Annotated in this window: 53 protein-coding genes, 1 tRNA gene and 5 pseudogenes (1 of these 59 only partly in view); 17 read left to right on the top strand and 42 right to left on the bottom strand. The window is 55.8% G+C overall.

The annotated features are described in order from the left end of the window. Positions 1–209: 209 nt before the first annotated feature. Positions 210–344 (top strand): annotated as a pseudogene (locus AC1M2H_RS25690) (DNA-binding response regulator); the annotation flags it as partial. A gap of 215 nt (positions 345–559) precedes the next feature. Next, on the top strand, positions 560–910 hold the full coding sequence (gene yjdP / locus AC1M2H_RS25685; protein WP_480149571.1) for a DDRRRQL repeat protein YjdP: 351 nt from the start codon (positions 560–562) through the stop codon (positions 908–910). On the opposite strand, the gene phnP is transcribed toward yjdP, so the two are convergent. From phnP to AC1M2H_RS25625, 12 genes are all read right to left on the bottom strand, one after another. Beyond that, positions 907–1,665 carry a phosphonate metabolism protein PhnP gene (gene phnP / locus AC1M2H_RS25680; protein ID WP_480149570.1) on the bottom strand — a complete coding sequence of 253 codons (759 nt, stop codon included), beginning with the start codon at positions 1,663–1,665 and terminating at the stop codon, positions 907–909. The genes yjdP and phnP overlap by 4 nt on opposite strands. Positions 1,666–1,716: 51 nt before the next feature. Next, positions 1,717–2,280, bottom strand: a complete 564-nt coding sequence (phnN, locus tag AC1M2H_RS25675; protein WP_480149569.1) for a ribose 1,5-bisphosphokinase — start codon at positions 2,278–2,280, stop codon at positions 1,717–1,719. Next, a complete protein-coding gene (gene phnM, locus AC1M2H_RS25670) occupies positions 2,280–3,416 on the bottom strand; it encodes an alpha-D-ribose 1-methylphosphonate 5-triphosphate diphosphatase (protein ID WP_480149568.1) in 1,137 nt (378 codons plus the stop codon). Before phnM ends, phnN begins: the two co-directional genes overlap by 1 nt. Then, positions 3,413–4,099, bottom strand: coding sequence for a phosphonate C-P lyase system protein PhnL (gene phnL / locus AC1M2H_RS25665; RefSeq protein WP_480149567.1), 687 nt, complete (start codon positions 4,097–4,099; stop codon positions 3,413–3,415). The genes phnM and phnL overlap by 4 nt, the downstream gene beginning before the upstream one ends. A gap of 85 nt (positions 4,100–4,184) precedes the next feature. Further along, positions 4,185–4,943, bottom strand: a complete 759-nt coding sequence (gene phnK / locus AC1M2H_RS25660; RefSeq protein ID WP_480149566.1) for a phosphonate C-P lyase system protein PhnK — start codon at positions 4,941–4,943, stop codon at positions 4,185–4,187. Further along, positions 4,940–5,788, bottom strand: a complete 849-nt coding sequence (locus tag AC1M2H_RS25655) for an alpha-D-ribose 1-methylphosphonate 5-phosphate C-P-lyase PhnJ (RefSeq protein ID WP_480149565.1) — start codon at positions 5,786–5,788, stop codon at positions 4,940–4,942. The genes phnK and AC1M2H_RS25655 overlap by 4 nt, the downstream gene beginning before the upstream one ends. Continuing rightward, positions 5,781–6,845, bottom strand: a complete 1,065-nt coding sequence (locus tag AC1M2H_RS25650; protein WP_480149564.1) for a carbon-phosphorus lyase complex subunit — start codon at positions 6,843–6,845, stop codon at positions 5,781–5,783. Before AC1M2H_RS25650 ends, AC1M2H_RS25655 begins: the two co-directional genes overlap by 8 nt. After that, the gene (gene phnH, locus AC1M2H_RS25645) at positions 6,845–7,429 is read right to left on the bottom strand and encodes a phosphonate C-P lyase system protein PhnH (RefSeq protein ID WP_041143665.1); all 585 of its coding nucleotides are present in this window, start codon (positions 7,427–7,429) and stop codon (positions 6,845–6,847) included. The genes AC1M2H_RS25650 and phnH overlap by 1 nt, the downstream gene beginning before the upstream one ends. Then, positions 7,426–7,878, bottom strand: a complete 453-nt coding sequence (phnG, locus tag AC1M2H_RS25640; protein ID WP_480149563.1) for a phosphonate C-P lyase system protein PhnG — start codon at positions 7,876–7,878, stop codon at positions 7,426–7,428. Before phnG ends, phnH begins: the two co-directional genes overlap by 4 nt. Beyond that, complete coding sequence (gene phnF, locus AC1M2H_RS25635; protein ID WP_480149562.1) at positions 7,879–8,604, bottom strand: phosphonate metabolism transcriptional regulator PhnF; 726 nt, start codon at positions 8,602–8,604, stop codon at positions 7,879–7,881. 160 nt (positions 8,605–8,764) lie between these two features. After that, a complete protein-coding gene (yjdN, locus tag AC1M2H_RS25630; protein ID WP_480149561.1) occupies positions 8,765–9,199 on the bottom strand; it encodes a VOC family metalloprotein YjdN in 435 nt (144 codons plus the stop codon). Between the two features lie 240 nt (positions 9,200–9,439). Beyond that, on the bottom strand, positions 9,440–9,775 hold the full coding sequence (locus AC1M2H_RS25625) for a zinc ribbon domain-containing protein YjdM (RefSeq protein WP_480149560.1): 336 nt from the start codon (positions 9,773–9,775) through the stop codon (positions 9,440–9,442). Between the two features lie 543 nt (positions 9,776–10,318). On the opposite strand from AC1M2H_RS25625, the gene proP reads away from it, so the two are divergent. After that, complete coding sequence (proP, locus tag AC1M2H_RS25620; protein WP_480149559.1) at positions 10,319–11,821, top strand: glycine betaine/L-proline transporter ProP; 1,503 nt, start codon at positions 10,319–10,321, stop codon at positions 11,819–11,821. Positions 11,822–11,886: 65 nt separating this feature from the next. On the opposite strand, the gene melR is transcribed toward proP, so the two are convergent. Then, positions 11,887–12,822, bottom strand: a complete 936-nt coding sequence (gene melR, locus AC1M2H_RS25615; RefSeq protein ID WP_480149558.1) for a transcriptional regulator MelR — start codon at positions 12,820–12,822, stop codon at positions 11,887–11,889. 169 nt (positions 12,823–12,991) lie between these two features. Then, positions 12,992–13,686 (bottom strand): IS1 family transposase gene (locus AC1M2H_RS25610; protein WP_480147781.1). Its coding sequence is split into 2 segments (ribosomal slippage): positions 12,992–13,440 and positions 13,440–13,686, totalling 696 coding nucleotides; the frame shifts between segments, so codons are not numbered across the junction. A gap of 55 nt (positions 13,687–13,741) precedes the next feature. Between AC1M2H_RS25610 and melA the strand changes: the two are divergent. The 3 genes and pseudogenes from melA to AC1M2H_RS25595 all read left to right on the top strand — a co-directional run. Beyond that, positions 13,742–14,803: pseudogene (gene melA / locus AC1M2H_RS25605) on the top strand (alpha-galactosidase); the annotation flags it as partial. Positions 14,804–15,240: 437 nt separating this feature from the next. Beyond that, a complete protein-coding gene (gene parM, locus AC1M2H_RS25600) occupies positions 15,241–16,197 on the top strand; it encodes a plasmid segregation protein ParM domain-containing protein (RefSeq protein ID WP_426813413.1) in 957 nt (318 codons plus the stop codon). A 9-nt stretch (positions 16,198–16,206) separates the two neighbouring features. Next, complete coding sequence (locus AC1M2H_RS25595; RefSeq protein WP_480149557.1) at positions 16,207–16,584, top strand: plasmid partitioning/stability family protein; 378 nt, start codon at positions 16,207–16,209, stop codon at positions 16,582–16,584. Between the two features lie 118 nt (positions 16,585–16,702). Here the strand turns inward: AC1M2H_RS25595 and cbpM are convergent, their stop codons facing one another. The 3 genes from cbpM to AC1M2H_RS25580 all read right to left on the bottom strand — a co-directional run bounded on the left by cbpM (position 16,703) and on the right by AC1M2H_RS25580 (position 18,746). Then, entirely contained in the window at positions 16,703–17,008 is a 306-nt protein-coding gene (cbpM, locus tag AC1M2H_RS25590) for a chaperone modulator CbpM (protein WP_480149556.1), read from the bottom strand. Then, on the bottom strand, positions 17,008–17,925 hold the full coding sequence (gene cbpA / locus AC1M2H_RS25585; RefSeq protein WP_480149555.1) for a curved DNA-binding protein: 918 nt from the start codon (positions 17,923–17,925) through the stop codon (positions 17,008–17,010). The genes cbpM and cbpA overlap by 1 nt, the downstream gene beginning before the upstream one ends. A gap of 161 nt (positions 17,926–18,086) precedes the next feature. Next, positions 18,087–18,746, bottom strand: a complete 660-nt coding sequence (locus AC1M2H_RS25580) for a TerC family protein (protein WP_480149554.1) — start codon at positions 18,744–18,746, stop codon at positions 18,087–18,089. A 236-nt stretch (positions 18,747–18,982) separates the two neighbouring features. Here AC1M2H_RS25580 and AC1M2H_RS25575 point away from each other — a divergent pair, with 236 nt between their 5' ends. Beyond that, positions 18,983–19,774, top strand: coding sequence for a DsbA family protein (locus AC1M2H_RS25575; protein ID WP_480149553.1), 792 nt, complete (start codon positions 18,983–18,985; stop codon positions 19,772–19,774). A gap of 157 nt (positions 19,775–19,931) precedes the next feature. On the opposite strand, the gene AC1M2H_RS25570 is transcribed toward AC1M2H_RS25575, so the two are convergent. The 3 genes from AC1M2H_RS25570 to AC1M2H_RS25560 all read right to left on the bottom strand — a co-directional run bounded on the left by AC1M2H_RS25570 (position 19,932) and on the right by AC1M2H_RS25560 (position 23,150). Next, positions 19,932–21,290: an LLM class flavin-dependent oxidoreductase gene (locus AC1M2H_RS25570; RefSeq protein ID WP_480149552.1), complete on the bottom strand. Its 1,359-nt coding sequence runs from the start codon at positions 21,288–21,290 to the stop codon at positions 19,932–19,934. 19 nt (positions 21,291–21,309) lie between these two features. After that, positions 21,310–22,284, bottom strand: a complete 975-nt coding sequence (locus AC1M2H_RS25565; RefSeq protein WP_480149551.1) for an aliphatic sulfonate ABC transporter substrate-binding protein — start codon at positions 22,282–22,284, stop codon at positions 21,310–21,312. Between the two features lie 536 nt (positions 22,285–22,820). After that, positions 22,821–23,150: a YciI family protein gene (locus AC1M2H_RS25560; RefSeq protein WP_480149550.1), complete on the bottom strand. Its 330-nt coding sequence runs from the start codon at positions 23,148–23,150 to the stop codon at positions 22,821–22,823. A gap of 100 nt (positions 23,151–23,250) precedes the next feature. Here AC1M2H_RS25560 and AC1M2H_RS25555 point away from each other — a divergent pair, with 100 nt between their 5' ends. The 3 genes from AC1M2H_RS25555 (at position 23,251) to AC1M2H_RS25545 (ending at position 26,339) form a co-directional block, all read left to right on the top strand. Beyond that, complete coding sequence (locus AC1M2H_RS25555; RefSeq protein WP_480149549.1) at positions 23,251–24,144, top strand: LysR substrate-binding domain-containing protein; 894 nt, start codon at positions 23,251–23,253, stop codon at positions 24,142–24,144. 443 nt (positions 24,145–24,587) lie between these two features. Beyond that, positions 24,588–25,298, top strand: coding sequence for a response regulator transcription factor (locus AC1M2H_RS25550; RefSeq protein ID WP_480149548.1), 711 nt, complete (start codon positions 24,588–24,590; stop codon positions 25,296–25,298). Positions 25,299–25,364: 66 nt separating this feature from the next. Continuing rightward, entirely contained in the window at positions 25,365–26,339 is a 975-nt protein-coding gene (locus tag AC1M2H_RS25545) for an ATP-binding protein (protein WP_480149547.1), read from the top strand. 147 nt (positions 26,340–26,486) lie between these two features. On the opposite strand, the gene AC1M2H_RS25540 is transcribed toward AC1M2H_RS25545, so the two are convergent. Continuing rightward, complete coding sequence (locus tag AC1M2H_RS25540) at positions 26,487–27,044, bottom strand: flavin reductase family protein (protein ID WP_480149546.1); 558 nt, start codon at positions 27,042–27,044, stop codon at positions 26,487–26,489. 57 nt (positions 27,045–27,101) lie between these two features. After that, entirely contained in the window at positions 27,102–27,959 is an 858-nt protein-coding gene (locus tag AC1M2H_RS25535; RefSeq protein WP_480149545.1) for an SDR family oxidoreductase, read from the bottom strand. 347 nt (positions 27,960–28,306) lie between these two features. On the opposite strand from AC1M2H_RS25535, the gene AC1M2H_RS25530 reads away from it, so the two are divergent. Further along, a complete protein-coding gene (locus AC1M2H_RS25530) occupies positions 28,307–29,215 on the top strand; it encodes an AraC family transcriptional regulator (protein WP_480149544.1) in 909 nt (302 codons plus the stop codon). Positions 29,216–29,308: 93 nt separating this feature from the next. On the opposite strand, the gene AC1M2H_RS25525 is transcribed toward AC1M2H_RS25530, so the two are convergent. Genes AC1M2H_RS25525 through AC1M2H_RS25510 form a run of 4 tightly spaced genes read right to left on the bottom strand, consistent with a single transcriptional unit; the run spans position 29,309 to position 32,272 of the window. Continuing rightward, a complete protein-coding gene (locus AC1M2H_RS25525; protein WP_480152035.1) occupies positions 29,309–30,286 on the bottom strand; it encodes a FecCD family ABC transporter permease in 978 nt (325 codons plus the stop codon). 32 nt (positions 30,287–30,318) lie between these two features. Beyond that, complete coding sequence (locus tag AC1M2H_RS25520; RefSeq protein ID WP_480149543.1) at positions 30,319–31,068, bottom strand: class I SAM-dependent methyltransferase; 750 nt, start codon at positions 31,066–31,068, stop codon at positions 30,319–30,321. Beyond that, complete coding sequence (locus AC1M2H_RS25515) at positions 31,065–32,012, bottom strand: ABC transporter substrate-binding protein (RefSeq protein WP_480149542.1); 948 nt, start codon at positions 32,010–32,012, stop codon at positions 31,065–31,067. Before AC1M2H_RS25515 ends, AC1M2H_RS25520 begins: the two co-directional genes overlap by 4 nt. Further along, on the bottom strand, positions 32,012–32,272 hold the full coding sequence (locus AC1M2H_RS25510; RefSeq protein WP_480152067.1) for a hypothetical protein: 261 nt from the start codon (positions 32,270–32,272) through the stop codon (positions 32,012–32,014). Before AC1M2H_RS25510 ends, AC1M2H_RS25515 begins: the two co-directional genes overlap by 1 nt. A gap of 408 nt (positions 32,273–32,680) precedes the next feature. Between AC1M2H_RS25510 and AC1M2H_RS25505 the strand changes: the two genes are divergently transcribed. Beyond that, positions 32,681–32,770 (top strand) — tRNA-His (locus AC1M2H_RS25505). Between the two features lie 102 nt (positions 32,771–32,872). After that, on the top strand, positions 32,873–32,998 hold the full coding sequence (locus AC1M2H_RS25500) for a hypothetical protein (RefSeq protein ID WP_480149541.1): 126 nt from the start codon (positions 32,873–32,875) through the stop codon (positions 32,996–32,998). Between the two features lie 699 nt (positions 32,999–33,697). Here AC1M2H_RS25500 and AC1M2H_RS25495 read toward each other — a convergent pair. The 15 genes and pseudogenes from AC1M2H_RS25495 to AC1M2H_RS25425 all read right to left on the bottom strand — a co-directional run. Further along, positions 33,698–34,096, bottom strand: a pseudogene (locus tag AC1M2H_RS25495) (TonB-dependent receptor plug domain-containing protein); the annotation flags it as partial. Between the two features lie 225 nt (positions 34,097–34,321). Then, positions 34,322–35,127 (bottom strand): IS5 family transposase gene (locus AC1M2H_RS25490; RefSeq protein ID WP_480149540.1). Its coding sequence is split into 2 segments (ribosomal slippage): positions 34,322–34,774 and positions 34,777–35,127, totalling 804 coding nucleotides; the frame shifts between segments, so codons are not numbered across the junction. A 655-nt stretch (positions 35,128–35,782) separates the two neighbouring features. Then, on the bottom strand, positions 35,783–36,028 hold the full coding sequence (locus tag AC1M2H_RS25485) for a hypothetical protein (RefSeq protein ID WP_480149539.1): 246 nt from the start codon (positions 36,026–36,028) through the stop codon (positions 35,783–35,785). A 1,670-nt stretch (positions 36,029–37,698) separates the two neighbouring features. Further along, positions 37,699–38,154, bottom strand: a complete 456-nt coding sequence (locus AC1M2H_RS25480; RefSeq protein ID WP_480149538.1) for a hypothetical protein — start codon at positions 38,152–38,154, stop codon at positions 37,699–37,701. A gap of 116 nt (positions 38,155–38,270) precedes the next feature. Beyond that, positions 38,271–38,747 (bottom strand): hypothetical protein, encoded by a 477-nt coding sequence (locus AC1M2H_RS25475; protein ID WP_480149537.1) that lies wholly within the window; start codon positions 38,745–38,747, stop codon positions 38,271–38,273. Positions 38,748–38,751: 4 nt separating this feature from the next. After that, positions 38,752–40,752, bottom strand: coding sequence for a DUF3289 family protein (locus tag AC1M2H_RS25470; RefSeq protein ID WP_480149536.1), 2,001 nt, complete (start codon positions 40,750–40,752; stop codon positions 38,752–38,754). A 15-nt stretch (positions 40,753–40,767) separates the two neighbouring features. Then, positions 40,768–43,059 carry a type VI secretion system Vgr family protein gene (locus tag AC1M2H_RS25465; RefSeq protein WP_480149535.1) on the bottom strand — a complete coding sequence of 764 codons (2,292 nt, stop codon included), beginning with the start codon at positions 43,057–43,059 and terminating at the stop codon, positions 40,768–40,770. Positions 43,060–44,033: 974 nt separating this feature from the next. After that, positions 44,034–44,840: a phosphate/phosphite/phosphonate ABC transporter substrate-binding protein gene (locus tag AC1M2H_RS25460; RefSeq protein WP_480149534.1), complete on the bottom strand. Its 807-nt coding sequence runs from the start codon at positions 44,838–44,840 to the stop codon at positions 44,034–44,036. Next, a complete protein-coding gene (locus AC1M2H_RS25455; RefSeq protein WP_480149533.1) occupies positions 44,837–45,841 on the bottom strand; it encodes an ornithine cyclodeaminase family protein in 1,005 nt (334 codons plus the stop codon). Before AC1M2H_RS25455 ends, AC1M2H_RS25460 begins: the two co-directional genes overlap by 4 nt. Beyond that, positions 45,838–46,809 (bottom strand): ABC transporter ATP-binding protein, encoded by a 972-nt coding sequence (locus AC1M2H_RS25450; protein ID WP_480149532.1) that lies wholly within the window; start codon positions 46,807–46,809, stop codon positions 45,838–45,840. Before AC1M2H_RS25450 ends, AC1M2H_RS25455 begins: the two co-directional genes overlap by 4 nt. A gap of 12 nt (positions 46,810–46,821) precedes the next feature. Then, on the bottom strand, positions 46,822–47,454 hold the full coding sequence (locus AC1M2H_RS25445) for an ABC transporter permease (RefSeq protein ID WP_045856955.1): 633 nt from the start codon (positions 47,452–47,454) through the stop codon (positions 46,822–46,824). After that, positions 47,451–48,074: an ABC transporter permease gene (locus AC1M2H_RS25440; RefSeq protein ID WP_480149531.1), complete on the bottom strand. Its 624-nt coding sequence runs from the start codon at positions 48,072–48,074 to the stop codon at positions 47,451–47,453. The genes AC1M2H_RS25445 and AC1M2H_RS25440 overlap by 4 nt, the downstream gene beginning before the upstream one ends. Beyond that, on the bottom strand, positions 48,074–49,618 hold the full coding sequence (locus AC1M2H_RS25435) for an HAL/PAL/TAL family ammonia-lyase (RefSeq protein ID WP_480149530.1): 1,545 nt from the start codon (positions 49,616–49,618) through the stop codon (positions 48,074–48,076). The genes AC1M2H_RS25440 and AC1M2H_RS25435 overlap by 1 nt, the downstream gene beginning before the upstream one ends. Positions 49,619–49,627: 9 nt before the next feature. Then, positions 49,628–50,509, bottom strand: coding sequence for a glycine betaine ABC transporter substrate-binding protein (locus AC1M2H_RS25430; RefSeq protein ID WP_480149529.1), 882 nt, complete (start codon positions 50,507–50,509; stop codon positions 49,628–49,630). Positions 50,510–50,708: 199 nt separating this feature from the next. Continuing rightward, positions 50,709–50,897: pseudogene (locus tag AC1M2H_RS25425) on the bottom strand (Arm DNA-binding domain-containing protein); the annotation flags it as partial. A gap of 362 nt (positions 50,898–51,259) precedes the next feature. Here AC1M2H_RS25425 and AC1M2H_RS25420 point away from each other — a divergent pair. The 4 genes and pseudogenes from AC1M2H_RS25420 to AC1M2H_RS25405 all read left to right on the top strand — a co-directional run. Then, the gene (locus AC1M2H_RS25420) at positions 51,260–52,285 is read left to right on the top strand and encodes a methionine ABC transporter ATP-binding protein (RefSeq protein ID WP_480149528.1); all 1,026 of its coding nucleotides are present in this window, start codon (positions 51,260–51,262) and stop codon (positions 52,283–52,285) included. After that, positions 52,278–52,946: a methionine ABC transporter permease gene (locus tag AC1M2H_RS25415; RefSeq protein ID WP_045856968.1), complete on the top strand. Its 669-nt coding sequence runs from the start codon at positions 52,278–52,280 to the stop codon at positions 52,944–52,946. Before AC1M2H_RS25420 ends, AC1M2H_RS25415 begins: the two co-directional genes overlap by 8 nt. 17 nt (positions 52,947–52,963) lie before the next feature. Further along, a complete protein-coding gene (locus AC1M2H_RS25410) occupies positions 52,964–53,776 on the top strand; it encodes a MetQ/NlpA family ABC transporter substrate-binding protein (RefSeq protein WP_045856970.1) in 813 nt (270 codons plus the stop codon). A gap of 128 nt (positions 53,777–53,904) precedes the next feature. Further along, a pseudogene (locus AC1M2H_RS25405) lies at positions 53,905–54,096 on the top strand (hypothetical protein); the annotation flags it as partial. Between the two features lie 385 nt (positions 54,097–54,481). Here the strand turns inward: AC1M2H_RS25405 and AC1M2H_RS25400 are convergent. Beyond that, positions 54,482–55,687, bottom strand: the 3' portion of a protein-coding gene (locus tag AC1M2H_RS25400; protein WP_480152034.1) for a TonB-dependent siderophore receptor. Its footprint extends 825 nt past the window's final position; only the last 1,206 of its 2,031 coding nucleotides appear in the window; the start codon falls outside the window, past its right edge — the gene reads right to left on this strand; its stop codon occupies positions 54,482–54,484.

Below are 55,687 nucleotides of genomic sequence, written 5' to 3'. Positions count from 1 at the left end.
GGCCGCCGTCGCTACGCAGGGACTTCCTGATGATAAGCCGGCTTTTTGGGCGAAGCGCCGATGAAAAGCGGGGCATCATCAGTTTTGACGTGTTGAGGCGGGCGGAGTTGTGACATGGGTTGAAGAAACGCCATTCGGCAATGGATTTGTTGGAGTTGGTTTGCTGAATTAATCATACAGACATCATCCCCGGCGGGCAGAGGCAAGCTATGAAACCGGTCATTCTGGTTGTTGATGACGACAGCGCAATCTGCGAACTGCTGGGCGATGTGCTCAGCGCGCACGTTTTTGACGTGCTGGTGTGCCAAACCGGCGGCGAGGCGCTGGCGGTGGCGGCGCAGCGACGGGCGGCGGCAGGATATGGTGGCGCTGGAGGTGATCGATCACGGCTGCCGGACGTCGAGCTGCTGCGTAAGCCCTTCACCCGCGCCCAGCTGCAGTAGGCGCTGCGGAGCGCCGTGGTTGCGCCCCGCTAGCGGCATCTAATTGAGATTCCTCCGCTACTCGCCGCGGCGGCCGTTGATTACCGTAGGCCCAGCCCCCCGAAGAGACTGGCCCTATGAAACGCTATTTGACCGCTTTGATCCTCTGCACCCTGTCGCTGAGCAGCCAGCTTGCGCACGCCGATCTTATTGACGACGCCATCGGCAATATTCAGCAGGCGATTAACGACGCTTACCGCCCTGGCGATAACCGCTCCGATGACGACGATCGCTATAGCGACGGCCGCGATGATGACGGGCGCTATCAGGAGAGTCGGCAGCAAAGCCGCGATCGCCAGCGGCAGTACGACGATCGGCTGCGTCAGCTGGACGATCGCCGCCGCCAGCTTGACGATCGCCAGCGCCAGCTGGATCAGGACCGTCGGCAGTTAGAGAACGATCGCCGGCGGCTGGATGACGACTACTAGTCCAGCACGATCTCCATGCCGTCGTAGCCCGCCTCAAACCCCGGCGGCAGCGCGTTGTCCATCATCCAGGCATCAAACTGATGGCCGATATGGGTGAGAATGACGCGCGGGCAGCCAACGATCAGGTTGATGGCCCGCACCGTATTTAAATCGCAGTGGTTGCGCGGGGTTTGCGCACGCGGCTCGTGGCTGCAGTCGATAATAATCACCTGCGGCTGGTTATTGAGCAGGAACTTCAGCGTCTTCTCCGGCAGCCCGGCGGTATCCGCCAGCCACGCCACGCGGCTGTGCGCCGACTCCAGCAGATAGCCGAACGTCAGCTTTGAATGGTTCAGCGGCAGCGGGGTCACCCTGAGCCCCTGCAGCTCAAAAACCACGAAAGGGGCGACGGTATGGCTAAAATCCAGCAGCCCGGGATGCTTAAACAGATCGTCGCAGCCCTCTTCGTCCGGCGGACCAAACACCGGGATATGCTCCCCCACGCCCCAGCGCAGCGGGAACAGGCCCTGCACATGATCCATATGGTAGTGGGTGAGCAAAATCTGCTGAAAACTCCCGGCGGGCCAGCGCTCCATCAGGTCCGGGAGGCCGGCGTCGAGCAGCGTCACGGCGTGGTTGAACTTCACCGTCGCGCTGCAGGGACGGCGGCGGTGGGCCTCATCAATCCGGGCGCGGCGACAGGCGGCGCAGTCGCAGCCGAAGACCGGCACCAGCTGGGCGCCGCCGGTTCCGCTTAAGCGAATAGTCAGGCTCATACTTCCTCCTCACGGCGCTTTTTTAACATGAAGGCTTCGCGTCGCCGACGGTCAGGCATGCTGATTCTCTTGTCGGGCGTAGCGGCGGCGCAGCAGCGTGAAGAACTGCTCCACCGATTGCCCGAGGGTGCCGTCGTTATTGAGCATCAGGCAGTCCGTCGGCGCGTAGCGCGCGGCGCGCTCAAGCCGCTGGGCGATCTCCGTTTCGTTCTCCCGCCCGCGCTGCTGCAGACGCTGGCGCAGCACCTCCGGCGTCACCTGCAGGCAGATGGGCAGTAGGGCGTCGGCGTAGCGCGCCCGGGCCTGCGGCAGGTGCGCGCGGGAGCCGTTGGCCACCACGTCGAAACCGGCGTGCAGCCAGAGGTCGATTTCGATGCCAATCCCGTAGTAATTGTTATTGGCGTGCCAGCTGAGCGCAAAAAGCTGGCGTTCGGCGCGGCTGAAAAACTCCTGCTTGCTGAGGGCGATATGGTTCTCGCTTCCGGCGTTAAAGGGGCGCGTAATATAGCGATGCGCGACCAGCAGCTGCGAGTGCTCGCGCTGTCGGAGCGCCGCCAGCAGGCTATCTTTTCCTGAGCCGGAAGGCCCCACCAGCCAAATCAGTTTTCCGGGCATTAGAAGACCCTCTTTCCTTGACGCCAGACGTGGTCGATATGCACATGCTCACCGCGGCGATGGGCCAGCACGAGGTCGGCGCGTTTACCTTCGGCAATGGCTCCGCGATCGCCTAGCCCCAGCGCCTGCGCCGGATTTTTGCTCACCAGGCGAATCGCCTGCGGCAGCGAGAAGCCGTTGCCGTCGTCATCGGCGATGCGAAAGGCGGCATCCAGCAGGCTGGCGGGGTAGTAGTCGGATGAGAGAATATCCAGCAGGTTATCGGCCGCCAGCCGGTGGGCGGCGACGTTGCCGGAGTGCGATCCGCCGCGCACGATATTCGGCGCCCCCATCAGCACGTTCATACCGTGCTGGCGCGAGGCCTCAGCGGCGGCCAGGGTGGTGGGAAATTCGGCGATCGTGCTGCCAAGCTGGTGCGATTCGACGACATGTTCGCGGGTGGCGTCATCGTGGCTGGCGAGGGCGAGCTTGCGCTCGCGGCAGATGGCGGCGATGGTCTCGCGGTTCGGCTGCGACCAGGCCGCCGCCAGCGCCATCTGCTCCTCCTCGAAGCGGTCCATCTCTTCGTTGGTCAGATGATATTTTCCCTGGTAGTAATCGCGATATTTGCTGCGGTCGGCGTACTGGCGCTGGCCCGGGGAGTGGTCCATCAGGGAGACCATGCTCACCGGCTCGCGGCCAACCAGCTTCTCAAACAGCGGCAGGGTGGTGTGGTGCGGCAGCTCGCAGCGCAGGTGCAGGCGGTGCTCGGCGCGGTTAAGCCCGCGCTTTTGCGTCTCTTCGATGGCGTTGATCATCTTCTCCAGATTCTCCAGCCGGTCGCCGCCGTCGCGGACGTCGCCAATCGCCACCGCATCCAGCACGGTGGTGATCCCGCTGGCGATCATCAGCGCGTCGTGGCTGCTCATCGCCGAGTGGGCGGGCCAGTCAACCTTCGGGCGCGGGGTAAAAAACTTGTCCAGGTTATCGGTATGCAGCTCGATGAGCCCCGGCAGCAGCCAGCCGCCCTCGCCGTCGATCGCCTGCGGCAGCTGGCTCTGGCTTTCGGCAAACGCGTAAATCATGCCCTCCTGCACCTCCAGCGAGCCGCTCACTACTTCATCTTCGAGAACCAGTTTTACGTTGTTGATAATCATGCTGTTATTCCCATCGGATGCAGCCGGTCGGCCACCAGGTTGCGTGTCGTTTCATCATGGAAAATGCCGACGATAGCCGCGCCGCGCGCTTTGGCTTCGTTAATCAGCGCCACCACCGCGGCGCTGTTTTTGGCGTCGAGGGAGGCGGTAGGCTCGTCGAGTAAGAGGATCGGATAGTCAACGGCGAAGCCGCGGGCGATATTGACCCGCTGCTGCTCGCCGCCGGAGAAGGTGGACGGAGCGAGATGCCACAGGCGTTCCGGAACGTTCAGGCGCGTCAGCAGGCGCGCGGCCTTGGCGGCGCACGCTTCGCGCGGGATGCCGAGATCCAGCAGCGGCTGCATTACCACCTCCAGCGCCGAAATCCGCGGGATCACCCGCAGGAACTGGCTCACCCAGCCGATGGTGGTTTTACGCACCTCCAGCACCTTGCGCGCCGGGGCGCTGACCAGGTCGACCCACTCGTCGCCGTGGCGAACGTGAATATGCCCGGCATCCGGCAGGTAGTTGGCGTACAGCGAGCGCAGCAGGGTGGATTTACCGCTGCCGGAGTGGCCGTGCAGCACCACGCACTCTCCGGCGTTAACGGTGAGCGAAGCGTCGGCGAGCACCGGCAGGCGCACGCCGTTTTGCTGATGCAGGACAAAGGTTTTATGTACGTTTTCAACGCGGATGGCGTTCATGTGTTGCCTCATAGTGCCTGAGTTTTCCCGGCGGCGACGCGATGCGCCCCTCCGGGCTACCTGAGCCAGCGGATTGGTTCGTTGGCTAGTTCTGCAAGACCGACGACACCAGCAGCTGGGTATAGGGATGGTGCGGATCGTCGAGCACCCGATCGGTTAAACCACTTTCCACCACCTGACCCTGCTTCATCACCAGCAGGCGGTGGGCCAGCAGGCGCGCGACGCCGAGATCGTGGGTGACAATTACCACCGCGAGGTTCAGCTCCACCACCAGGCCGCGCAGCAGGTCGAGCAGGCGCGCCTGTACCGATACGTCCAGCCCACCGGTGGGTTCATCCATAAACACCAGCTTCGGCTGGGTGACGAGATTGCGGGCGATCTGCAGGCGCTGCTGCATGCCGCCGGAAAAGGTGGTCGGCAGGTCGTCGATGCGCGACGCCGGGATCTCCACCTCCTCCAGCCAGCGCCCGGCGGTGGCGCGAATATTGCCGTAGTGGCGCGCGCCGGTGGCCATCAGCCGTTCGCCGATATTGCCCCCCGCCGAGACCTGGCGGCGCAGGCCGTCCATCGGGTGCTGATGCACCACGCCCCACTCGGTGCGCAGCAGGCGGCGGCGGTCCGCTTCGCTCATCGCGTACAGCGAGCGGTTGTGGTACAGCACCTCGCCCTGCTGCGGCGCCAGGCGCGCGGAGATGGCCTTCAGCAGGGTGGTTTTGCCGGAGCCGGATTCACCGACGATGCCCAGCACTTCCCCCGGGAACAGCTCAAAGGAGACGTCGCTGAAGCCTTTGCCCGGCGCGTAGAGGTGGGTCAGATTGTTGACCGCAAGTAACGGTTGGCTCATTTTTGTTGCGCCTCGCTCTGTTGGCGGCAGTAGTCGGTATCGGAGCAGACAAACATGCGCTTGCCGCTATCATCCAGCACCACCTCATCAAGATAGCTGTGGCGCGAGCCGCAGATGGCGCAGGGCTCATCCCACTCCTGGACGGTGAAAGGATGATCGTCGAAATCGAGGCTTTCCACCGGCGTAAACGGCGGCACCGCGTAGATGCGCTTTTCGCGCCCGGCGCCGAACAGCTGCAGCGCCGGCATCATGTGCATCTTCGGGTTGTCGAATTTGGGGATTGGCGACGGGTCCATCACGTAGCGGCCGTTGACCTTCACCGGGTAGGCGTAGGTGGTCGCAATGTGGCCGAAGCGGGCGATATCTTCGTACAGCTTGACCTGCATCACGCCGTACTCTTCCAGCGCGTGCATGGTGCGGGTTTCGGTTTCGCGCGGCTCGATAAAGCGCAGCGGTTCCGGGATCGGTACCTGAAAGATCAGGATCTGATCTTCCGCCAGCGGTGTTTCCGGGATCCGGTGGCGGGTCTGGATCAGCGTCGCGTCTTCGGTGCGCTCGGTAGTGGCGACGCCGGTCACGCGGGTGAAGAACTGGCGAATCGACACCGCGTTGGTGGTGTCGTCGGCGCCCTGGTCAATCACCTTCAGCACGTCGTTCTCGCCGATCACGCTGGCGGTCAGCTGGATGCCGCCGGTGCCCCAGCCGTAGGGCATCGGCATTTCGCGGCCGCCGAACGGAACCTGATAGCCGGGGATGGCGACGGCCTTCAGAATGGCGCGGCGGATCATGCGCTTGGTTTGCTCATCAAGATAGGCGAAGTTATAGCCGGAGAGGGTGTTAGCCACGTTCATTCTCCCGTTGCAGGCGTTTCAGCAGCGCCAGTTCGGCCTGGAAATCGACATAGTGGGGCAGCTTAAGGTGCGAGACGAAGCCCGCGGCCTCGACGTTATCGGCATGGGCCAGCACAAACTCTTCGTCCTGCGCCGGGCCGGCCGCCTCTTCGCCGTACTCCGGCGCCTGCAGCGCGCGGTCAACCAGCGCCATCGCCATCGCCTTGCGCTCGCTCATGCCGAAGGTCAGGCCGTAGCCGCGGGTGAAGTGCGGGGGCTCGTCTTGCGGGGCGACGAAGCCGTTGACCATTTCGCATTCGGTCATCAGCAGCTCGCCGATATTGACCGCAAAGCCCAGCTCCTCCGGGACGATCTCTACCGCCACGTAGCCGCTGCGTATTTCACCGGCAAACGGGTGGTTGCGGCCGTAGCCACGCTGGGTTGAGTAGGCCAGCGCCAGCAGGTAGCCTTCGTCGCCGCGTACCAGCTGCTGCAGGCGCGATGAGCGCGAGCAGGGGTAAACCGGCGGGCTGCGGGTGATATCGTCAGGCTCGGCTAAGGTTTGCCGCTCTGCTTTCGCCAGCCCCTGCTGCACCAGCAGGCTAAAGACGTGCGGCGTGGCCTCCGGCGGCTGTCCGGCGGTTTTCAGCGCCGGCGCCTCGCCGTTGGCCAGCAGGGTAAAATCGAGCAGGCGGTGGGTGTAGTCGTAGGTCGGGCCGAGCATCTGGCCGCCGGGAATATCTTTATAGACCGCCGAAATGCGCCGCTCCAGACGCATTTCGGCGGTATTTACCGGTTCGCTCACCGCCAGCCGCTGCAGGGTGGTGCGGTAGGCGCGGAGTAAAAAAATGGCTTCGACGCTATCGCCGCTGGCCTGCTTGAGCGCCAGTGCCGCCAGCTCGCGGTCGGCGATGCCGCCTTCGGTCATCACCCGGTCAACCGCCAGGTTCAGCTGCTGGGTAATCTGTTCCACGCTAATTTCAGGAAGCCGTCCATCGCCTCGTCGTTTGTGTTCCTGCAGGGCGTGAGCGGCGACTATCGCCTTCTCGCCGCCTTTGACGGCAACGTACATTAGCAAACCTCCACGTGGGTGGTGCGCGGGATGGCCAGCAGACGCTCTCCGCAGGTCAGGATCAGGTCAATGCCTAAGGGGAACGGGTGCGGGCGCTCGGTCAGTTCATCAATGATGCAGTCCGGCAGCTGCGGGGCGATCATCCGCTCTTCGGCAATTCCGGCGCCGGTCAGGCGCAGCATGCGCCCGCCGCTGAGGCTGGGGAGCTGGACGATCAGCGTCACGCCGGTTTCCGGGGCGACAACGGTGCCGGCGGAGAGCTCGTTCAGCTGTTCGGCGCTGATACGCTCGTTGGTGACGGCGAAGACCGCCTGCTGCGGCTGCTCAACCAGCGGCGCGCCGGTATGAAAGCGCAGGTTCTGGCCGACGAGATCGTTATGCAGCGCGGCGGTAAACCATACCGGGGTGTCGCGATCGGCAAGCGTCAGCAGAAGGCTGGTAGAGGCGACGTTCAGCGGCTGCCAGCCGTGCTGAAGCTGCTGCAGGGAGACGATCACGCCCGGCTCGCTCATGGCCTTTAGCAGGCGACGAAAACTGTGTTGGGCATCCTGCGCCGGTAGGGTAAAGGCGGTTTGTAAGGTCATGCGTTATCTCCGCGAACCAGAGTAAAGAAATCTACCCGGCTGGCGTTGACTTCGGCGCGTCGGGCTTCAATGCGCGCGCTGCGTAGTTCTTCCAGCGGGGTAATCAGGGTTTCCATGAGGGAATGAAAGTAATGGGGCGACTGCAGCAGCGCGTCGATGGCCGCGCAGCGTTCGGCATGGGGGCGATCGCGTCCCAGTATCCAGCTGTAGCCGATCGTGCCGTCGGCGAGACAGATCGCCGCCCGGGTCAGGGTGGCGTCCCCGGCGAAGAAACGATCGCCGATGCCCCCCATACGCGCCTGGAGCTGCACCAGGCCGGTCTCCGGGGCGCGGATGGATTCGTACTGCGGCGCCAGCTGCAGGGTCTGCATCCGCGCCTGAAGCTCCTGCGGTTCACTGTGGGCCAGCACGGACATCCAGCGCTGGCGGGTGGCGGTATCAAAGTGCATTCAGTGCTCCATGGTGAATTCGATCATGTCCGCCCGGGTCAGGCTGACGGAGTACTCCGTCGCGTTCTGCTCGCCGGGACGGTGGTTGAGGGTTCTTACGCACAGCAGCGGCGCCATGTTGGGGATCCCCAGAATGTTGCTCTCTTTGGCCTGCGCGCGGCGGGCGCTGATTTTGGTACGCGCGCGGGTCAGCTCGACGTCCAGCTGCTGGCGCAGAAAATCGTGCAGCGAGCCCTGGCTGAAGGTTTGCAGCGCGGGCCAGAAGCGCAGGTCGGTGAAGTAGTGGTCGATCAGGCACAGCGCGACGCCGTTCACCCGGCGCAGGGTGCGCAGATGAATGACGTTATCGCCTTCGTTGATAGCAAAGGCCTCGGCGACGTGGCTGCTGGCCGGGCGCAGCACCGACAGCAGCTTTTCGCTGGTCGGATGGCTTCCCTGCTCGAGCAGGTTCTGGCTGAAGCGCGCCTGGGCGTTCAGCGGATAGTCGATCGGCCGCATCAGCACCAGCACGCCGACGCCCTGACGGCGCTGCACCCAGCCGCGTTCGACCAGCTGGTCTATCGCCCGGCGCAGGGTATGGCGGTTGACCTCAAAGCGGGTGGCCAGCTGCTGCTCCGCGGGCAGATAGTCGCCGCAGCGGTAGTTATGACGAAGCTCTTGCTCAAGCCTGGCGGCAATTTCCTGATACCGGGTTGGATAACGGGTCGGATGTCTGGATAAGTACATGTCAGTCGAGCCTCACTAAGCAGAAGAAGGGATTTCCCTCTGAGAGTGGCCCGATCCTGACCTGTTTTTGTGACATTGCGGTTAAAACATAATGACCGCAGGATGAAGAGTTAGCGCCAGGGCGATGACAGGGCGGGAGAGCCCGCCCGCAGGGAAAGCGTTAAGGCTGCTTGACGACGTTCACCATCCACGGGATACCGAAGCGATCGAAAAGTTTGCCAAAGCCGTGGGCCCAGAAGGTTTCCTGCCACTCCATTTCGATACGCCCTTCAGCGGCGAGGCCGTCAAACCAGCGTTTACCCTCATCCAGGTCCTGAGTATCCAGCACCAGGGTAAAGCCGGCGTAGCGTTCGCCGTCGCTGGTGGGGCTGTCGCACAGCATCAGCCCGCTGCCCGCTACGCGCAGGCTGGCGTGGGCGATACAGTCGGCGGCGAGGTGCTGGCCGGAGGGGCAGCCGTCCTCGGCATCCCGCATATTCTGCGGCATTTCGCCGTAGGTGATCTGGTGGACAAGCTCTGCGCCCAGCGCCTGCTGGTAGAAGGCGATGGCCGCAGCGCAGTTGCCGCTAAAGGCGATATGGGGGCTTAAAGACATAATCATGACCTCAGATAACGAATGACCCATTAAGCGTAGAGGGTGCCAGGCGATTTAAGCCAGGCGGCGAGGTCAGGAGGAGGGCGGCGAAAATAGCGGCCTGCGCCAGGCGCTATGCGGCGTGCAATCATGGCGAATGAGGCGGGAAACAGGCGGCGATGGCGCCCGGGTATATTCGTTCATTTTCCCGGCCGGTGGGGCTTGCCGGGAAAATAACGATTCTGCGAAAAGGAAATAGCGTTAGTTCTTTTTGACGAACTCGGATTTGAGCTTCATCGGACCAAAACCGTCAATTTTGCAGTCGATGTTATGATCGCCTTCTACCAGGCGGATATTCTTCACTTTAGTGCCGATTTTCAGCATCGAAGAGCTACCTTTAACCTTCAGATCTTTAATCACGGTAACGCTGTCGCCGTCGGCGAGTAAATTGCCGTTGGCATCTTTCACCGTCAGCGCGTCATTATCTTCAGCCGGCTCGGCGTTGTTCCATTCATGGGCGCATTCCGGGCAGATAAACATGCCGTTGTCTTCATAGGTGTACTCAGAATGGCATTTAGGACACTGTGGGAGTTGCATGGCGTTCCTCGTGATTACTGTATAAAACAGGCCCTTGGCCCGCTAAAAGGCGGCTGATAGCCGAAAGTAACCGCTATTATAGCGCACTACCGGCCATTTGTCGGCCACTTTTTCCGCGAGTACTGCGGCGGGAATATTCCGTTTTTCGCCCCACTATTGGCGATATTCACCGTGCTGCCGGGCCGGGGATATTCACAAATAAATCACTGCTTGCGCACGTTTATTGAACTTATTAATGCTGCTCGACTGCGTAATATAGCGAACAATTTTTCGTGAAGTTGATCCCAAATTTAAACGCTGTTAGGGTAAAAAGGCGAGTTCGTAAATTCGTCAGGTTTATTCGTAGCTCTATTTATTGATTCATTTACGCCAGAGCAGGCGTCAACAGGTTCGGTTGTACGGACTGTCAGCAGACAGTGCAGGCAAACCTGCTACGCTTGAGATAGAGGAGCTCGGCAGTTCGCCGCTCCCAACGCACGACGCAAACGGTACTGCCGTTTGGCGCAGATCCGTGCGCTCACGGCGAAGCTTTAGAGGAAAAATATGCTTAAAAGGAAAAAAGTAAAGCCAATCACTCTGCGGGATGTGACCATCATTGACGATGGCAAGCTGAAAAAAGCGATCACCGCGGCGTCGCTGGGTAATGCGATGGAGTGGTTCGATTTCGGCGTATACGGCTTCGTGGCCTATGCCTTAGGTAAAGTCTTCTTCCCCGATGCCGATCCCAGCGTGCAGATGATTGCCGCGCTAGGGACATTCTCCGTTCCGTTCCTGATTCGTCCGCTGGGCGGCCTGTTCTTCGGCATGCTGGGGGATAAATACGGTCGGCAAAAAATTCTGGCGATAACCATCGTTATCATGTCGATCAGTACCTTCTGTATTGGCCTGATTCCGTCGTATGCGTCGATTGGTATCTGGGCGCCGATTCTGCTACTGCTGTGTAAGATGGCGCAGGGCTTCTCGGTGGGCGGAGAGTATACCGGCGCTTCGATCTTCGTCGCCGAATACTCGCCCGACCGCAAACGCGGCTTTATGGGCAGCTGGCTGGACTTCGGCTCCATCGCCGGTTTTGTCCTCGGCGCGGGCGTGGTGGTGCTGATTTCCAGCGTGGTCGGCGAGGAGAACTTCCTCAGCTGGGGCTGGCGCTTGCCGTTCTTCCTCGCGCTGCCGTTAGGGCTTATCGGCCTCTATCTGCGTCACGCTCTGGAAGAGACCCCGGCGTTTCAGCAGCACGTTGATACCCTCGAGCAGGGCGATCGCGAAGGGCTGCAGGATGGGCCGAAGGTTTCGTTCAAAGAGATTGCCACCAAACACTGGCGCAGCCTGCTGACCTGTATCGGTCTGGTGATCTCCACCAACGTGACCTACTACATGCTGCTGACCTATATGCCGAGCTACCTGTCGCATAACCTGCACTACTCGGAAGATCACGGGGTGCTGATTATCATCGCGATTATGGTCGGGATGCTGTTTGTGCAGCCGGTTATCGGTATGCTCAGCGACCGCTTCGGCCGCCGTCCGTTTATTCTGATCGGCAGCGTGGCGCTGTTCGCGCTGTCGATTCCGGCCTTTATCCTGATTAACAGCAACGTTATCGGCCTGATTTTTGCCGGCCTGCTGCTGCTGGCGGTGGTGCTGAACTGCTTTATCGGAGTGATGGCGTCATCGCTGCCGGCGATGTTCCCGACCCATATCCGCTTCAGCGCGCTGGCCAGCGCCTTCAACATCTCGGTGCTGATTGCCGGTCTGACGCCAACCCTGGCGGCCTGGCTGGTGGAGAGTACGCAGAACCTGATGATGCCGGCCTACTATCTGATGGTGATTGCGGTTATCGGCCTGATCACCGGCGTGTCGATGAAGGAGACGGCGAACCGTCCGCTGAAAGGGGCGACGCCTGCGGCATCGGATATTCAGGAAGCGAAAGAGATCCTCGGTGAGCACTACGATAACATCGAAAACAAAATCGAAGATATCGATCAGGAAATCGCCGATTTGCAGGCGAAACGTTCCCGTCTGGTGGACCAGCACCCGCGAATTAACGACTGATTAATTCGCCAGGAATGTGAAAAATGCCGCCGTGGGCCTCCCCCGGCGGCATTTTTTATGGCCGCTCAGGCGCCATCCGGCGGCAGGCTCTGTCGGCGCTCCCGGCTGAGCCGGCGGTACTGCTGCGGCGGCATGCCGACGTACCGGCTAAAGGTGCTGTAGAAGCGGCTGCTGGAGCGAAAGCCGGCGGTGAGGGCGATATCAAGGATGGTTTTGTCGGTGTCGCTGAGCAGGGCGCGGACGTGGTTAATGCGCATGGCGGTGATGTACTGCTTCATGGTCTGCTGCATCACCCGTTGAAAAATGCCCATCGCGTAGTTGGGGTTGAGCTTAACGTGTTCGGCAACCGCATCGACGGTCAGCGCCCGATCGTAGTGCGCGGCGATAAATTCGAGCATCTGGCTGACGTAAAACTGCGCGTGCCGCGAGACGCTGTACTTATGCGTTCGCGAGGTTTTGTTGACCAGAATCGGCTGCCAGCCTGAGAGGCTAAAGCGCTTGAGCATCAGGGCGATCTCTTCGATCGCCAGCTGGCGGATCTGCTCGTTGTCGCTGGCGAGCTCCTGCTGCCAGCGCTGGACCTCAAAGACGCTGAGCTGCTGCGCCGCGAGGGATTTAATGACCATCCCGTGGGTGACGTTGTTGATCAGCTCCCGGTCCAGCGGCCAGGACAAAAACAGATGTATCGGCAGGTTGAAGATGGCCATTTGCCGGCAGCTGCCGGGGCGGGTGAGCTGATGCGGCGTACAGGCCCAGAACAGGGGGATATAGCCCTGCTTAATGCTCACCACCTCGTTGTTGATCAGATACTCCACGTCGCCGTCGAAAGGGACGTTAATCTCCACCTGGCCGTGCCAGTGGCTGGTGGTCATGGCGTGCGGGGTGCGGAGCTCAATATCCATGCGCTGATACTCGGAGTAGAGCGCCAGCGGGCTGCGGTTATTTTTCTCGTCGCTGCTGCTCATATACGAGTCGGGAGGCGGTGTAAGGTTTTTTTCCATGAGGCGGCGGATTCCTGAATCGTCATAGCTGCTGTTTTTTTGCACCGGTATGCAGCTATCTTAGCGGATTCAATCGCCCGTTTTCTCTCCTTTTCCGCCATATTGTTCCCGAAAGCTCAGATTTTGTGGCGGGTAACGGTACGGTATGCGGGTTTGGTAATGCCTCCAATCAGTAGAACATGTACTTTTCGATGAAGGCACCGATGACCTTTTCGTGCAATTCGATGGAACGTGAAAAACATATTGTTTTGCGTGCCAGCCGCTTGATACGGGTTCGCAGCGTCAGATTGTTTCGCTCAATGCGCTGTGTGAAAATTTTACCAGTCAGATGTATCTCCTTCGGCACCTCTCTGGCATAACTGCCCCAGTTATCGCTGGTAATCATGCCGATGCTAAAGGGCGTCAACAGGGCCAACAGTTCCCGACATGTCTCATCGGTACGTGGGCCGAAAGTATAAGCCAGTACGCCACCCGTTTTGGTATTGTAAGCATACCAGAGCCAGTGCTGCCGGGCTTTACTGCCAACAAAGCCCCACTGCTCATCAAGCTCGCAGATGAGTGCCACATCGGCATGAGCGACAGGAGAAGCGGTTATCCGGGACGGCGAGAGCTTTTTAATGTCCGTATGACGGTATTGATACCGACCTTAAGAACTCTGGCGGTATCGCGGACGCCGGCACCGTTGTGTGCCAGTTCAACTATCTGTTCTTTTACACCGGGTTTTCTGGCTTCATAGGTATAAGCCAGCTGAAAAACGCGGCGACATGACCGGCAACGAAAGCGCTCGTGCCCGGAACAGCTGTGCCCATGGCGATAAACAGAATCGGAATGGCAACGAGGACAATGAACAGTAACGGTAGCCATAGAAAGCCCTAAATACCAGTAGCATATCATGGTTTTCTATCGATTGAAGGCATTACCCGATTTTGAGGTCTGCAAGCGGCACGGGCTGGAGCAGACCATCGCCGATACGCTCGGGCCGGGCGGGATCATGCGGGCGCTGCGGACCATTCCGCACCTGTGGCGCATCTGTGACGATATGACCGAGGTCTGCCCGAACGCGACGATGCTGAACTACGTCAACCCGATGGCGATGAACACCTGGGCGATGTACGCGCGCTATCCGCATATTAAGCAGGTCGGCCTGTGCCATTCCGTGCAGGGCACGGCGGAAGAGCTGGCGCACGACCTTGACCTCGACCCGGCGGATCTGCGCTACCGCTGCGCCGGTATTAACCACATGGCGTTCTACCTGTCGCTGGAGAAAAAGAGGGGCGACGGCAGCTACGTCAGCATCTATCCGGACATGCTGCAGGCCTTTGCCGAAGGGCGCGCGCCGAAGCACCGCGAGAACTCGCGCTGCCAGAATATCGTTCGCTACGAGATGTTCAAAAAGCTGGGCTACTTCGTGACGGAATCGTCGGAGCACTTCGCGGAATATACCCCGTGGTTTATCAAGCCGGGGCGTGAAGACCTGATTGCCCGCTATCAGGTACCGCTGGATGAATACCCGAAGCGCTGCGTCGAGCAGGTGGCGAACTGGCATAAAGAGCTGGAGATGTATAAAACCCGCGATCGCATCGAGATTAAGCCTTCGCGCGAGTACGCCAGCACGATTATGAACGCCATCTGGACCGGCGAGCCGAGCGTGGTGTACGGCAACTTGCGCAACGACGCGCTGATCGACAACCTGCCGCAAGGATGCTGCGTGGAGGTCGCCTGCCTGGTGGACGCCAACGGTATTCAGCCCACTAAAGTTGGCAAGCTGCCCGCGCACCTGGCGGCGCTGATGCAAACCAACATCAACGTTCAGAGCCTGCTGACCGAGGCGATCCTCACCGAGAACCGCGATTACGTCTATTATGCGACGATGATGGATCCGCACACCGCGGCGGTGCTGGGAATTGAGGAGATCTATGCGCTGGTGGACGATCTGATTGCCAGCCACGGCGACTGGCTGCCGGCCTGGCTGCGGCGTTAATACTTCCTCCGCCGTCGGGCCATCCGGCCCGACGATATTCGCCGCAACTTCATTTCCCGCGGCATCCCCGCCGAAATCTCCCCGACATCCTGAACCGGCCGCAGCATCATAAAAGATGACGCGCTGCGCTATGGCCGACGCCGCAGCCGATGATAAAACCCGCGGATTTTGCGCGAGCGTAGGCGAAAATTCGCTGAGTTCGCGCGGGTTTTTCCCTTCATTTTTCACCAAAAAGCACAAGAAGTTAATCTCTGATAATTATCTATTAATTCTCTAATTGTTCTCTTTTTGTGGTCGCTGATTTTAATTTTATCTTATATGTCTCTTTTATTTCTCGGAATTGTCTCTTTTTTGCGCTATTGCACGGTCACTTAACGCTTGCTACTCTTTTGTAGTCTTATTTTTTCTCTTATTTGTCGCAGAGACGGAGCGATACGATGCGCATTTTTATCGATGATGGTTCAACCAATATCAAAATGCTGTGGGAACAAGATGGTGAAACATTGACCCATATCAGCCCGAACAGCTTCAAGCGTGGATGGTCTGCCACCTTCGGTACCGGGAAGCCCTATAACTACACCGTGGATGAGGAGAAGTACTCTTTCGATCTGATTACGCCGGATGCGTTGCCGACCAACAATATCGAATGGCAGTACAGCCCGCTGAACTCTATCGCCGTGCATCACGCTCTGCTGACCAGCGGACTTGAGCCACAGGATGTGGAGATCGTGGTGACGCTGCCGCTGACCGAGTTTTACGACGAAGATGCCCAGTACCGCCTCGACAATATCGAACGCAAGAAAAAGAGCCTGCGCCGCGCGGTCAAACTGAACAAAGGCGAAGTGTTCAATATCACCAAAGTCACCGTGCGCCCGGAGTCTATCCCGGCCGGTATCAGCCTGTGCGATGAGCTCAAACCGTCGCACTCCGTGCTGATTGTCGACCTGGGCGGCACCACGCTGGATATTTCCATGGTGGCCGGTCAGATGACCTCGGTTTCGCGCATTTTTGGCGACCCGAAGCTGGGCGTATCGCTGGTAACTGATGCGGTGAAGCTGGCGCTGGCCAGAGCGAATACCGACACCTCCAGCTACAACGTCGATCAGATCATCATTAACCGCGATGACGATGCCTATCTGGCTGACAACATCAACGATCCGGATGCGGTCTCCGATGTGAAAAAGGTGATTGCCGGAAGCATCGAGCGGCTCACCACGCGCGTGCTGACGACCATTGATAGCTTTAAGGGCTATTCTCACGTGATTGTGATTGGCGGCGGCGCGCCGCTGGTGGCGGACGCCATCCGCGCGCGGGTTGGCCTGCGTGACGATCGCTTTGTGGTTGCTGATGAACCGCAGTTTGCGCTGGTTCGCGGTCTGAAAATCATAGGCTAAGGAGCGGGTATGACTCTGGAACGCAGAAAAGTTCTGATTTACCTGCGCCCGGATATCAGCGCCAGCGAGCGCTTTGCCGATGCCAAAATTGAGGCCCACCATCGTGGCGACCGCGGCGAAATGTCGCGTACTGCCCTGCTGGCCGGCCTCGCGCTGGGGGAAATTGACGGCCGCTTACCGTCAATGCTGGCGGCGTTACTGGCGGAAGATACCCGGCCGGAGATGTTGCGTACGATGCTGGCATCATTTCTGGAAATTCAGCCCGCAGCCGCGGCCTCTGCTCCGAATGCTGCGCCGATGGCGCAGGCGCCGGCTCCGGTGGTCGAAGAGGTGAAGGCGGTGGAGAGCGTTTCCGCCCGTAATCTTGCCGGCTCGCTGCCGGATTAAGCCCCCGCTTTCGCGGATCGCGGCTTAACGCCTGCCTCGGGCGACGAGACGAAGTTAATTTTCGTCGCCCGGATCAGCGTAGCGCAAGCCGGGAGGAGGCCAGTCGGAAATGGGCAGATTAGCTGTGGGTCAGAAAGCGCGCCAGCTGCTGGTGCAGCAGCCGGTTTTCGCGGGTCAGGCGCGCGTTCTCATCCAGCAGCGTCAGCGCTACGGCGATCCCTGGCCAGTCTAGCTCCAACTCGCGGCGCAGGCGCACCGCGCGGTGCACGATCGTTACCGCGCTGTCGTCAAACAGCCAGACCTCGGTTTGCGGCTGGCGCGGTTCAATCATCCCGAGGCCGACGATTTCGCTCAGCTCGTCTTCAGAAATGCCGGTATGCAGACAAAACTCGGTGATGGAGAACGTCACTGTCATCTTCGCCATTATGCTTTCCCCCATGTTTTACGCGGCTCGAAGCTCGCCTCTGCGTCCGCGAGCTGCTGCCAGAGCGCGCTGGTTTTTTCGTTTGGCTTCGGCGGCATAACGATTTTTATCACCGCAAACAGGTCGCCGGTGGCGGTTTTGCTCGCCAGCCCTTTACCTTTGATGCGCAGGCGTTGACCCGGCTGGCTGCCCGCGGGGATCGTCAGCAGGATGCTCTCTTTGAGGGTGGGGACGGTCACCTTAGCGCCCAGCGCGGCTTCCCACGGGGCCAGCGGCAGGACGATTTCCAGGTTATGGCCCACGATATCGAACAGCGGATGCGGGGCAATATGGATAACCAGCCACAGGTCGCCGTTCGGCCCGCCGTTCTCGCCCGGCGTCCCCTGACCCTTCAGGCGGATGCGCTGGCCGTCGCTGACGCCGGCGGGGATTTTCACGTTCAGCGTTTTAGGCGTTTCGCTCTCGACCATGCCGAAAATGTTATACACCGGCAGCCTGTAGCTGATGGTACGGGACTGTTCGGCAAGCGTCTCTTCGAGGAATACCGCGACTTCGATTTCTAAATCGTGGCCGCGTGCGGCCTGCTGGCGCCGGGCGTGGTGCGCCTGTTGGCCAAACATCGAGGAGAAGATATCGTCGAAGTCCTGCTGGCTGTAGTTCTGCTCGTGGGAGGCCTGCTGCTGGCCAAAGTGCGGATCGTTGCGATGCTGCCAGAGCTCGTCATACTCTGCGCGGCGCTGCTCGTCTTTCAGCACCTCCCAGGCTTCGGCAAGATCTTTGAACTGGGCTTCAGCATCGCTTTCTTTGCTGACGTCGGGGTGATATTTACGAGCCAGGCGACGGTAGGCGGTCTTAATGGTTTTTAGATCGTCCGTTGGCTTAACCCCTAAAATGGCATAATAATCCTTTAATTCCATATCGTTATCTCATTTTCACAAAGTGGGGTGGTAACAACTTTCCCCATTAAGCTTAGGGCAAATGAAAACGCCTGTGAGAGGAATGTGCCTGAAACTTGACGCCGTCGGGATCGACGGCGAAAGAGGGGGCGGCGAGCGGCCCGCTGGCCTGAATTTTTACCCTAGCTTCGACGCATCCCTTCGGCGATCACCAGCCCGGCGCCAGCGGCCCCGGCGATGGTCGGGAGCGCGTCAGGAGCCGTGGGGAACAGCTGAATAATGGTCGGATCGGTGACCAGCATGGCGCCGGCAATCCAGCCGATTAACGCGCCGCCCAGCAGGACAATGGCCGGAAAACGATTCAATATCGCCAGCACCAGCTTACTGCCCGCGACGATGATCGGAATGCTGATCAGTACCCCCAGCGCCACCAGCAGCAGGTGGCCCTTGCCGGCGGCGGCCACCGCCAGCACGTTATCGAGGGACATAATGACGTCTGCCACCGTGATGGTGACGGCGGTTCGCCACAGGCTGCTGGAGCTGCTGACCTCTTCGTTCTCCTCCTGATTGGCGACCAGCCTGATACCAATCCACAGCAGCAGCAGAGCGCCGATTATTTTGAGCCACGGTAAAGAGAGCAGATAGATCGCCACGACCAGCAGCACCCGGGCCACGATGGCGCCAAAGGTGCCGATAATGATTGCTTTGGTGCGCAGATGCGGCGGCAGCTTGCGGCAGGCCATGGCAATGACCACCGCGTTATCGCCGCCAAGCAGCAGGTCGATAGCGATGATTTGCAGCAAAATGACGGTAAAATCCCACTGAATAACTAGCTCGTTCATGCCTGACTCATCTAACCGGGAAAGCGCCCTTCCCCAGGGTAAAAGGAGGGGCAAGGGTACTCCCGTTCGACCGCGTTGACCACCGCTCGGGTGAATACCAGCGGCGGCGCGTCTGCCCGTGGTTGAAAAATAAAGTTACGAATCAATGCATCGCCTGATGATTATTCGCGGGTAAAAGAGTGTTACTTTGTCTCAACAGACTTACCCGCCGTTTACCTATCGCAAGGATCATCCTCATGTCCGGCTCGAAAAAAATAGTGACCCTCGCCTTGATTGGCGCCACGCTGCTTCCGGCCCTGGCTGTCGCTGCTGATGCCCCCGCAGCTACCTTTACGCCGGAGCAGGAAGCGCGCATCGGCAAGATTGCCGCGGATTATTTAGTTGCTCATCCGGAGGTGCTGCTGCAGGCAAGCCAGAAGCTGCAGCAGATTCAGCAAGAGCAGCAGGCCAGCGCCGCAACCCAGGCGGTGATTAAGAACCAGGCCGCGCTGACCCAGGATAAAAATACGCCGACCTACGGACCGGCGGATGGCAAGGTCACGGTGATTGAATTCTTTGATTACCAGTGCATTTACTGTAGCCGCCTGGCGCCGGTGATGGAGCAGGTGATTAAGGAAAATCCGCAGACCCGTTTTGCCTTTAAAGAGTGGCCTATTTTCGGCAGCCGCTGGGAGACGTCGCTGACCGCGGCGAAAACCGGGATGCAGATTTATCAGCAACTGGGGGCGGAAGCCTACCTGACCTACCACAACGGGATTTATGCCACCGGGCATAACGAGGGCAAGCTGACGGCGGCGGATATTCAGCAGCAGGCGAAGAAGGTCAATTTCGACGCGAAGAAGGCTGTGGACGTTGAGCCGGCGCTTGAGGCGACTAACCAGCTGGCGCAGGAGATCGGCTTAAGCGGCACGCCGGGCGTTATCGTCATGCCGACCACCGGGGCGACCGAAGCCACTATCACCGTCTTCCCGGGTCTTGCCGATAAAGACTCGCTGGATGCGGCGATCAAAAAAGCCGGCGGTAGCTGATTACCAGGCGGAGCTGAATTCGCACACCTCCGCCGCGTGCGAAGGCGCAAGCCGTCTTTGATATTTATGCCATACGCCCGCGCGTCGATTAGGTTAGCGGCCCGGGTTTTATGCGTAAAGCCCGCCAGCGGGGCTGGCTATGGACGAGCCATACCTGCTAGCGCGGCGTCGAGGTTCCGTTATTTCTGATGCGGCTGCCTTGACCAAATAGCTTGTGCCGGAGCGTTCCATCGGAATATGCCTGCGGATACCGGCCTCTCTGCTGTAATTCCGGGATCAGTAACTCTATCACCGCGCTAAAATCACCCGGTGCGATGCCGTAGGTTAAGTTGAATCCATCGACGCCGGTTTCGTCAATCCACTCCTCGAGCTGGTCGGCCACTTCCGTGGGAGAGCCGACGATAATCGGCCCGCGGCCGCCGAGCCCGATAAATTTCACCGCTTCAGCGACGGTCCATTTATGGTTTGGGTTGCTACGGGTAAAAGAGGCTAGCGCCGATCTTCCGGCATTATTCTCAATATACTCAATGACCTGATCGGGTTTTAAATCAGAAAGATCGAGACCCGTCCAGCCGGAGAGTAACGATATTGCCGACTCGAAATCGATATGGCGTATGTAGTCATCTAATTTTTCCCGGGCGCGCTGAGGATCGACATCCACAATGAGTAAAGCCTGCGCATAAATGAGCTGCTCGTGAGGGCTGCGGCCGGACGCCAGCAGGCTCTCGCGGAGATCGCTGGCCATTTTTCCGATCACGCTTTTGGTTGGCCCGCTAATGAAAACGCACTCCGCGTGTTTAGCGGAAAAGGTTCTTCCCCGCGCGGAAGTCCCTGCCTGAAACAGTACCGGCGTCCTCTGAGGAGAAGGTTCGGTTAAATGATAGGCGGAAAGGGTAAAGTATTCACCCTGATGGTTTATTTTATGTATTTTCGTCGCGTCGAGATATTGGGCGGTATCCGGATCTTTTATGATCGCCTCGTCCTCCCAGCTGTGTTCCCATAATTTATACAATACTTCAAGATATTCATCGGCAAGGTCATAACGCTGGTCGTGATCCAGCTGCTTATCCAGGCCGAGGCTCCGGGCTGCGCTATCTAAATAGCCGGTGACGATATTCCAGCCGACCCGACCATTGGTTAAATGGTCTAATGTGGACATCCTGCGTGCAAAAGGAAAGGGGTGCTCATAAGTTAAGGAGAAGGTCACGCCGAAACCTAAATTTTGCGTTACGGCGGCCATTAGCGGAACAATCAACAAAGGATCGTGAACCGGAAACTGTACTCCTCCCTTAATGGAGGCTTGCGCATTGCCTTTATAAACATCATAAACCCCCATAACATCAGCGATGAAAACCGCATCAAATAATCCTTTTTCAAGCAAGCGGGCCAGATTTTGCCAGTATTCAATACTGTTGTGCTCGTCGCTTCTGTTTTGCGGATGTCGCCATAGCCCAGGAGACTGATGGGTGGTTGAATTCATCGTAAAGGCATTAAATCTGATTTTTTTTACCGCCATGATGGCAATCTCCCGCTCGTTATGGATTATTTTTTACGAAAGATTTTGGGTAGACAATATCCCCGACGGTGATTTTCTCCGGGATAAGATTTAACTCCTGGAAAGTATCTGCAACCTGCTGCTGCTCTTTGATGACCGGCGGCGTTATTTCTCCCGCCTCATAGTTTCGTCTTTTAGTCGCTAATAGCAAAACGTCTGGCGTTATGCCCAACTGCGGAGCTAATTTTTCTGCGACTTCTTCTGGATGGTTATTTGCCCACTGGCTGACTTTTTCCAGCTGGGAGAAGAAGATCTTAACCGTCTGTGGATTATTGTTCACAAAATCTGTGGTGCTTAAATAAAATGTCCGGTTATTGCTCAGACCTTCTCCGCTGCGAATAACATGTACCGGCAATTTTTTTTCTGCGGCTGCGAGGAACGGGTCCCACAGCGTTGCGGCGTCAACGCTGCCTGATTCCAGCGCAGCGGTGGCATCGGCCGCGCTGCTGACGTAAGCCGGTTTGATATCCTGATAAGTTAGCCCGGCCTGTTTAAGCGCCAGCGCTAATAAATATTGCGCATTCCATCCACGACCGGTAGCAATCTTTTTACCTTTTAAATCAGCAACCGATTTGATTGCCGAGTTATTGTTAACCACGATCCCGATCCCGAGAGGATTAGGCTTCTCGACGGCGAGATATGTAATTGATTTACCCGCAGCCTGAGCAAACACCGACGGAGCATCCGCGGCATGGCCGATATCGATAGCGCCGGTACTTAACGCCTCCAGCAGCTGGGGGCCTGCGGCAAATTCGTACCATTTAACCGTGATGTTTTGGTCTTTTAGCGCCTTTTCCAGTTCACCGCTTCCTTTTAATATATTAATGGAGTTGAATTTCTGATAGCCCACTCTTAATACTTTTTGCGGCGCCGCTGAGACATTAACGGAAATAAGCGACAGCAGGGCGATGATGGCGATGAATTTCCTGGTGAAGTTAAGTTTTAGTTTATTCATTGGGTGATGTCCGTTTTATGTTTATTTTTTTATGATATCTTCTCCGCGAGTTCGGTCAATGAGGATGTATGGCTTACCAGAAAATGTCATTTGGTTATGCGATATCCGCATAAAACAATTTTATTGTGGTGGTATTTTTCATTCGGCATTAAGGTCTGATGGCTAACGGCTCAGAGGATAACCGGCGGCGCCGTGCCGATAATTAGTGTCGAATGCCCGAGTGAGAATTTTATGGCATTTTGCAAAGGTGGCTATTTATGAATGTTATTGGGCTGCCGGTGATGTATCTTATTTTATATTTATCAGGATTGAAATTCGGCGCCTGGCCGCCGCATATGACCCTCGCGAAATTGCTTTGGGGAACAGCCGGCGATGCGGCTGAATGCCGTACGAAAAGCGCTTATTGTGCTGAACCGATGGGCGAGACCGGAGCGTGACAGCCCGCATTTGCGGGCAGGCAAGCCCACTGACCACGAATGCGACGGCATCTCGTGAACTGCGATAACGGCAGTGTTCTGGCAATCGTGAAATCAGATTCAGTCAACCAGATCCTGCAGCTCTTTGGCCGTAACGCGGCTCGATAGGGCGCTAAGCTGACCAAACAGCGGGTCCCATTCCTGAATATCCAGGTGCGCGATAAGATCCTGGCGCATAAAAGGATCCGCATTCACCATATCCTGAACGTCTTCCACCGTATCGGCCCTGAAAATCAGAAAACCCGCTCGTAGCGGGGTGTTCTTCAGTGGTCCCGATGCAATAAGTTTGCCTTTTTGGATAAGATCCTTCAGGTAGATCACATGCTCCCGAACAAACGTATTCCACTCCGTTCCTTCCGGATGGTCCATTCTTACAATATAGATACCCATAGTCTGTTCCTGCTCGATGGTGAAGAAACAGAAGCATAATGACCGCTGACAGTATTTAAAATAGGCTGGTATTGGGTTGTGAAACAATCAGGAGTTGTTAATGCTGGATAAACTTACCGGTCTTCGCGTTTTTGTTGCCGCGGTGCGGGAAGGCTCTTTTGTCGCGGCGGCAGACAGGCTGGGGATGTCTCCGCAAATGGTGGCACGCCATATCGCCACGCTGGAAAAACAGCTGTCGGCCCGTTTGCTTAACAGAACGACGCGCAAACACAGCCTTACGCCCGCCGGTAGCCAATACTTTCGGCGCTGTGAAGCCACTCTGCAGGCCATTGACGATGCCGATCGTGAAGCTAACGGAGCGGCTGAATCCCTCTCCGGAATGCTTCGATTAAACGCTCCGGTCACGTTTGGACGCTATGCGTTGGTGAACTTTGTCAGCCAGTTTCTCCAGCGCTATCCGCAACTCCGCGTTGAGCTCACGTTATCTGATGAGGTCATCAATCCGGCGGCTGAAGGATGCGATGTCGCGATCCGCATCGGCGAACTTGACGCCAACCTGCGATTAGCGGCCAAACCGCTATCCGCATATCGGCTTATTGCCTGTGCGGCCCCCCGATACCTGGCAAGGCGCGGTTGGCCACTTCATCCCGCCGATCTCGCCGATCACGAATGTCTGGGTTTCTCCCCGTGGTTTGAGGGAGCAACCCATCGCTGGCCCTTCTACAGCACGAAGGGGCTCATTGAAGTTGAGGTGACTTCACGGCTGATCGTTAACGACTGGGGTGCCATGCTTGAAGCCGCGTTGAAAGGCGTTGGGGTCCTGATTGGTTATGAAAAGGGGCTTGAGCAGCCTATTAAGGAGGGGCGATTAGTCGCTATTCTGGCTGACTATACGTTTCCCGAACGCACGATGAATCTGCTGTACGACCCTTCACGGCTAAAAGAGACGCGTTATAGAATTCTGGTTGATGAGCTCAGTGACTATTTTAACTAACTGCTACCCTTGAAAATAAAACACCTGACAAGAGACATCAGGTGTTTTAGCCGTTAAAAATATCAATCTATATCCGGGCCTGAGGAGTGGATGAGTGGTTCAGCACTTTAGCTGTTGCGAACAATTTTTTGCGCTCCTGAGGCGTTCGTTGCCGCCATTGAAGAGGCGGAAGCAGTAAGAGTCAGTAATATTACGGCGGTAATATATGATTTTTTCATCGAGCGCTCCTGAATGCAGGTTTGATGAATAATTCGGCCGTTGCTAATGATTATTAAGTCAATGGTTACAATGGTTTGTTATTGTATGAAATAAATATTTTCTGAGTGTGGTAAAATTTTTTTTAGTCGTTAATACTACACTGAATTTTGATATAGAGATGTTATCGGCCATTTTTCTCTTTTACGTGGAGGTTATATGGAGAGTGCATGGAGAAGTGTTAATAAATGAAAGCATCCTCAAACAACGAAATAAAAATTGTCCTGGCTGAAGATGATCGGGACATCGCCAGCGCGCTGATGGCATATTTACATCGCGAAGGATTCATTGTTTTTCATGCGGATGACGGTGTAAAGGCGGTTGATTATATACAGGAGCATGAACCAGACTTTATCATTCTCGATATTATTATGCCGCGCAAAGATGGCTGGGCCGTTTTAGAAGAGGTCCGCAGATTCAGCGATGCGCCGATAATGATGCTGACCGCGCTGGATACCGATGCCGATAAGGTTTACGCGCTGCGCACCGGCGCGGACGATTATGTCATAAAACCGTTCAATCCGAGCGAGGTGATTGCGCGTATCCTCGTGATCCTGAAGCGGCTGCGTCATCATACCAGGGACGATGTGCGCAAGATTTACCAGACTAAGCATATGTATATCAATCAAATGACGCACCAGGTGCAGGTTGGACCCGAACGCGTCGATATTTCTAATCTGCTGACGTCCACCGAATACCGCATTTTGCTGCATCTGATTCGCTACCCGAAGCGGGTGTTTAGCCGAACCGAGATACTCGACGCCTGCTTTGCCGAAAGCAGCGCGGGGGAGCGTACGGTTGATAGCCATATCAGTAAGTTACGTAAAAAGCTGGAAAAAGTAGGCGTTAATTTTGTGCCTGAGAGCATTCGCGGCTTTGGCTACCGACTGGGGGATTAAAGCGTGAAAAAGTACAGCATTCGCTGCTGGTTATTTTTCTTCTCAGCCAGAGTGACGAGTATCAGCATGATCATTTCATTTCTGGTCTGCTACCTCTATTCATGGATTGTCAACGGCACGGCGTTTGAAACAACCACAACCAGCGATTATTTCAACGCTTTGATTGCCATCTTCATCGCCATTGCCATCGCCGTCGGCCTGTCGCTGCGCTTTATCAGCGGCATGATCACCCCTATCTCCTCGATTGTTGATAGCGCTCGCCAAATCGCCGAGGGTAAGCTGTCGGCGCGGGCCAGCACGGGAAAATATCACGTTACTGAAATGGATCATCTGGTCAGCGATTTCAATCATATGGCGGAAAAGCTCGAACGTATGTCGCTGGATATGAAAGAGTGGAACGCCGCCATTGCCCATGAGCTACGTACGCCGGTCACGGTGCTCCGCTCTAATTTGCAGGGTATTCATGATGGCGTCATCCAGCTCGATAGCATCAATCTCGCCGGGCTGATTAAGCACACCGACAGTCTGATACACATGATTGAGGATTTGCGTCTTATCAGCCTTGCTGACACCGGTCAGCTGCGTCTGTTCCGCGAATTTGTTGATCTGAAAAGCGAAATGTACGATCTCCTGCTCACGCTGCAGCCGCAGTTTGCCGAGAAAGGGAAGGAGCTGGTGCAACAGCTTGACGATATGACATGCTATATCGATATCTTCCGCATTAAGCAGAGCATTCTGGCGCTGCTGCATAACGCGCTGGATTACTCGGCCCAGGGCAAAGTGGCGGTCTCCTGCCGTCGGCAGGCCGGTAATATTGAGATTGTGGTGGAGGATGAAGGGCCGGGGATCGCCTCCGAACAGCGGGAAAGAATATTTGACGCTTTTTATCGTGCGGATAACGGCTCTTCTTCGCCCGCCGGTGCGTCCGGGCTGGGTCTGTCGGTGGTGCGAGCCATCGCGCTGGCTCATGGTGGGCAGGTATTCTGTGAGCCCAGCAGGCTGGGGGGCGTCAGTTTTCGCATGACGTTGCGGGACGGCTAGCGGCGGTCTGCGGGTATCCTGGATACTTGTTTTATTTGCGTATGACGTATCAACGAGCGGCAGGTTTATATATTGGGCTCCCGCGGAGCGAGCCGGGAGAGGTCCTTATCCCGGGCCTCTTCCCCGTTATCGTCTAACGTGATGGCTTCAATCCATCAGGTAGCGCCATTTCACCATCTTTTCACTGAGGTCTATGGTCTCGCCATCCACGCTGAAGCGGCCATCGCCCTGATGGTGGATCAGACGCACGTCCTGTTGCGCGGCGTCGAGCCATATCCGGCTGACTTCCAGCACCCACAGGTTGTAGCGCTGCGCCCAGCTATCGTCGACGACCCGGCACTCCAGATTTGCCCAGCATTCGCGCACCAGCGGCGCATTGACCGTTTGCGCGCTGGCGGGCGTCAGGCCGAAATGCGCAAATTTGTCGCGCGTTTCTCCCGAACAATTGCCGATGTCGACCGTAATCTCCGCGAGGTCCGCAGTCGGCACGGCCAGTACGCATTCGCCCGTATCGGACAGCGCCCGATGGCTGTAATCCCAGGGACCAATCACCACGCCGACAAGGGGCGGCTCGTGCTGCATCATCATGTGAAAACCCACCGTCATGAGATTCGCTCGACCCTCGGCCGATCGGGTGGACACCAGGACAATGGGGCCGGATTCAAGAATACGGTACGCTTTTTCCGCGGGCAGGCTGTCAGGCATGATATCTCCTCCAGAGTGGCAGGCTCGGGGGAAGGGGCTCCCCCGAAGCGCGGGTTATTACTCGGTAAAATCCGTGGCGTCGGACGCGTTTCGCCACACCTCCAGGTCCCGATGAACCGCCTGCATTTTCTGCTCCGCCAGGGCGTTGGCTATCTGCCCTGCAAACAGGTGCACCGGCGGCTCGGCGGCGCTGGCGGCCTGCAGGATCAGGGCGGCGACCTTATCGGGATCGCCCGCCTGCTTCCCGTCCAGCCCGTTGAGATGCAGATCGAGCGACGCCTGGGCCTCGGCGTATTCAGCGATTGAGCGCTGAGCCACGACCAGCGTATTCCTGGACAAAAATCCGGTGCGTACGGGGCCCGGATAGACCACCGTGGCCTTAATGCCCAGCTCTGCCAGTTCGGCGGCCAGGGTTTCGGTCAGGCCGGCCAGCGCGAACTTGCCGGCAACGTAGCTGCCCCAACCGGCATAGCCACCCTGGAAGCCCACAATGGACGCCACGTTGAAAATGTGGCCGCTGCGCTGCCCGCGCATGTGCGGCAGGGCATGGCGCAGAACGTGCAGAGGGGCGAACACGTTGACCTCGAAATTGCGCCGCAGCTCGGCGTCTGTCAAGGCTTCTATCGTACCCTGCTGGCCGTAGCCGGCGTTGTTGACGACGTAGTCGATGCGGCCGAAGACCGCGATGGTCTTGCCGATCGCCGTTTGAACGCTTGCTTCGTTCACCAAATCCACCTCCAGCCCCAGCAGCCGGGCGCCGTCATCGCCGAACGCCTGGCGCAGGCTGGCCAGCGTGCGAGACGTTGCGGCCACCGCATCGCCCCGGGCCAGCGCCTGACGAGCCAGCGACAGACCGATGCCGCGTGCGGCACCGGTGATGAACCAAACTTTTGCCGGGTGTGTTTGTTGTTGCATAGATGACGACTCCTGATGCTGAAAAATGCGTGGCATAGCTGAACGGCGCAGTACCGCTACTGATACCGGTAAGTACGACTATCCTGACGGTTGCGGATACGGCCGGTTTTAAGCTCCGTCCTTGCCCGTCTTCGCCCGTCAAAGGGATCGCCGTGGGATATCGAACACGCTGGTATCATAATGGGGGGGGCCTGTGCGCATCAGGTCTAAGCCTCTTGCGTCCTTGCCTAATCCTATTCGGCGCATTGATCTTTACGTATTCAAAAGGCAACAATACGCGTGGAAAGTCAGTTGAATAGGTCTACTCCATGTCAGAAAGACGGCCCTGCGTATCCCTACAGTCCGAAATGGTGACGCTGATCCGGCAGCTTGCCCCGCACGAAGGGCACACCCGTACCCTGCTGGATGGCGTGCGCCTGATCCGCGCCGACGAGGCGTTGGCCCGCACGCCCGTGCTCTATGAACCGAGCATCGTCATTGTCTGCCAGGGACACAAGCGCGGCTATCTGGCCGATCGGGTCTACCGCTACGATCCTCTGCACTATCTGGTGCTGTCGGTACCTCTGCCGTTTTCAAGCGAGACCGATGCCAGCCCGGAAGAACCGCTGCTGGCCATCACCGTTCGTCTGGACATGACCGCCGTAGCGGACCTTGTCATTGCGGTAGATCAGCACGCCTGCGCGGCGTACGGAACGCCTGTCGGCATTGTCTCGACGCGGCTGGACGATACGCTGGCAGATACGACCGTACGTCTGCTGCAGGCGCTGCGCTCGCCGCTTGAAGCCCGGGTTCTGGGGCCGGGTATCGTGCGGGAGCTGATCTTTCGCGTTCTGCTGGGCGAACGGGGCGGGGCGATCCGCGCCGCGCTGGCCTGTCACGGCAACTTTGGTCGCATCGCACGTACGCTGCGGCGTATTCATAGCGATTACGCCCAGCCCCTCGATGTGGCTTCACTGGCGCGCGAGGCGGGCCTGAGCGTGCCGGCTTTCCACGTGCACTTCAAGACCGTGACTGCCACTTCGCCCATTCAGTACATCAAATCGGTGCGGCTGCACCAGGCGCGATTGATGATGATCCGCGACAACGTTACCGCCGCGGGGGCCGCGGCCCGGGTTGGCTACGAAAGCGCATCGCAGTTTAATCGCGAATTCAAACGGCTATTTGGCCGTAGCCCTGGAGAAGAGGCGCGTAAGATGCGCTCAGCATTTGCCTTGATGGAGCCCGCTCAGCTTGAAGCGGCCACGTCGACGCATTAGCCCGCAGGCCGATATGTCTTTGCCGCCGCTTGGCAGACGAGGGTTACCCAGGTTATCGGGTGGATGATTTTACTGCTGCGCCGAAAGCCGTTTTTACCGTGAAGTTCGCGAGATAAGCAACAGAAATAGCGGCACCCCGAGCATCGCCGTCAGGATGCCGACGGGGAGTTCGCGCGGCGTAAACAGCGTGCGGGCGAGGGTATCGGCCAGCACGGTAAAGATAGCGCCGCACAGCATGGATGCCGGCAGCAGCGCGCGATGGCGGTGGCCAATGAGCATGCGGGCGATATGCGGCACGGTCAGCCCAATAAAACCGATAGCCCCGCAGCAGGCGACAACCACCGCCGTTAACAGGGTCAGCAGGCAGTACAGGGCCAGCTTGAGAGTGCCGACCTCCACGCCGAGCGACGCCGCAGTCGTGCCGCCGAACGTCAGGACATCCAGCTCTATTGCCCGCCACCAGCAGATCAGAAATATTGGCAGCAGCGCCGCCGCGCAGAGCGCTACCTGTAGCCAGGATGCCTGAGCGAAGCTCCCCAGCAGCCAGAACATCACGCCTCGCGTCGTGTCGGCATCCGTTTTCCAGAGCGTAATCAACGACGTGGCCGCGGAGAGCAGCTGCGTTACGGCGACGCCGGTCAGCACAAAGCGGCTGGACTGGCCGGATAGCGATTTACGCGCCATCAGCAGCACCAGCGCAAAAGCCAGCATGGCGCCGCCGAAAGCGCCGGCAGGCACCGCGGTCCAGCCCACGCTGAGGCCGAGCGCAATGACCAGCACCGCCCCGAGGCCCGCGCCGGATGAAATGCCCAGCACCCAGGGGTCGGCAAGGGGATTGCGGGTCAGCGACTGGAGAACCGTCCCGGCCAGCGCCAGCGCGCTGCCGGCGAGGGCCGCCAGCAGGGAGCGCGGCACGCGCAGGGACCAGACGATCCGCTGATGAAGCGTTCCCGCCGTATCGCTATGCCAGTAGCCTGCCAGGATGGCGTGTGCCACCTCCTGCATGGAGAAGGTCACCGGGCCATACATGATGGCTATGCCCAGGGCCAGCAGCAGCGCCGGAAGCAGCATGGCGAGGCGAAAAACAGGGGAACGCAGCATGATTATTTCCAGCCGGCGACGATATAGTCATCGAGGAATTGCCACAGCGTACCGGTTTCCGTAAAACCGGCCTGGCGCAGGGCGGCCAGCTGGAATTCTACCGTGGTGGCCAGCGGCGTCGGGCGGTCGGCAAAAATGGCGGCGCGTTCATCGACCCGCGCGGCCAGCTCGGGATAGCGGGTGGCCGCGGCAAACCAGCCGTCCCAGTCCTGCACGCCGGCGGCCCAGGCCTTCTCCTGGGTGCTGTCATCGTGGGTGCGGGCCAGCAGCAGCTGCTGCGGGCTGCGCTGGTCAAAGCGCTGGTGGTCGGCGTTCATAAACAGGCCGCCTTCATCCAGCAGGTTAAACACGTTGCGATACAGCGCCACCTGCTGCTCCGGCAGCAGCCAGTGGATGGCGGTGCTGGAAACCACCGCCTGGGGCCTGTCGGCAATAGCGGCGAAGCAATCCGCGGTGGCGATATCGCCGCTGAGGAACCGAATGCGATCCCTGTATTCAGACAACGCTTCTTTGGCCAGCGTCAGCAGCAGCGGATCGAGGTCAATGGCCGTGACGGTTGCCGCCGGAAAACGTTGCAAAATACGCAGGCTAAACGAGCCCGGGCCGCAGGCCAGATCCACCACGTGGAAGGCTTCGCCATAGCTCATCGCCAGCACCTCCAGCGCGGCGCTATAGCGCGCTTCGCGGTGGGCGATGTAGGCGCTTTGTTGTTGATCCCAGTTCTTGAGTAATTCGCGGGCGGGAAAGGTCATGGTTGTTCCTTAGCGTGTATTTGCGTGACAAGTCGGTGAAGGGCCAGCACCGAACGCGCGGAAGCGTCCATGTCGTAGCCGGGTAAGATGATGTAACGCTTTGCTTTCACCGCCTTCATGCCGGCGGTGAGCGGGTTCTGTTCCAGAAAATCGATTTTGCTGCGGGCGCTGTCGCCGGCGCCGCCCCGGCGTAGATCGGCCAGAATCAGGTAGTCGGGATCTCGTTCGGCGATGACCTCCCAGCTCATGGCGGGCCACAGTTCCTTGCTATCGGCAAAGATATTTTTGCTGCCGATAGTTTGGGTTAGCAGCTGCGCCGCGCCATGACCGCCCGCCACATAAGGGGTCGCCGTCCCGGAATACCACCACATCAGCGTTCTCGGCGGCAGCGTTATGCGGCTGTCGGCAGCGACCCGCTGCTTCAGATCGGCGATCAGCGCCTCGGCGCGCGGCTCTACGGCATAAATACGCGCAATATTGCGCAGCTCGGCATAGATGCTGGCGAAGGTGGCGGACGCAGGGGAAGCGCTTTGCAGGCCATTGCACATCCCTGCAATCAGCCAGCTGGCGATGCCCCATTCGGCCATCCTTTCACGACCGGCGGTTTCCGGGCTGTTAAACCAGTAGTAGCTGCCGGAATAGATAAAATCTGGCCGGGAGGCCAGCAGGGCTTCCGCCGACCAGGGAGCATCATCGAGACGAGCCGTTAGCGGCTTGTACCACGGAGACGGCGCGGTATCTTCATCCGGCCGGTAGCCGACGGCGCTGATAATGGAATCCCCCAGGCGCAGCGCGAGCATGTTTTCCATCGCGGTCGGCATATAGACCACGGTCCGCCGTGGCGTATGCTCAAAGGTCCAGGATCGCCCACAGTTTTGCAAGGTCACGGGATGAGCAAAGCTGGCAGAAGCTGCCAGCAGAGCGAGGTAGGCCAGGCGTCTCATCAGAAGCGCATGTTGATATAGGCTTCATAAGTGCGGCCTGGGGCAATCATCTCCTGCCCGGCATAGGTTCGCTGCCAGGTATAGAAACGATCCGTCAGGTTACGCACGCGGGTGCCCACGATAACGTCCTTCAGCACGGCATAGTCGGCGTTCAGGTCGAGAGTGGTGTAATCACCCATTTTGTTGGTGTTGGCGTCATCGTTATAGCTGCTGCCCACATAGTGGAGCTGCGCGCCGAGCCCCAGCTGGTTGGTCGGCATATAGCGCCCGGAAAGATTCGCTGTCCACTCCGGAACGTAGCGCGGGCGGTTGCCGGAAAGGTCCTGCGTACCCTGTTTGAAATCGTCAAAGCGCGCGTGGGTATAGGCGGCATTACCTGTCAGGGTGACGCTATCCAGCGGCTTAAGCGACCCGCTTAATTCGATGCCGCGAGAGGTCTGCTTGCCAACCGCGTTCCAGACTTCCGTCTGGGTTGCCGACTGCTGATAAAGATTCTTTTTCTGCAGATCGTAAACGGCGAGCTTGATTGCGCCGCGGGCGAACGTCCCCTTTACGCCCGCTTCGTATTGCCGAACGGCGGTAAGCGGCAGCGACGTCTGTTCGGGGCTGATAAAGAAGATATCGCTGCCGGGCTCTTTGCCCGTGGAATAGTTGGCATACAGCGTCCAGCTATCGTTAATGGCCCAACTCGGCCCCAGGCCAAAGCTTATGAAGCTATAGTTTCGATTGCGGGTTTGATTATCCTGCTGATAGTGCCAGTGCGTGTCCAGATTGGTGTAGCGCGCCTGGCTTAACAGGGCGACGGCATCGGTGATATTCAGGTTGTCTTCCAGCAGCAGGGCATACTGGTTCTGGGTGATATGGCGGATGGGCGATCGCATCTTGCCGCCGGCGCCGGTGCGGAAATCATTGGCGGCCGGGTCGGTCAGCAGAACATCTTCCCCGCCGGGGAAGCCGTTGGAGTAGTACTGAAATTCCCGTTTTGAAAAATCGACGCCGGCCGTTACGCGGTTAGCGAATGACGCAATCGGGCGATCCCAGGTGACCATGGTCCAGTTGCCCGTCAGCTTGTCATCGTGCGCAATATCGCCATAAGAATCGCGGGTCACGTAGCTCGCTTTCTGCGCCTGATAGTAGCGCTCAACGTTCTGCCATTCGCGAAAGCCTTTGTAATAGTAGAACTGGTTTTCAAAGGTCAAATCAGGCGTGGCGTACCAGGACTGGGTTGACTGGAATGAGGTCGCCTGGCTGCGGATATGCGCATCCTGAAGGTTGTTGTAGTTCACATGACGTAAATCGCGATCGACTTTGCCATTGATAACCGGCGTGCCGAAGTAGGGATTACGCATATCCGTTAAGCTACGGTCGATATCAAAGGTTATCTGGGTGTTAGCGGTCGGCGTCAGCAGGAGCTGCGCGCTGACGCGTTCCGGACGGCTGCGCTCTTTCTCAACCTGGGTGCCGGTACTGGCGGCGCTGACGTCCACGCGGCCGGCGGCCATTCCCTCAACCAGCGTGCCTCCCGCGCCGATATGGGCGCGATGGCTGCTATAGCTTGACCAGCTATAGTCGGCTTCCACCGGCTGGCGGCCAAAGGTGGCTTTACGCGAGGTCAGATTGACGCTGCCGCCGGCGGAGCTCAGGCCGTTCAAAACCGAGCCGGTGCCGTAGAGAATATCGACGTTTTCGTAATGCACCGGATCGGCAATTTGAATCGTGCTGCCGGGTACCGCTACGCCGTTTAGCAGCCAGGAGACGCCGGAGAAGCCGCGCAGCGAAACGCTGTTTGCAAGCGTTGGCGAGCTGGTGCCGGACATCCCCGGCGCGCTCTCGACGACTTCGGTGAGGGTCCGTTTGCCCTGTGCCTGGATAGTTTTTGCGCTGAGGATTTCCGTGTGGCGCGGCGTCTGTTTATCGCTCAGACCGAGGCGCGAGGCCGAACCGGATGAGAGAAGCGCCGAATCGGCCAGGGCGGCATCGTCGGACGCGCCGTCGGTGACCACCAGAGTTTCATCTGCTGCATAGGTCAGTGGTGAAACGTTTAGTGCGACTGCGAGAGCCAGCAAAGAGGGTTTAATTTTCATCGTTCGGCATCAAATTATTAAATGTTATGTTATGTTATAACGTAACATTTAATGTAAGGAAAAAAAAGTAGGCCAATGCGATTGGGTGAGAAGGGGAGGGGTTGGGGGCTTTATGGAAGGTGGGTGGTGGCTGTAGTTGCGAGATGCATCGTGCCAGAAACGCGGGCTTGTTTATTACGCTGGCGTGGCGCTGGGCTTGGAATCCTTTATGAGCGCCTTTAGAGCCTATCCCAATAGGATTTTGTTCCAGACAATGATGCCGCAGGCAAAATGCAACATGGCCTCGTAATTTTCGGCCTTCTTTTCCCATCGGGTCAGAACCCGGCGAAAGCGATTCATCCAGCTATGAGTCCTCTCGACAACCCAGCGATGGGCTTTGAAGTCGGTGTTTTTACCTGCATCAGACTCCTCTTTACGGGACTGGATATGCGGCTCGTAGCGGCGGCTCTGTAGATACGTTTTCAGCCAGCCAGCTTCGTAACCTTTGTCCAGGCAGAGTCTGAGTTTTTGCCCCGGACGCCCCGTCTGAGGTGCATCGAGCGTATCTGCAACCAGTTTGATATCGTGCGTGTTCGCTGCTGCAACAACCAGCGACAGAGGAAGCCCGTTGGCGTCTGTCAGCAGGCTACGCTTTACGCCTTGTTTCCCTCTGTCCGTGGGATTACGGCCTGTTTTTTTGTTCCTGACAATGGCGATTTGGTCATACAGCCGTCCATCGACAGCCAGGACCAGTCAATGCCGTCCAGATGTTCGCAGGCAAGCAAACCGTTCTGCCAGAAGCGTTCGAAGACTCCCGCATCGCGCCATTCCTGGAAGCGTTGGTGTGCAGAACTCGATGAACATATCCCGGTGGCGTTCAGGGCGTTCCACTGGCAACCGGTCCTGAGGACGAAGAATATGGCATCCATGGCAGCACGGTTATCAACGCGTCTACGATGAGTCCCCAGTGGGTGGCTGGTTTTATGCTCCGGGATGAGTGGAGCCATTTTTTCCCATAGTTCGTCGCTGATCTGCCACTTGCTACCCGCCATACATTCCCCCTCAGAAATTACCGTAACGTATTATACGATAATTCCTTTTGGGATAGGCTCTTAGTGGGGCGTTATCTAAATTATTAGTCCAGAGCCACCGGGTAGTCACTTTTTTCGCGATGAAGGGGATTAGACACTCGATAAGAGTTGATAGATTTTTCATTCTATTTTATATCCGTTCTGTAGTGTCTGATGTTATCTGGATTTTGTATGTATGTAGTGTTCATAACGCTGATGCGAAAATGCCGCTAGCGATCTACTATTCATTTTCGACTGCCTATAAATGTATTCACCGATAAAATATATGCCTGTATAAAGTGGAATAAGAGCCTATCCCATTAGGTCTATTTTACTTGCTATTTTGGCTCTGGACATTGCTCAAAATCCTCACGTACTAGATGTACGCTCCGGTTTCTACGCGCTGTCGGTGTTCAAACTGGCTGCGTCAATAACTCCGGCCAGGATAGGCGCTAACATCTTTTTGTTGATTATCCGGTAAAAGTTAGATCATTTATTTCTTGAGAACAAGAATAATCCACCACCAAAAATCAAGGTGGAAATGATTGATTGAATGACCGGTTTTATTAACCCCTTTTCTTCATTGAAATAAATATTAACTAGTAGTGTGAGAATAAAAAGAATCAGGCTTGTCAGACTAATTCTGAGTATTGTTATTCCACCAACATGTCCCGGCATAACCTGCTGCTCCCCCAACTGTACCAAGGATTTCTCCGCCCACCCAACCAGCAACGGTACCGAAGACAGGCAGCGTCATAGTGCCGGTTGCCATCCCGGCAACTGAACTGGCAATACCAACGCTCACTGCAGACTGTCCAGGTCCATTAAGGGTACATTCAGCACCAGCAATAGTATTTATTTCCTCAATAGCCAATTCTCTCATGTGCTATTTCCCTTGTTAATTTCTTGTCTTTCCTGCCTATCCCCAATAAACCTGTATATTGAGGTTTATTGGGGATAGGGAGCATGTGAGTTGCTATCACTATTACCTACAGCATATTGAAAATTCAGGCTGGGAATATACTATTTATACGTAATTGGTATACGAACCACTGATATCTCCTTTAAGGATGAATACTTCTCATTTATTTTCTTGACTAAAATTGTCATATTTAGCACGCATAGTCAATGGTTAATTTTTAATTGATTGTATTTTTATGGATTCAATAAGTCCAGACTATTGTTTTGCTGTGGATGTATGTGCTGTTATTGCGAAATTAAATAGAGTGTTTAGTTATTGATAAAGGCTACATAAAGAATAAAATTAAAAATAATTCTATAGTATCAGACAAAGATTTCAAAATAAAAACTTTTGGGCAACACCCCGCTTGGGGTGAAAGGAATAAAACAATAAGTACGAAATCGCTTCGGTTGATCGTTCGTGCTATTTTTTCATTCATCCCATAAATATCTGCGCTGTAGTTTCTTACTTCATCATTATTGTTCATTTTGATTTCTATCTGTCAATGTTTTATACATGGCGAAAACGGGACTGGAATCGGAGAGGTGTTATGTTTAACGCGACCTGTACCAAGCAGACATTTGAGCCCGCTGATTTCGGTATCGCTGTACTCGGCTTCCCGGGAAGCGGCATCGGATTCATTAGGCGGCAGGCCATCAATGAGGTGGTGAGTGAATTTGAAACGACGTGGTGTGGGCATGCAGAAGTCTCCTTATGCAGTGGGTGATTTAATGCGTGAATGTGGTCAGAAAGTGAGGCAGGGAGGGAAGAGTCCCGTGCCTCAGTGTGTTATGCGAACTGTGGCGGAATTGAATGACATGAGCAATCGGTATTCTCCGGTCTGTCTCTGGTCTTCCCGAGGCTTACCCGGTGAAATCCCTTAAAACGGGAGGTGAAAAAACGTTTCGGCATAATGGTTTGACGGGCAATTCCCCGTTTCCCCGTTATAACGTGCTGGGGTGGGCACTGAATGAAAGGCAATGGTGTAGTGTTTACTCTTGGTCTTTCAGTGAAGAGGGTAAACTGACTGATAATAAATAAACTATATGAATAATATATAAATGAATATATATATGATTTCATTTCATCAATGAATTTTTGTTTTGATTGGTGTAGGGGGACATCTTATGACTAATTTCGATTATTTCAGACTTGTTCAATTAATGATGAATTTCCACGCTTACCAGGATCATTAATATTAATCATGTAAAATAAACTATCATATCTATTTATGGAGAAATATGAAAACTGTTTTCTCTTAATGTAGTATATTAATAATAATAAGCTAATGATGTTTAGTTGAGATGTTTTTTTTCATTTTATCAGAGCATCCAGATGATGGGGGAAAGATAAGAAGTGTGTTCAGTGGTGGTAAATGCTTAACGCCATCTATTGAAAATCGAACGGGAAAACGGGAGATTTCAGAGAAGGTGTTGATATGCAAGGAGTACGCAGATCTCTGGGGCGGGAAAACAACGGGAATGTTACGGGGAAATTGCGGGGGATTGTGATTATTTCACTGCTGAATAGTCAAACAACTCGAGAAGAGTTGCTTGCACCACTAAATATGATATTTATAATCAGCATCTTCCTCATTTATGAATAAAAGAAATGTATACGGTGCGAAGGTAATAAACTGATGAAGCCATCATGAACGCGTAGCCAAGAAGAAATCTCCAGTTTCTTCTGATGGCAAACATAAAGTTTCGGTTTTTTCTGAACTTTCTTACTTTATTCAGTCGATGCAAAAGTTCCTCGCGCTCACTGCTATTGATAGTGGCTTTCTCGATATGCTCAAGAATGCTTTTCTCCGATCTTATAAAAGATGCTCCACGCTGAAGTCTACGTAATTTTCCAGCAAAGAAGAGCAAAGTAATAATGAAAGCTATGAGCTGAAAAGGGCGATTAGGTATTCCCCAACAACCAAAAGTCGTAAGTAGCATCCATTCGGCTACTGAATCCCTCTGTAGATCTTTCCACCATTTATTCATCTTTCTAGTGTATGATTTTATTTCTGTTTTTAAATCATGATAGTCAGTATGGTTCATTCATATCATTCCAAATAATAATGCTTAGGGTGTTGTCGTCTTTTCTTCTAAATTTCGCATTATTCACTTTCAACGAAAATGAGGCATGTGTAAATTATATTATATAAAAATTAACTTCAATCAATAAAACTAAGGTGGACGCGGATGCCGCTTGTATCTGTTACGATTTCATCTTTCCATTTAGGGGGGCCAATTTGAACATAGAACAGGCGTTCATTCCAGGAAATGCAGCCACTAAGCATGCCATTCAAGCAAACTTCATCGTCAGCAATCCAATATTTTATGTTGCCACTTCGCTTTATGGGATCAATTCTGTTATTAATGAAAAGAATCTCATCACATCTATCCGTTAATGGTGTCCATTTTTTCATTATTTCCGAGCTGTTCTTCTCCCAGAATTTTTTCTGAGCATAATGAGACAGGGGAGCATTATCCACTAAGATTACAGTAGATTTACAATCTCGTTCCCATAATCCACTGTGCTCTGAATGTTGGTATATTTCTTTTATATGCCCCTGCCTTAGGTAAAATGCATAAATTATGTAAAGTGTACAGAGGAAAGTTATAACGGAAATCATTTTGATATATTTCATATCCCTACCCGCCAATCCATATGCTGAAATTTGATTCATTGATGAAAGGTTTGTAACCATAATATTTATAGCGCTGCAAAATAAACCAAGAACAGAACCACGAGGATAGTTCGAAAATTTTTCCATTCACATCTGCGATATCCAATCCAAAATGATCCTGTATCTGAAATGTTAATCGTGCTTTGAAATTTTTACGGCGTAATCCCCTAGTTTCAGTTTCTATAATCTCTAAATCATCCAGATATATCTTCGTTGAGTAGGTATCATGGATGGTTATTCCTAGTCCATTGAACCAATCCAAATCAGTGAATTTTGGCAGTGTAACATTACGTCCTATTTTTGCTCTAAGCTCTACTAGGTCGTTTTCTGATAGTTGATTACATTGATTGTTTATGAGTAATTCATCAATAATTTTTCGAATGACCTCAACGCATTCTTTAGTAGTTTTATGCTCCAGAAATGCCTTGTTCAGCAACTCGTGTTGCATTATCCTACCTTCATTTTTTCTGAATTTTTCAAGCATGATCTGGATAAGGGGGGCATATTCACCACTTGCCGTCCAGAAAGCCATACTGTCCATGCTGGCGAAGTGCTCATCCACTGTTTTGTTAAAATTAAACAGATTGATCTTAAATTCTTCACCAAATACGTTTACCCGGTTCAGCTTCCCCTGCGCCAGTATCTGCTCTTTGGATAAATCCCCGTAACGCATATCGTCAGCAGTAAAATCATTCATCATATTTTTTGTATTATAGATGAGTCGACGCTCTGCTTTCTGAAGCTGGATCATCAGACCACGCGGGTCAAAATGCCAGACCAGACCGGTTAACTCCTTCTGAATGTCCATGGGGAATTTATCGAAGAACGACAGTGCCTTCGCATGTTCCTTCAGCTCTGTGTAACTCTTCTCACTCATGGGTTCAGGCAGCGAGTCATTCGGCGCTTTCAGCCATGAAAAACGGGTATCGAAAGACGCAAAATCCCACTCCAGAGGGAATTTACAGATAAACCGGGTAAAGTCGGGATCCTGCTTTTCTAGCGCTTTTTTCACGGTCGCTGAATTGCACTGACCGTCGGGCGTTGCATCGTCATCAACAAGCGTCCAGCCCGCCCAGTTAGGGAAATCGGCATCGGTCCAGCCATTCACTGCCGGAGAAGAAACATCCACCCATCCTTCACCGCCGGGGTAGACCACCCGCATCCACTCACTGTAGGTTTTATGTCCGCCGACTGTCGGTGTGGGTTCGCAGATATAGTCCACCGCGATGGCCGTTTCCCCGACAGGCTGGTAATCATCACTGACCTTAATCAGCGTCCGGGTCTTAGTACCTTCATGGATAACATAGAGCGCTTCTGTAGTGACGCAGCAAGGGTAGGCTGACAGCCCATAGGGTGTGCCTCCTTCGTAAATAGCGGTACCTTCAGGAAGAAAGAAATAGCGATGGCCATAAACAGGTTTTGCTCTACCCGGCGCGCTGACACCAGGCTGACCGTGATCGCGTCCACACACTATCTTCAGCATGTCGGAAGAGCAGCACATCTGAAAATGGTACGCATTTTTCCCACTGACCATACCGGTGGTGCCAATGACCTGACCCCGTCTGACGGTGACACCCGCTTTATCCTGAATTTCGGGCCGTACCTGCTTCATGTGCATGGTCAGAGAGTAAAACACGCACGCTACAGGGTCTTCACCAATGAGCATTTCATGACGAATAAGCACGCATCCGTTATCCGTTGCGCCATCGTAATTCAGCGGTTTTGTATCACGTTTCTCCGTGGGCGCAGGATAGCTGGCATAGACAACTACACCGTCGGCAACGGCTCTCAGCGGATTGGCTAACGCACCGGTATCGGTATGGGGAATATGGATGCCACCGTGCCATGACTCCACCCCGTTGACCGGAAAACCACGGTGCGGGTCGACAGGCATCGTCCGCATGACCCATGCGGCATACTCTTCATTATTCTGGCGGGGAAACATAATGGGTGGAGAAATGTGCATCAGTGCATTCCTTGCTTATGAAAATGAAAACGCGTTCAGAGCCGGAGGCAGGTCCGCCACTTTATCGTGAGAGGGCAAATCAACAGGCATTGTGGCTGATGCTCCAAAATACGTGCGCTTCACTTTGCGTATATAGTCCCCGGTGGTGCCGTATTCTATTTTCCCGGCTTCAATTCTCAGGTAGCTACCACCACCGATGAGTGTGACGCGTTTTTTTCCGGCAAACAGAATGTCGCTCGCCGCTGCTATGCTCAGCTTCTGCTCTGCAAACAGTTGCATATTGCCGTTCTGCGCCTGGATATCTACCGGACCTTCACCGCTAATCAGGCTGAGTTTCCCGGTACGTGCAAACAGGCCGATTTTTTCTCCGGCCAGCAGGGCTGTGTTCCCCATTGAACCCGTACTGATATCGCCCCCGGCATTCATGGCAATGTTCTTCGCTGCGGCGAGCTGCATGTGTTCACTGCTGGTAAAGGCCACACCCTCCGGCCCATGAAAGTGAATCATCTCGTTCAGCGGTTTAAGGCGTTTGTCGAACATGGCTATTTGACTGGCGATACCCGCTTCCAGCGCCTGAGCCTGTTCCGCAGCAGCAGCCAGTGCCTGCAACTGGTTCTGGCAGATTTCAATTTCACGCAAAGCGGTATCCATATCCAGTACGTCACCCGCTGCTTTAGTCTGGCCTTCTGCGGTGACGAACAGCCCTTTTGCCACCCGGATCACGCCGTGCTCATTAGTGCGAAGCTCAAAACCCGAACCGCGTTGTTTACCTTGTTCGTCAGTGATATGGCCCTGATTTAACGGTGAAGCTCCATAAGGGCTGGTTAGCGCAATGTGCTCCTCACCGCGCAGGTCTTCCATCCGCAGTTTATTCCCGCCAGCGGTGCGCAGAATGTTCTGGCTGCGGTTGTCCCGGGTCACAACATCGACATGCTCAGAGTCATGCATGGCATGGGAAATATACGGCAAGTCAATATCACCGCTGCTGAATGCAATGGCGACCTCAGTTCCGTCAGTGAGTGGTGTGTGCCAGCCATAATCCTGACCACTGTAGGGTTTAGCCATTCTCAGCCACAGGTAGCTGTAGCCCTGTTCACTATCACTGCGGTCAAAATCCAGCTTCACACGGTAACGTCCGTGCTCATCAAGATGGGCATAGATATCGTGTTTCTCACGGCTCTCTGTGCGGGCGGGAAGCGTCCCGTGAATTTCAGGGCGCTCAGGAACGACAGGGCGAAAGCAGTAGCGCTCTGTATAAGGTTGTCCCCATACAGAGACATGCAGACGGGAATCACGTGAGCCGATAAACGTCACCAGCGTCATTATCACCCCTTCTTTCAGGGCGGTAATGACATCCCCCTGCGGCTCCAGTACCTGCCCGGGCGTCAGGTGAGGCGCGTTGCTGAAGAGATGAAGCCGGGCTGACCGATTCAGTTCGCGTTCGTGATGAATTCGCGCATAGAATGCGCCACTCTCAGTGGCGGGCTCCGGGTCGGTATCGTCCCCGTCTTTCAGGTATGTTTCACCGTAACGGTAATGCTCACCCGCTGTCACCGCATCACTGCGTACGGAGACTCTGGCATGTAGCGGTGTGGTGGCGGTACGGTAGTTATACGTATTTGCGTGCACCCCGCCCGGTACCACGTTGTGCCATATGCGTACACCCCAGACACACTCTTCCGCCGACAGACCCGAAGGCTCCCGGTAGGGCAGTCTGACATCAAACAGATACTGAAGCTGGGTATCGCCAAAAATAACAACGTCCAGTTCTGCTGCGTCATTCATTTCAAAACGGAACCAGATACCTACTTCTGCCAGCAGCCGCTGGATAAATTCGAGGTCAGTTTCACGCCACTGCGAAATTACTTCACGACTCGGGTATTCAAGGGCGAGACGGAATTCAAAGTCAGGTCCCTCCAGCCCGTGAGCACGAAGCACCTGTTCCACCACTTCGGGTACAGAGAGATTCTGGAATACAGCACAACGACGGGAGCGGGAAAGCAGGGCAAGCCGGGATTCAAGGGTAATGGCGTAGTGGGACTGATCGGTGCTGGTGGAGAGCCATTCGAAAGCGGTAATCATACCGTGAACGGCTTTATTTCCGTTCATATCGAAACTGGCATATTTCATCAGGACATCTTCACCTTGCACGATCTGCGGCGTGGTGAACTCGATACGCCACGAGAACGGCTGACTCAGGGCTTCCTGGCCTCTGAATCTCAGCACATCGGGGATAACCGTGCTGTCATTAATATCCAGCCTGTAGAGCGATAACGATTTATTCAGGGCGAGTGCAGTTAAATCCATCAACGGGACACCTTCCAGGGTGAAGAGCAAGCCACAGCCAGTTAATACGCAAAATAAATGTGGGTTATTGTTTTTTATATGAACAGCTCAGACAACGATTTTTTTATTAGTACCCTGAAAATCAGAATATTGCCGCAACAGGAGATGAATAGTTTCAGTCTTTTCCCGGTACATAAGGACTGGACAAAGACCAGATGTCAACTTGTGTTGATGAAACTAGCCAAAGGTTGTAAATGATGGGGATAGTTGTTTGAAGCCTGACAGGCAGCGGCGCTGTGACCGGAAGGGTAGGGGGCGCTCAAGAGAAATGTTCATGCTGAATGGCAGAAACAGGGCAGGGGCATCAGCGAGCATCTCGACCAGAAATCTACCGGGACCCCAGAAATGCAAAAAACCGCCTTTTGGGCGGGTTCTCTGAATAGTGGTGCCCGGACTCGGGATCATTCAGTTATCTATTAAGTTGAAAATTAGCATAAATTTCATGCCTGCCTGTTGTCAAGACCCTTGGCTTGACCCGTATTTTCATCTGTAGATCAAAAAGATTTAACACGCGCGATAAAAAATGTCCGGTTCGTACCTTTGGTTCTATTCCGTCAAAGAATCTCTAAATCATTGTAGCCGTCAACTAATTTTGGCCACACGACCTGACTGTTCATGGAGCGGCCGTTCTGATTTATTTGGCGTTAAACCGCCGTTATTATACCCGTAGGACCGAAGCACGCTGTAGTACCCCGTGATACAACGGACTATCACTGACTGTGCTTCTGTAGGTACCTATTCACCAGGCCATCTCTTGATACGGGCGAGCTGGTGAATATTTTCGAACTGCCAATAGAGGGTGGGCGTGATGACGGTTTGTGCGTGCGCGAGGATGGCAAACTATTATAGAGCGGCTCAAGGCGTGAAGTGGCTACCATATAACGATGTAATAGCATACGGCGCGAATAATGGGGCGACAGAATGACACGCCGTTTTCAGCGCAGCATGTTATAGCTCCTGGAGAACGCAATTTCTTCCCGGTCGCAGAGCACTTGCCAGGCGTCGGCGGAGGGGGCGATAAACCCCCGAAGCCCCAGAGGCCGCAATAGCGTGGCATCTTGTTCTGTATTCAGCGACAGCAGCGCCGTTTGCAGCGCCATAATGGTCTGCGGGTCAACCCTGTCGCTTGCCACCAGTAAAGGCATCGGTGCGGGCGCGCTGCGCGCCAGGATACGCACATGGCGCGTTAATTCCGGTTCATACCGGTACAGCAGCGACCAGGCATAGCTATCCAGCGGGCCGACATCCGCTTCGCCCGCCGCCAGCGTTTCCAGCACGCGTCGTGGGGTCACCAGCGGCCCGACAAGCGTGCGATAAAGCGTTTTTCGCGACTCGCTAAGGTACGTCGACAGATGATAGCGTACCGCGTTATAGCCGGAGTGCGACTCAGGGTTGGTATACGCCAGCCGCCCGCCGAAGGTCTCTTCCAGCCTTTCGGCGGTAGACGACTTCGGCACCATAAACAGAGTACGGTAGTGCCCTGGTATTCCTTCTCCGGCGGCGTCTTCCGTAACCGGCACGGCCACGGGGCGTACCGGAAAGCGCCGCTGCGCGAAGGGCCAGCCACACATGAATACCGCCAGCAGATCGGAACGAGCCCACAGCCCTTCCAGCCTGGCCGGGGCAGGGTAGTCAAAAATCTCTGCCTTCAGCCCGGCGCGGCGTACTGCTTCGAGCAGGAGCCTTTTCCACCCCTCTGCGGCCGCCGGGGTGACCGAGTACATTCGCGCGTTAACGATCACCGGTAGCGTAGTTCCTGACCAATACCCAGCGTGCGAGCTTTTTCCAGCATCGCATGCCCCAGTGCAATATCGCTTAGCGACAGCCCGCGATGCCAGAAGAGGATAGTTTCGCCATCGTTTTCACGACCGGGTTTCGCCCCGGCGACAATTTCGCCCAGCTCGGCATGCAGGGTATGCTCGCTTAATTTTCCGGCCTCTACGTGGGCCCGTAGCGATCCAAACATGCCTCCTTTGCACTGTCCCCAATCGTCCACCACCAGCTTATCCATAATGTCGGTAAGCGACAGCTCCACGGCGCTCATGGTGCCGTAGGGCACGACAAAGGCGCCGGGTTTTATCCACTCTGTTTTTAACAGCGGCGTCGGTGCATCAAGACGCGAGGCTTCGACCACAATATCCGCGTCGCGCACGCAGCTTTCCCAGTCGTCCGTGACGATGACTTTTTTGCCGAGATCCTGCTCCAGACGGCGTGCAAAAGCGTCACGGCTTTCCGGGCGACGGGAATGAATGCGGATTTCATCAAAATCATAAATGCTGTTGAGCAGACGAACGTTCCAGTAAGCGGTGCCCCGTGCGCCGATATGCCCCAGCACCTTACTGTCGCGGCGGGCGAGGTGGCGAGCGCCCAGCGCGGTAAGCGCGCCGGTGCGCATATCGGTAATCGCCGACGCATCCAGAATGGCAACCGGCATGCCGGTGCGCGGATCGAAAAGGTTCAGCAGAGCCATTTCCGAGGGCAGCCCGAGCGTATAGTTATTGACATAATCGCCGACGATTTTCACCCCCGCGAGCCCCAGCGGCTCGATATAACCGCGCAGCACGTTGAAGTGGCCGTTAAACGCTTTATCGGGAATTAAATGCACGCGCGGTTCAATGACGGTTTTTTTCTGCCCCTGCGCCCTCAGCCCGTCCTCCACCGCCACGAGGATTTCCGCGTCCGTGAGCTGCAGTTGGTCAACGTCAGGGCCGTTTAGCCAGGTTAAATGGATGCTTTGAGTCATAAATTTCTCTCATAGGTCGTATGGTCCGCATTGGACCGCACGTGGTCGAAAAGCCGCTGGCGGGTTAATACGCCGACGGGTGAGCCGTATTCGGTGATGGTGATGCTGTCGGCGTGCCGGGAAAGCATCAGCGCCAGCGCGTCTTTCAGGGTGGCGTTCACGTCAAGCCGCTGCGGATGATTAGCGGTCAGAGACGTTTCCATCGCCTGGGCCACCGGGGTAATAGCAAGCAGTTTCAGCGCCGCATCGCTGCCGACGAAAGCCGCGACGAACTCATCTGCCGGAGCTGAGAGCACTTCGGCGGGCGGGGCGTACTGGCACAGTCGCCCTTCGCGCATAATGGCGATGCGATCGCCCATTTTGATAGCCTCATCAAGATCGTGAGTGACGATAATCACCGTCTTTTTCACGCGCTGCAGAATCTGCTTAAACTCGATCTGTAACCGCCCACGAACCAGGGGATCGATGGCGCCGAACGGTTCATCCATCAGCATGACGGGCGGATCGGCTGCCAGCGCGCGGGCAACGCCTACCCGCTGTCGCTGACCGCCGGAAAGCGCCGCAGGAAAGCGGCTGGCGTAGTGCCGGGCATCCAGTCCTACCAGCTCAAGCAAGGTTTCCACCCGTGCCTGAATGCGCGCGCTGCTCCAGCCCAGCAGGCGCGGCACCGTGGCGATGTTGTCCGCGACGGTCATATGCGGAAACAGCCCGACGTTCTGAATGACGTAGCCGATATGCCGACGCAGCATCACCGGATCTTCCGCTGCGACATCGCGCCCGTTTACCCAGACGCGCCCGGAGGTGGGCTGTTCCAGGCGGTTAATTAAGCGCATGGTGGTGGTTTTGCCGCAGCCGGAAGGGCCAATCAGGGCCGTGGTGGTTCCCTCTTCAAACGTCATGGAGAGATCGTCAAGCGCTTTACGCGGCGATCCGGGATGAATTTTGCTAATATTTTCCAGTTTAATCATTAGATTAGCCCTTTAAATAGGCCGATAAAACAGACGCTCCAGCAGGGCGAAAAGCGCTTCGATACCCACAGCGAGCAGAATAATTGGCACCGCACCGACTAACAGGCGCGACATGTCCATGATGGCAATGCCGGTGGTGACAAAATCACCCAGACCGCCGCCGCCGATAAATGACGCCAATGCCGCTCCGCCGACCACCTGTACGGCGGCGGTACGGCAGCCGGCGAGGATACCGGGGGCCGCCAAAGGCAGCACGATTCTGCCTGTTACCTGCCAGGACGTGAGCCCCATGCCGCGCGCCGCTGAGAGCGTATCCGGGTTAACGGACTGAATGCTGGTGCACGTGTTGAGCAAAATCGGCGGCACGGCCAGCACCACCAGCGCGACGACCGAGGGCAGCAGGCCAATGCCGAGAAACGGCATAACTGCCGCAAGGATCGCAAGGCTTGGGATCGTCCGCAGCGTGCTGGTGCCGCTGGTGATGATAAAGGCGAGGCGAGGGAGGTTTGCGATCAGCACTCCCGTCGGGATCGCAATAATCAGGGCGATGCTGAGCGCAAGCCCACACATAGTCAGATGCTGCCCCACCGCCTGCCAGAACAGCGGCTGGTTATCCAGCACCCATTGCCATGCCTGCGTTATCATTGGCTTCTCCCTTGTGAAATACGCCGCTGGAGCCGGACAAAAAACAGATCCGCGCCGATCGCCAGCAGTGACGTTAAGCCGCCGCCGATAAATATTTTCTCCGGATAGCGCTGATCCAGCCCGGCGAGGATAATCGAGCCAAGCCCACCGGCGTTGATATATGCCGCGACCGTAGCGATGCCGATAAGCGTGGTGGTGGCAATGCGCAGGCCGGTGATGATGAACGGTAGCGCCAGCGGCAGCTCCACTTCGCGCAGATTGCGCCAGGTGCCGTACCCCATTCCGCGCGCCGCTTCGCGGACGTCCAGCGGAACAGCGTGAAAACCGGCAGTAATATTGCGGGTGAGGATCATCAGCGCATAGGCCGTCAATCCGACGATAGCCGGCAGCATGCCGATACCGAGCCACGGAATGAGCAGGGCGAATAGCGCCAGCCCCGGAATGGAAAAAATCATGCTGGTTACCATCATCACCAGCGCGTACAGCCGCGGGCGGCGGGCGGTGGTAATGCCGAGAAACAGCGAAATAACGAACGCCATCAGCATCGCGGCGCCGACCAGTACCAGGTGCTGCCAGAGCGCCAGTAGAATGTCGTCGTAGTGTCGTGTCGCCCAGCGCATCAGGAGGTCTCCAGCAATACGGCCTGGCCTGCAAGCCATTCCGGCTGCATTATCGCGTCGGCCAGAACGGAAATGTCGCCAGCGCTGGCGCGGTCTTCATCCAGCGGCGCCACCCGGGCGCGAATGTTGTCATGTAGCGCCGCCGCATAGCGCCCGGGCTGAGGGGCCTCCTGAAGATCCAGCGCCTGCGCGGCCACCAACAGTTCAATTGCTACCAGATAGCGCAGGCTTTCCAGCAGTCGCGTGGTTTTGGCTACGATGCCCATTGCCTGCGAGGCATAATCTTCAACCCGATCGGCCACCGGTATTGTCAGTGGGGAGAGCGGCTGGGCATGGTGTGCGATGTCGCTGACCAGTGCGGAAACCGTTTTTTGCAGCGTGGCGAAACCTGTCTGTCCGGTGTGGCGGGTGAGAAAACGCGGCAGGCCGCTGGCGGCGGGCGACATCAGTTTCATGATGCGTTCACCGCTGCACGCGGCATGGCGGGCGAGGGCCAGCCCGAGGCTTTCCAGCGCCAGCGCCAGATGCGTGACGTCAAAATTGGCATTTGCCAGCACCAGTTCCGGCTCTGCCAGCAGGCCGGGGTTGTCGTCGGCGCTGTTGAGCTCCAGTTCGACCGCCGCGCGCGCATTTAGCCAGGCGTGGCGCACGCAGGCCAGCACCGGTGCGACGCAGCGGAAGCTGAGCGGGTCCTGCAAGGTGCGTGCGCCGTCGGGCTGGAGCAGCGGGCTGCCGTCCAGCAGCGACAGCAGCCAGGCGGCGGTTTCTGCCTGCTGCGGCGCAGGGCGCATTCGCGCCGCCCAGGGAGTTAGCGGCGTGACGTTGGCGCGAAACGCTTCAAACGAGAGCGCTATGGCACCCGCGTGAGCGTTGATTAACCGGGCTATATCCAGCAGAAGCAGCGCACCGAGGCCGACGCTTGCGGCATTGGATGAGACCAGCGCCAGCCCGTCTTTTCCGCGCAGCGGTGCAGGCGCCACTCCAGTCTGGTGCAGCAACGTGGAGACCGGTGCCACCGAGCCCCGATATTCGGCCTCGCCATCGGCAACGAGCGCACGGCCGATATGCGCCAGCGGCGCGAGATCCGCTTCGCCGATCGAACCGATAAGCGGAACGCGGGGATGAATGCCTTCGTTGAGAAAGGCCAGCAACGTCTGCACCACGGGCAAAGAAATGCCCGATGCGCCCTGTGCCAGGCCCGCAAGACGCGCCAGCATTATCGCGCGGACCTGCGCAGGCGTTGCCTGCTGCCCTACGCCGACCGCCCGCGCCAGCGGGATTCGCCGCTGAATTGCCTGTAGCAGATCCTCATCGTGGCGGCCATCCTGCGCGTGCAGTAGCGTGGTATCGACATTTGCGCCGAGTCCGGTGGTGACGCCATAGATACGCTTTCCGGCGCTGATGCTGTGCATCAGAAAATCAAAAGATGCGCTAATGGCCTGCTGCGCCTGCGTTCCTAGCGCGACAGTCTGGCCGCAGTCGGCGACCGCCCGCACGTCTTCAAGCGTGAGCGGTGCATCACCCAGCATAAGTGTCGTTGTCACGAGCGTACCCTATTTGATTAGGCCCTTTTTGCGCAAAAAGTCTTCCGCCACGTCGCGCGGTTCTTCTTTATTCTTTTCCACTTCCGCATTCAGTTTTTGCATGGTGGCGTTATCAAGCAGCTGGCTGACGTTATTTAAAATATCGCGAACCTGGGGATGCGCCTGCAGCGCCGCGTCGCGCACAACTGGCGCAACTTCGTAAGGAGGGAAGAGGTGTTTGTCATCGTCAAGCGCAACGTACTGGTTTTCAGCGATTTGCCAGTCGGTGGCAAAGCCGTTTGCTACGTCGATTTGTCCGGCTGCAAGGGCGTCGTAACGCAGGCCGACTTTGGCAAACTGGCGGAAGGCTTTAAATTTAATGCCATAGGTTTGCTCCAGCCCTTTCAGGCCGTCCTGGCGATCGCCAAACTCCGCGCCTGCCCCAATAGTCAGTTGCGGAGCGGCTTTAGCGAGATCGGAGAGCGTTTTCAGGTGGTATTTTTCTGCCGTCTGTTTGCTAATCAGCAGCGCGTAGCCGTTGTTCACGCGGGCAGGCTGTAGCCAGGTAAGATGGTATTGCTGCTGGTAGGCGTCGCTGACCTGTTTAAATACCTGTGCGGCGTCGGAGGAGGGCGTGCCTTTCACCACCGCGCTGAGCGCCGTACCGGTATATTCCGGATACATATCAATTTCGCCTTTCAGCAGAGCAGCGTGGGCGATTAAGGTTCCGCCCAGGTTTGTTTTACGCTCAACGGAGAGGCCCGACTGCTCCAGCGCTCGGGCATAAATTTCCGCCAGGATATATTGTTCGGTAAAGTTTTTACTGCCAACAACGAAATCTGCTGCCTGCGCCTGCACGGTAATCAGTCCCAGCGCCAGCCAGGATGCTGCCAGTTTGTTTTTTATGTTCATCCCCGGTATCTCCGAAAAAAAAAGCATGAATTTACTTGTATATACAAACCAGCGAAGCTAGCAGCATAAGGATGAGGGATGAAATAGAAATTCATTCTTTCTTATAACGAAAATGGCAAAGCATGCTCTGTTGATTCTCGCCCCGCTAAATAAACAGTCCAGATAGGAGTTTCAGGCAGATGAGAATTGTATCGGCGTGGGCTTTCGCCAGCATGGTTTGAGGATAGGAGCCAAAGGCCAGACGGCTTTCTTTACCACCGAGGCGATAACGGAAATACCATCGCTTCGTGCCGCTGGTCAATACTGTGAAGTACAGGCCTTGCGAGTCAGTGAGTTGGTATGATTTTACGAGAGGTTTTGCTGAGCGGATCTTGCTGTCAGTTAACATGCGAGGGGCATTTCAGTTGTCGATCGGAGAGACTTTTTACGCCAGCCTGTTGAATCAAAAAAATAGGAATTCATAGAAGTGCAAATGCTGGTCTGATACCACATTCAGCGCCACTGTCCAGTGGTGCAATCATTTCGTTGCAGCCCTGTCCCAAAATCCCCTGTTTTCAGAACGCCAGAGGTTCAACAGCTGCGTTTATATTCTTTATAGATATAATTCATATCATTTCAGTCATTTCCAATAGTTTCCTTCCTGCTTAATATCATTTGGGAATTAGTTCTATCAATAATCCACATATAATAATCAATTTAATTAATCAATATATTTGCCTGATGTGACGGCAGAAAACAGGCTGGAGATGGATGATAGTTTTACGCAACGTTTCTAAAATATTCAATGTCCGTTCCGGTCAGGTTACCGCCGTTGACAACGTCAGTATGCAGGTTGAACAGGGCCAGATTTACGGGATTATCGGCTACAGCGGTGCGGGGAAAAGTACCCTAATCCGCTTGTTGAACGGCCTGGAAAAAACCACTTCCGGCTGTGTGATGATTAGCGGCCAGGATATTGCTCAGGCCAGCGGCGAAGCGCTGCGCCGGGCACGGCTAAAAATCAGCATGGTGTTCCAGCATTTTAATTTGCTTTGGTCGCGTACCGTCAGTGAAAACATCGCCTTCTCGTTGCAAATTGCCGGGGCACCAAAGGCGATGATCCAGCGCCGGGTGCAGGAGCTAATTGAACTGGTCGGCCTGAGCGGTAAAGAACGTGCTTATCCCTCCCAGTTGAGCGGCGGTCAGAAGCAGCGAGTGGGGATTGCCCGTGCGCTGGCCAACAGCCCGGATGTGCTGCTGTGCGACGAGGCTACCTCGGCGCTTGACCCTCAGACTACCGACGCGATCCTCGATCTGCTGCTGGATATCAACCGCAAGTTGAAGCTGACCATTGTGCTGATCACTCACGAGATGCATGTGGTACGCAAAATCTGTCATCGCGTGGCGGTGATGGAAGCGGGCCGCATTGTGGAAGAGGGCGAGGTATTGTCGGTCTTTACCCACCCGCAGCAGCCAATCACACGCCAGTTCGTGAAACAGACCGCCGTATACAGCAGCGCCGATACGCCTTTTAATGCCGACCTGGTGGATGCCGGGGCGGGATCTGTGCTGAAACTGACCTTCGTTGGGCAGAACACTCAGCAGCCGATCGTCGGTGAGTTGATACTGAAGTACGCCCTGCCATTTAATATTTTGCACGGAAAGATGATGCAAACTGCCAACGGCACCTTTGGTGAGCTGTGGCTGCAGGTTCCTGCCTCTGGCACGCAGCTGGAAAGCATTCTGGCCGATCTGCACGCCCATGAAATTTCAACCGAGGTGGTAAAGCATGTTTGAGTCTCTGTTCCCGCATTTGAAAGTTGACCAGCTGTGGGCTGCCACCGGTGAAACGCTGTATATGACTGCACTTTCCGGGTTGGCGACCTTTGTGCTTGGCATCCTGTTTGGGCTGGCGCTGTTTCTGACTGCGCGCGGTGGCCTGTTCCAGAACCGCGCCATCTACGGCGTGATTTCCATTCTGGTAAATGTGTTCCGCTCCATTCCTTTCATTATTTTGATTGTTTTGCTGATCCCGTTTACCAAAACGCTGATTGGCACCATCCTCGGCGCAAACGCAGCGCTGCCCGCACTGATTGTAGGCGCGGCACCGTTCTATGCCCGTCTGGTGGAGATTGGCCTGCGCGAAGTGGATAAAGGCGTGATTGAAGCGTCGCGCTCAATGGGCGCGCGGTTGAGTACGCTGATTTTCCGCGTGCTGTTGCCGGAGTCTTCGCCCGCCCTGGTTTCCGGTATTACCGTGACGCTGATTGCGCTGGTGAGCTACAGCGCGATGGCAGGCGTCATTGGCGCAGGTGGCCTGGGTAATCTGGCATATCTTGAGGGTTTTCAACGTAACCACGGCGATGTAACTCTGGTAGCGACGGTAATGATTCTGGTGATTGTTTTTGTCATCCAGTTTTTAGGTGATGTTCTGACCACATGGCTCGATAAACGTTAACTTTTAGGAAAATCCAAATGAAAAAAACACTGACGCTGCTGGCTGCAGCAACCCTGGGTGCCATGAGCCTGAGCGCATGGGCGGACACGTTGACCGTTGGCGCATCCAACGTACCGCACGCTGAAATTCTGGAGCAGGCGAAGCCAATTTTGGCGAAGCAGGGTATCGATCTGGAGATCAAACCGTTCCAGGATTACATCCTGCCGAACACTGCGCTGGCGAGCCGTGATATAGATGCTAACTATTTCCAGCATGTTCCGTATCTGAACAGCGTACTGAAAGATCACGCGGGCGATAAGACCTATGATTTTGTCAGCGCGGGCGCAATTCATATCGAGCCAATCGGTATCTATTCCAGGAAGTTTAAGTCACTGAAAGACTTGCCGGAGAACGGCAAAGTGATTATGCGTGATGCGGTGGCGGAAGAGGGGCGTATTCTGTCTATCTTTGAGAAAGAGGGCGTGATTAAGCTGAAGCCAGGCGTGAGCAAGATCGATGCGCGCATTACCGACATCGTTGAAAACCCGAAGCACCTGAAGTTCCTGCCTAACGTTGAGGGCGCGTTGCTGCCGCAGATGTATAACAATGATGAAGGCGATGCGGTGGTGATTAACGCCAACTATGCGATTGATGCGGGCCTGAACCCAGTTAAAGATCCTATCGCGGTAGAGAGCGGTGAGAATAACCCGTATGCTAATATTATTACCGTACATCGCGGTGATGAGAATAAGCCGGATATTAAAGCGCTGGTGACCGTGCTGCACTCGAAAGAGATTCAGGATTGGATCCGCACTAAGTATAAAGGCGCGGTGATCCCTGTCAGTAACTGAGTTTTTTACCGTTTGAGGTTCCGGGCTGGGGAAACTGAAATAGCGTGGAAAAGCCGGCCCTGCGAGCCTGTACATAAGATTGTGTCATTGCCTGATTTTGATAGGTTCAATCCACCATCAAAAACAGGTTGTGTTATGGACAAAAACAGTTGCAGGCTCTGGCTAACGAACTGGCCAAAAATCTCAAAATCCATGAAGATCTCAGCCAGTTCGATCTCCTCATGAAGAAAATCGGCGTTGAGGCGGCTCTCAACGCCGAAATGTGCCACCTCCGGGCTACGATAAATATCAGCCCACATCGGGGGGCTAATGCCCGTAACTCGTCGCCACGTTCTGAGCGGCGGTCATCTGCATATACTCCCCGTTGGTGAACACCACCCCTTCCGGGCCGCAGCGACGGAAGGCATGGGGATCGGGCTTCTGCCTCCCTTTGTCGTGGCACGGGAACTGACGAAGGCAAGCTGGTTGAAGTTTTGCCGGGAATAAGTGCGGCAGAGATCGCCGTCCATGTGATATATCCCAGCCGCAGACATCTACCAGCGCGTGTTCGAACATTTATTGATGAGTTGCGAAGATATCTGAACAGTGACTGCTCCCCGCCATAAACGGCGAGGAGCAGTCACACCGTTACAGTTTGCTGCTTAACGGCCCTTCCCGCTACAGGTATGGATACCCTGGTCATCGAAGGGCTCAAGGCGCTAAAGATCAGAAATCGTAACCCACGGTGGCAACGATGGCGCGTTCTGCTCCCCAGTAGCAATATCCGGTACCATAGCAGGCCGCCACATATTTACGGTCGGTCAAGTTATTGGCATTCAGCTGTAGCCAGGCGCCTTTCAGGCTACTGTTCCAGGCGCCGAGATTGGCGCGTACGGAAGCATCCACGAGCGTCACAGATGTTAAACGGGTACTGTTTTCGTTATCAGCCCACTGCTTACCGATGTAGCGCACGCCAGCGCCGGCGGACAAACCGTAGTCAAACTGGTAGTAACCCCAGGCTGAAGCCATGGAATTGGGGGACAGGTATGGCGTGTGTCCATCGTTGCCGTCAACCGTGTCTTTAAAACGTACCCGGCTCAAGGTATAACTGGCGATGACGCTTAAATTTGACGTCAGTTGGTTATGTGCTTCCAACTCAATCCCTTGCGAATGAACTTTCCCGACCGGCTCGTAGTAAGCCTCGCGTACGATGCGGTTGCCCACGTCTTTCTGAGTCAGGTCGTATATCGCAATACTGTAGAGATCCCTGGTGCCGACCGGTTGGTATTTCACCCCGGCTTCATATTGTTCTGCGGTGGTGGGCTTCAGGATGTTGCCGTCCTGTCCGGAGAGCGACTGTGGCGTAATGGCCTGGCTATAGCTGACGTAGGGTGAAATACCGTGATCGAACGCGTAAAGCAATGAGGCGCGGCCACCGACATGGTCGTCCTGACGGCGGTGTTTTACGCCGGTGGCGTAGGTATCGGTCTGTGACACAATGCGATCATAGCGACCTGAAAGATCCAGATGCCAGCGGTTCCACTCCATTTCATCCTGCAGGTATACCCCCGTTTGAGAGTAGCGCCGCTGACTGCCATAGAAGTCATAATTATAGCGGGGGCCCACCGCTTCACCGGTACGGGCGTTCAACTGATTGGCGTAGCCGCTTGCGTCTCTGAGGTTGTTTTTATACTGATGGTATTCTGTGCCGAGCACGACTTTATGCTGAAGCTCGCCAGTGTTGAAGTCCGCCTCCAGTTGGTTATCGATCGCCCAGGCGTTCAGAGACGATCGCGAGCCGGAGTAGTAGCGATTTAACAAGTCCGAATTGCTGGAATCCCAGCCTATCTGATACACCTGATCGAGATCGACATTAGAGTGGGAATAGCTGGCATTAGTGCGGAATGCCCAGGTTTCGTTAAAGCTATGCGA

The organism is Klebsiella sp. F11 (assembly GCF_056712265.1).
This window is presented reverse-complemented; position numbering and strand designations above follow the sequence as displayed.

Coding starts and splice junctions, on each gene's coding strand:
- AC1M2H_RS25535 (WP_480149545.1), bottom strand. CDS start 27,959: ATGCAACAACAAACACACCCGGCAAAAGTTTGGTTCATCACCGGTGCC.
- AC1M2H_RS25510 (WP_480152067.1), bottom strand. CDS start 32,272: ATGCCGACCAACCAGCTGGGGCTCGGCGCGCAGCTCCACTATGTGGGC.
- AC1M2H_RS25570 (WP_480149552.1), bottom strand. CDS start 21,290: ATGGCGGTAAAAAAAATCAGATTTAATGCCTTTACGATGAATTCAACC.
- phnK (WP_480149566.1), bottom strand. CDS start 4,943: ATGAGCCAACCGTTACTTGCGGTCAACAATCTGACCCACCTCTACGCG.
- phnG (WP_480149563.1), bottom strand. CDS start 7,878: ATGCACTTTGATACCGCCACCCGCCAGCGCTGGATGTCCGTGCTGGCC.
- proP (WP_480149559.1), top strand. CDS start 10,319: ATGCTTAAAAGGAAAAAAGTAAAGCCAATCACTCTGCGGGATGTGACC.
- phnM (WP_480149568.1), bottom strand. CDS start 3,416: ATGATTATCAACAACGTAAAACTGGTTCTCGAAGATGAAGTAGTGAGC.
- AC1M2H_RS25470 (WP_480149536.1), bottom strand. CDS start 40,752: ATGCACATTTCTCCACCCATTATGTTTCCCCGCCAGAATAATGAAGAG.
- AC1M2H_RS25445 (WP_045856955.1), bottom strand. CDS start 47,454: ATGATAACGCAGGCATGGCAATGGGTGCTGGATAACCAGCCGCTGTTC.
- cbpM (WP_480149556.1), bottom strand. CDS start 17,008: ATGGCGAAGATGACAGTGACGTTCTCCATCACCGAGTTTTGTCTGCAT.
- phnL (WP_480149567.1), bottom strand. CDS start 4,099: ATGAACGCCATCCGCGTTGAAAACGTACATAAAACCTTTGTCCTGCAT.
- phnF (WP_480149562.1), bottom strand. CDS start 8,604: ATGTACTTATCCAGACATCCGACCCGTTATCCAACCCGGTATCAGGAA.
- AC1M2H_RS25410 (WP_045856970.1), top strand. CDS start 52,964: ATGAAAAAAACACTGACGCTGCTGGCTGCAGCAACCCTGGGTGCCATG.
- AC1M2H_RS25550 (WP_480149548.1), top strand. CDS start 24,588: ATGAAAGCATCCTCAAACAACGAAATAAAAATTGTCCTGGCTGAAGAT.
- AC1M2H_RS25560 (WP_480149550.1), bottom strand. CDS start 23,150: ATGGGTATCTATATTGTAAGAATGGACCATCCGGAAGGAACGGAGTGG.
- yjdN (WP_480149561.1), bottom strand. CDS start 9,199: ATGTCTTTAAGCCCCCATATCGCCTTTAGCGGCAACTGCGCTGCGGCC.
- AC1M2H_RS25485 (WP_480149539.1), bottom strand. CDS start 36,028: ATGAGAGAATTGGCTATTGAGGAAATAAATACTATTGCTGGTGCTGAA.
- parM (WP_426813413.1), top strand. CDS start 15,241: ATGCGCATTTTTATCGATGATGGTTCAACCAATATCAAAATGCTGTGG.
- AC1M2H_RS25530 (WP_480149544.1), top strand. CDS start 28,307: ATGGTGACGCTGATCCGGCAGCTTGCCCCGCACGAAGGGCACACCCGT.
- AC1M2H_RS25525 (WP_480152035.1), bottom strand. CDS start 30,286: ATGCTGCTTCCGGCGCTGCTGCTGGCCCTGGGCATAGCCATCATGTAT.
- AC1M2H_RS25430 (WP_480149529.1), bottom strand. CDS start 50,509: ATGAACATAAAAAACAAACTGGCAGCATCCTGGCTGGCGCTGGGACTG.
- AC1M2H_RS25625 (WP_480149560.1), bottom strand. CDS start 9,775: ATGCAACTCCCACAGTGTCCTAAATGCCATTCTGAGTACACCTATGAA.
- AC1M2H_RS25500 (WP_480149541.1), top strand. CDS start 32,873: ATGGCGGATGGGCGATCGCATCTTGCCGCCGGCGCCGGTGCGGAAATC.
- phnN (WP_480149569.1), bottom strand. CDS start 2,280: ATGCCCGGAAAACTGATTTGGCTGGTGGGGCCTTCCGGCTCAGGAAAA.
- AC1M2H_RS25565 (WP_480149551.1), bottom strand. CDS start 22,284: ATGAATAAACTAAAACTTAACTTCACCAGGAAATTCATCGCCATCATC.
- AC1M2H_RS25575 (WP_480149553.1), top strand. CDS start 18,983: ATGTCCGGCTCGAAAAAAATAGTGACCCTCGCCTTGATTGGCGCCACG.
- phnP (WP_480149570.1), bottom strand. CDS start 1,665: ATGAGCCTGACTATTCGCTTAAGCGGAACCGGCGGCGCCCAGCTGGTG.
- cbpA (WP_480149555.1), bottom strand. CDS start 17,925: ATGGAATTAAAGGATTATTATGCCATTTTAGGGGTTAAGCCAACGGAC.
- AC1M2H_RS25465 (WP_480149535.1), bottom strand. CDS start 43,059: ATGGATTTAACTGCACTCGCCCTGAATAAATCGTTATCGCTCTACAGG.
- melR (WP_480149558.1), bottom strand. CDS start 12,822: ATGGAAAAAAACCTTACACCGCCTCCCGACTCGTATATGAGCAGCAGC.
- AC1M2H_RS25650 (WP_480149564.1), bottom strand. CDS start 6,845: ATGTACGTTGCCGTCAAAGGCGGCGAGAAGGCGATAGTCGCCGCTCAC.
- AC1M2H_RS25480 (WP_480149538.1), bottom strand. CDS start 38,154: ATGAACCATACTGACTATCATGATTTAAAAACAGAAATAAAATCATAC.
- AC1M2H_RS25475 (WP_480149537.1), bottom strand. CDS start 38,747: ATGAAATATATCAAAATGATTTCCGTTATAACTTTCCTCTGTACACTT.
- AC1M2H_RS25450 (WP_480149532.1), bottom strand. CDS start 46,809: ATGATTAAACTGGAAAATATTAGCAAAATTCATCCCGGATCGCCGCGT.
- yjdP (WP_480149571.1), top strand. CDS start 560: ATGAAACGCTATTTGACCGCTTTGATCCTCTGCACCCTGTCGCTGAGC.
- AC1M2H_RS25545 (WP_480149547.1), top strand. CDS start 25,365: ATGATCATTTCATTTCTGGTCTGCTACCTCTATTCATGGATTGTCAAC.
- AC1M2H_RS25515 (WP_480149542.1), bottom strand. CDS start 32,012: ATGAGACGCCTGGCCTACCTCGCTCTGCTGGCAGCTTCTGCCAGCTTT.
- AC1M2H_RS25555 (WP_480149549.1), top strand. CDS start 23,251: ATGCTGGATAAACTTACCGGTCTTCGCGTTTTTGTTGCCGCGGTGCGG.
- AC1M2H_RS25420 (WP_480149528.1), top strand. CDS start 51,260: ATGATAGTTTTACGCAACGTTTCTAAAATATTCAATGTCCGTTCCGGT.
- AC1M2H_RS25440 (WP_480149531.1), bottom strand. CDS start 48,074: ATGCGCTGGGCGACACGACACTACGACGACATTCTACTGGCGCTCTGG.
- AC1M2H_RS25595 (WP_480149557.1), top strand. CDS start 16,207: ATGACTCTGGAACGCAGAAAAGTTCTGATTTACCTGCGCCCGGATATC.
- AC1M2H_RS25455 (WP_480149533.1), bottom strand. CDS start 45,841: ATGACTCAAAGCATCCATTTAACCTGGCTAAACGGCCCTGACGTTGAC.
- AC1M2H_RS25540 (WP_480149546.1), bottom strand. CDS start 27,044: ATGCCTGACAGCCTGCCCGCGGAAAAAGCGTACCGTATTCTTGAATCC.
- AC1M2H_RS25580 (WP_480149554.1), bottom strand. CDS start 18,746: ATGAACGAGCTAGTTATTCAGTGGGATTTTACCGTCATTTTGCTGCAA.
- AC1M2H_RS25415 (WP_045856968.1), top strand. CDS start 52,278: ATGTTTGAGTCTCTGTTCCCGCATTTGAAAGTTGACCAGCTGTGGGCT.
- phnH (WP_041143665.1), bottom strand. CDS start 7,429: ATGACCTTACAAACCGCCTTTACCCTACCGGCGCAGGATGCCCAACAC.
- AC1M2H_RS25520 (WP_480149543.1), bottom strand. CDS start 31,068: ATGACCTTTCCCGCCCGCGAATTACTCAAGAACTGGGATCAACAACAA.